General features: G+C 58.7%; 59 protein-coding genes and 2 tRNA genes. 38 read left to right on the top strand and 23 right to left on the bottom strand.

Going from position 1 to position 56,027, the window contains the following annotated elements; genetic code table 11:
* The first annotated feature begins 266 nt into the window (after positions 1-266).
* From ACQZ45_RS00305 to ACQZ45_RS00295, 3 genes are all read left to right on the top strand, one after another.
* Positions 267-848 carry a DUF1003 domain-containing protein gene (locus ACQZ45_RS00305; protein WP_019567118.1) on the top strand — a complete coding sequence of 194 codons (582 nt, stop codon included), beginning with the start codon at positions 267-269 and terminating at the stop codon, positions 846-848.
* A gap of 236 nt (positions 849-1,084) precedes the next feature.
* Complete coding sequence (locus tag ACQZ45_RS00300) at positions 1,085-1,372, top strand: hypothetical protein (protein ID WP_155846286.1); 288 nt, start codon at positions 1,085-1,087, stop codon at positions 1,370-1,372.
* A 60-nt stretch (positions 1,373-1,432) separates the two neighbouring features.
* Positions 1,433-1,885: a pyridoxamine 5'-phosphate oxidase family protein gene (locus ACQZ45_RS00295; RefSeq protein WP_111799592.1), complete on the top strand. Its 453-nt coding sequence runs from the start codon at positions 1,433-1,435 to the stop codon at positions 1,883-1,885.
* Between the two features lie 11 nt (positions 1,886-1,896).
* Here ACQZ45_RS00295 and ACQZ45_RS00290 read toward each other — a convergent pair whose 3' ends face one another.
* From ACQZ45_RS00290 to ACQZ45_RS00280, 3 genes are all read right to left on the bottom strand, one after another.
* Positions 1,897-2,640 (bottom strand): glycosyltransferase family 25 protein, encoded by a 744-nt coding sequence (locus ACQZ45_RS00290; RefSeq protein WP_448742108.1) that lies wholly within the window; start codon positions 2,638-2,640, stop codon positions 1,897-1,899.
* Positions 2,641-2,783: 143 nt separating this feature from the next.
* Entirely contained in the window at positions 2,784-4,040 is a 1,257-nt protein-coding gene (locus tag ACQZ45_RS00285) for a YcbK family protein (RefSeq protein ID WP_162736246.1), read from the bottom strand.
* Positions 4,041-4,197: 157 nt separating this feature from the next.
* Positions 4,198-4,638, bottom strand: coding sequence for a VOC family protein (locus ACQZ45_RS00280; protein WP_003515949.1), 441 nt, complete (start codon positions 4,636-4,638; stop codon positions 4,198-4,200).
* 190 nt (positions 4,639-4,828) lie between these two features.
* Between ACQZ45_RS00280 and ACQZ45_RS00275 the strand changes: the two genes are divergently transcribed.
* Both ACQZ45_RS00275 and ACQZ45_RS00270 read left to right on the top strand, forming a co-directional pair.
* Positions 4,829-5,407: a cold-shock protein gene (locus ACQZ45_RS00275; RefSeq protein WP_013636345.1), complete on the top strand. Its 579-nt coding sequence runs from the start codon at positions 4,829-4,831 to the stop codon at positions 5,405-5,407.
* Positions 5,407-5,892 (top strand): DUF192 domain-containing protein, encoded by a 486-nt coding sequence (locus ACQZ45_RS00270; RefSeq protein WP_019567113.1) that lies wholly within the window; start codon positions 5,407-5,409, stop codon positions 5,890-5,892. Before ACQZ45_RS00275 ends, ACQZ45_RS00270 begins: the two co-directional genes overlap by 1 nt.
* A gap of 59 nt (positions 5,893-5,951) precedes the next feature.
* On the opposite strand, the gene ACQZ45_RS00265 is transcribed toward ACQZ45_RS00270, so the two are convergent.
* Complete coding sequence (locus ACQZ45_RS00265; protein WP_003515953.1) at positions 5,952-6,200, bottom strand: BON domain-containing protein; 249 nt, start codon at positions 6,198-6,200, stop codon at positions 5,952-5,954.
* 211 nt (positions 6,201-6,411) lie between these two features.
* Here ACQZ45_RS00265 and ACQZ45_RS00260 point away from each other — a divergent pair, with 211 nt between their 5' ends.
* Positions 6,412-6,681: a DUF982 domain-containing protein gene (locus tag ACQZ45_RS00260; RefSeq protein ID WP_113291123.1), complete on the top strand. Its 270-nt coding sequence runs from the start codon at positions 6,412-6,414 to the stop codon at positions 6,679-6,681.
* 582 nt (positions 6,682-7,263) lie between these two features.
* Positions 7,264-8,406: a ceramide glucosyltransferase gene (locus ACQZ45_RS00255; protein ID WP_448742107.1), complete on the top strand. Its 1,143-nt coding sequence runs from the start codon at positions 7,264-7,266 to the stop codon at positions 8,404-8,406.
* Positions 8,407-8,460: 54 nt separating this feature from the next.
* On the opposite strand, the gene ACQZ45_RS00250 is transcribed toward ACQZ45_RS00255, so the two are convergent.
* Positions 8,461-8,537, bottom strand: a tRNA-Pro gene (locus ACQZ45_RS00250).
* A gap of 265 nt (positions 8,538-8,802) precedes the next feature.
* On the opposite strand from ACQZ45_RS00250, the gene ACQZ45_RS00245 reads away from it, so the two are divergent.
* Both ACQZ45_RS00245 and ACQZ45_RS00240 read left to right on the top strand, forming a co-directional pair.
* Positions 8,803-9,108: an ETC complex I subunit gene (locus ACQZ45_RS00245; protein WP_003495468.1), complete on the top strand. Its 306-nt coding sequence runs from the start codon at positions 8,803-8,805 to the stop codon at positions 9,106-9,108.
* A 51-nt stretch (positions 9,109-9,159) separates the two neighbouring features.
* A tRNA-Arg gene (locus ACQZ45_RS00240) sits at positions 9,160-9,236 on the top strand.
* Positions 9,237-9,243: 7 nt separating this feature from the next.
* Here the strand turns inward: ACQZ45_RS00240 and ACQZ45_RS00235 are convergent.
* A complete protein-coding gene (locus ACQZ45_RS00235) occupies positions 9,244-9,981 on the bottom strand; it encodes a DUF429 domain-containing protein (RefSeq protein ID WP_113291125.1) in 738 nt (245 codons plus the stop codon).
* 64 nt (positions 9,982-10,045) lie between these two features.
* Complete coding sequence (locus tag ACQZ45_RS00230; protein ID WP_003515963.1) at positions 10,046-10,201, bottom strand: hypothetical protein; 156 nt, start codon at positions 10,199-10,201, stop codon at positions 10,046-10,048.
* A gap of 236 nt (positions 10,202-10,437) precedes the next feature.
* On the opposite strand from ACQZ45_RS00230, the gene ACQZ45_RS00225 reads away from it, so the two are divergent.
* The 4 genes from ACQZ45_RS00225 (at position 10,438) to ACQZ45_RS00210 (ending at position 14,012) form a co-directional block, all read left to right on the top strand.
* On the top strand, positions 10,438-11,736 hold the full coding sequence (locus ACQZ45_RS00225; RefSeq protein WP_065687401.1) for an efflux RND transporter periplasmic adaptor subunit: 1,299 nt from the start codon (positions 10,438-10,440) through the stop codon (positions 11,734-11,736).
* 14 nt (positions 11,737-11,750) lie between these two features.
* A complete protein-coding gene (locus ACQZ45_RS00220; RefSeq protein ID WP_025593874.1) occupies positions 11,751-12,470 on the top strand; it encodes an ABC transporter ATP-binding protein in 720 nt (239 codons plus the stop codon).
* Positions 12,460-13,668: an ABC transporter permease gene (locus ACQZ45_RS00215; RefSeq protein WP_113291122.1), complete on the top strand. Its 1,209-nt coding sequence runs from the start codon at positions 12,460-12,462 to the stop codon at positions 13,666-13,668. Before ACQZ45_RS00220 ends, ACQZ45_RS00215 begins: the two co-directional genes overlap by 11 nt.
* Before the next feature lie 62 nt (positions 13,669-13,730).
* Positions 13,731-14,012 carry a hypothetical protein gene (locus ACQZ45_RS00210; protein ID WP_019567106.1) on the top strand — a complete coding sequence of 94 codons (282 nt, stop codon included), beginning with the start codon at positions 13,731-13,733 and terminating at the stop codon, positions 14,010-14,012.
* Positions 14,013-14,033: 21 nt separating this feature from the next.
* On the opposite strand, the gene sufA is transcribed toward ACQZ45_RS00210, so the two are convergent.
* From sufA to ACQZ45_RS00175, 7 genes are all read right to left on the bottom strand, one after another.
* Entirely contained in the window at positions 14,034-14,423 is a 390-nt protein-coding gene (gene sufA / locus ACQZ45_RS00205; protein ID WP_111782433.1) for a Fe-S cluster assembly scaffold SufA, read from the bottom strand.
* Between the two features lie 112 nt (positions 14,424-14,535).
* A complete protein-coding gene (locus ACQZ45_RS00200; RefSeq protein ID WP_003515972.1) occupies positions 14,536-14,919 on the bottom strand; it encodes an SUF system Fe-S cluster assembly protein in 384 nt (127 codons plus the stop codon).
* Between the two features lie 23 nt (positions 14,920-14,942).
* Complete coding sequence (locus tag ACQZ45_RS00195; RefSeq protein WP_113291121.1) at positions 14,943-16,193, bottom strand: cysteine desulfurase; 1,251 nt, start codon at positions 16,191-16,193, stop codon at positions 14,943-14,945.
* Positions 16,186-17,457, bottom strand: coding sequence for a Fe-S cluster assembly protein SufD (sufD, locus tag ACQZ45_RS00190; protein WP_111790349.1), 1,272 nt, complete (start codon positions 17,455-17,457; stop codon positions 16,186-16,188). Before sufD ends, ACQZ45_RS00195 begins: the two co-directional genes overlap by 8 nt.
* A gap of 24 nt (positions 17,458-17,481) precedes the next feature.
* A complete protein-coding gene (gene sufC / locus ACQZ45_RS00185; protein WP_003507958.1) occupies positions 17,482-18,237 on the bottom strand; it encodes a Fe-S cluster assembly ATPase SufC in 756 nt (251 codons plus the stop codon).
* A 72-nt stretch (positions 18,238-18,309) separates the two neighbouring features.
* Positions 18,310-19,779, bottom strand: a complete 1,470-nt coding sequence (gene sufB / locus ACQZ45_RS00180; RefSeq protein ID WP_003507956.1) for a Fe-S cluster assembly protein SufB — start codon at positions 19,777-19,779, stop codon at positions 18,310-18,312.
* A gap of 200 nt (positions 19,780-19,979) precedes the next feature.
* Positions 19,980-21,149 carry a cysteine desulfurase family protein gene (locus ACQZ45_RS00175; protein WP_113291124.1) on the bottom strand — a complete coding sequence of 390 codons (1,170 nt, stop codon included), beginning with the start codon at positions 21,147-21,149 and terminating at the stop codon, positions 19,980-19,982.
* A 211-nt stretch (positions 21,150-21,360) separates the two neighbouring features.
* Between ACQZ45_RS00175 and ACQZ45_RS00170 the strand changes: the two genes are divergently transcribed.
* A complete protein-coding gene (locus ACQZ45_RS00170) occupies positions 21,361-22,038 on the top strand; it encodes an alpha/beta hydrolase (RefSeq protein ID WP_448742106.1) in 678 nt (225 codons plus the stop codon).
* Between the two features lie 114 nt (positions 22,039-22,152).
* Here the strand turns inward: ACQZ45_RS00170 and ACQZ45_RS00165 are convergent, their stop codons facing one another.
* Complete coding sequence (locus tag ACQZ45_RS00165) at positions 22,153-23,274, bottom strand: anhydro-N-acetylmuramic acid kinase (RefSeq protein ID WP_112154609.1); 1,122 nt, start codon at positions 23,272-23,274, stop codon at positions 22,153-22,155.
* A 151-nt stretch (positions 23,275-23,425) separates the two neighbouring features.
* Between ACQZ45_RS00165 and tyrS the strand changes: the two genes are divergently transcribed.
* Positions 23,426-24,679: a tyrosine--tRNA ligase gene (gene tyrS, locus ACQZ45_RS00160; RefSeq protein WP_003515978.1), complete on the top strand. Its 1,254-nt coding sequence runs from the start codon at positions 23,426-23,428 to the stop codon at positions 24,677-24,679.
* Positions 24,680-24,724: 45 nt separating this feature from the next.
* Here the strand turns inward: tyrS and ACQZ45_RS00155 are convergent, their stop codons facing one another.
* A complete protein-coding gene (locus ACQZ45_RS00155; RefSeq protein ID WP_113291075.1) occupies positions 24,725-28,108 on the bottom strand; it encodes a YhdP family protein in 3,384 nt (1,127 codons plus the stop codon).
* A 118-nt stretch (positions 28,109-28,226) separates the two neighbouring features.
* On the opposite strand from ACQZ45_RS00155, the gene ACQZ45_RS00150 reads away from it, so the two are divergent.
* The 14 genes from ACQZ45_RS00150 to ACQZ45_RS00085 all read left to right on the top strand — a co-directional run bounded on the left by ACQZ45_RS00150 (position 28,227) and on the right by ACQZ45_RS00085 (position 40,982).
* Positions 28,227-28,694, top strand: coding sequence for a peroxiredoxin (locus ACQZ45_RS00150; RefSeq protein WP_025593886.1), 468 nt, complete (start codon positions 28,227-28,229; stop codon positions 28,692-28,694).
* 14 nt (positions 28,695-28,708) lie between these two features.
* Positions 28,709-29,539 (top strand): DUF455 family protein, encoded by an 831-nt coding sequence (locus tag ACQZ45_RS00145; protein WP_113291074.1) that lies wholly within the window; start codon positions 28,709-28,711, stop codon positions 29,537-29,539.
* Between the two features lie 89 nt (positions 29,540-29,628).
* Positions 29,629-30,945 carry a peptidoglycan DD-metalloendopeptidase family protein gene (locus ACQZ45_RS00140; protein ID WP_038491369.1) on the top strand — a complete coding sequence of 439 codons (1,317 nt, stop codon included), beginning with the start codon at positions 29,629-29,631 and terminating at the stop codon, positions 30,943-30,945.
* 219 nt (positions 30,946-31,164) lie between these two features.
* Positions 31,165-32,679, top strand: a complete 1,515-nt coding sequence (locus ACQZ45_RS00135; protein WP_111802482.1) for a DEAD/DEAH box helicase — start codon at positions 31,165-31,167, stop codon at positions 32,677-32,679.
* A gap of 32 nt (positions 32,680-32,711) precedes the next feature.
* Positions 32,712-33,131: an NUDIX domain-containing protein gene (locus tag ACQZ45_RS00130; protein WP_003515990.1), complete on the top strand. Its 420-nt coding sequence runs from the start codon at positions 32,712-32,714 to the stop codon at positions 33,129-33,131.
* 884 nt (positions 33,132-34,015) lie between these two features.
* A complete protein-coding gene (locus tag ACQZ45_RS00125; protein WP_050923875.1) occupies positions 34,016-35,095 on the top strand; it encodes a branched-chain amino acid ABC transporter substrate-binding protein in 1,080 nt (359 codons plus the stop codon).
* A gap of 132 nt (positions 35,096-35,227) precedes the next feature.
* Complete coding sequence (gene rpe / locus ACQZ45_RS00120; protein WP_003515995.1) at positions 35,228-35,905, top strand: ribulose-phosphate 3-epimerase; 678 nt, start codon at positions 35,228-35,230, stop codon at positions 35,903-35,905.
* A 61-nt stretch (positions 35,906-35,966) separates the two neighbouring features.
* Positions 35,967-36,503, top strand: a complete 537-nt coding sequence (locus ACQZ45_RS00115; RefSeq protein ID WP_003515997.1) for a hypothetical protein — start codon at positions 35,967-35,969, stop codon at positions 36,501-36,503.
* A gap of 107 nt (positions 36,504-36,610) precedes the next feature.
* On the top strand, positions 36,611-37,918 hold the full coding sequence (purB, locus tag ACQZ45_RS00110) for an adenylosuccinate lyase (RefSeq protein ID WP_003515998.1): 1,308 nt from the start codon (positions 36,611-36,613) through the stop codon (positions 37,916-37,918).
* Between the two features lie 69 nt (positions 37,919-37,987).
* Positions 37,988-38,551 carry an alpha/beta hydrolase gene (locus ACQZ45_RS00105; protein ID WP_003516000.1) on the top strand — a complete coding sequence of 188 codons (564 nt, stop codon included), beginning with the start codon at positions 37,988-37,990 and terminating at the stop codon, positions 38,549-38,551.
* A gap of 183 nt (positions 38,552-38,734) precedes the next feature.
* The gene (gene purC, locus ACQZ45_RS00100; RefSeq protein WP_003516002.1) at positions 38,735-39,499 is read left to right on the top strand and encodes a phosphoribosylaminoimidazolesuccinocarboxamide synthase; all 765 of its coding nucleotides are present in this window, start codon (positions 38,735-38,737) and stop codon (positions 39,497-39,499) included.
* A 55-nt stretch (positions 39,500-39,554) separates the two neighbouring features.
* Entirely contained in the window at positions 39,555-39,797 is a 243-nt protein-coding gene (gene purS, locus ACQZ45_RS00095; protein WP_003495372.1) for a phosphoribosylformylglycinamidine synthase subunit PurS, read from the top strand.
* 20 nt (positions 39,798-39,817) lie between these two features.
* Positions 39,818-40,489 carry a phosphoribosylformylglycinamidine synthase subunit PurQ gene (purQ, locus tag ACQZ45_RS00090; protein WP_003516005.1) on the top strand — a complete coding sequence of 224 codons (672 nt, stop codon included), beginning with the start codon at positions 39,818-39,820 and terminating at the stop codon, positions 40,487-40,489.
* 85 nt (positions 40,490-40,574) lie between these two features.
* Positions 40,575-40,982: a hypothetical protein gene (locus ACQZ45_RS00085; protein ID WP_003516006.1), complete on the top strand. Its 408-nt coding sequence runs from the start codon at positions 40,575-40,577 to the stop codon at positions 40,980-40,982.
* 132 nt (positions 40,983-41,114) lie between these two features.
* Here the strand turns inward: ACQZ45_RS00085 and ACQZ45_RS00080 are convergent, their stop codons facing one another.
* A complete protein-coding gene (locus ACQZ45_RS00080) occupies positions 41,115-41,420 on the bottom strand; it encodes a DUF1127 domain-containing protein (RefSeq protein WP_003516008.1) in 306 nt (101 codons plus the stop codon).
* A gap of 93 nt (positions 41,421-41,513) precedes the next feature.
* Between ACQZ45_RS00080 and ACQZ45_RS00075 the strand changes: the two genes are divergently transcribed.
* The 4 genes from ACQZ45_RS00075 (at position 41,514) to ACQZ45_RS00060 (ending at position 46,229) form a co-directional block, all read left to right on the top strand.
* Entirely contained in the window at positions 41,514-42,932 is a 1,419-nt protein-coding gene (locus ACQZ45_RS00075; protein ID WP_113291072.1) for an aminotransferase-like domain-containing protein, read from the top strand.
* 107 nt (positions 42,933-43,039) lie between these two features.
* Positions 43,040-43,630 carry an acyloxyacyl hydrolase gene (locus tag ACQZ45_RS00070; RefSeq protein ID WP_003516010.1) on the top strand — a complete coding sequence of 197 codons (591 nt, stop codon included), beginning with the start codon at positions 43,040-43,042 and terminating at the stop codon, positions 43,628-43,630.
* A 114-nt stretch (positions 43,631-43,744) separates the two neighbouring features.
* Entirely contained in the window at positions 43,745-45,979 is a 2,235-nt protein-coding gene (gene purL / locus ACQZ45_RS00065) for a phosphoribosylformylglycinamidine synthase subunit PurL (protein WP_111790318.1), read from the top strand.
* Between the two features lie 16 nt (positions 45,980-45,995).
* Positions 45,996-46,229: a BolA family protein gene (locus ACQZ45_RS00060; protein ID WP_003516012.1), complete on the top strand. Its 234-nt coding sequence runs from the start codon at positions 45,996-45,998 to the stop codon at positions 46,227-46,229.
* A 136-nt stretch (positions 46,230-46,365) separates the two neighbouring features.
* Here the strand turns inward: ACQZ45_RS00060 and ACQZ45_RS00055 are convergent, their stop codons facing one another.
* Positions 46,366-47,514, bottom strand: coding sequence for a hypothetical protein (locus ACQZ45_RS00055; protein WP_448742105.1), 1,149 nt, complete (start codon positions 47,512-47,514; stop codon positions 46,366-46,368).
* Positions 47,515-47,623: 109 nt separating this feature from the next.
* On the opposite strand from ACQZ45_RS00055, the gene ACQZ45_RS00050 reads away from it, so the two are divergent.
* From ACQZ45_RS00050 to ACQZ45_RS00035, 4 genes are all read left to right on the top strand, one after another.
* Positions 47,624-47,875 carry a hypothetical protein gene (locus tag ACQZ45_RS00050; RefSeq protein WP_013636391.1) on the top strand — a complete coding sequence of 84 codons (252 nt, stop codon included), beginning with the start codon at positions 47,624-47,626 and terminating at the stop codon, positions 47,873-47,875.
* Positions 47,872-48,303, top strand: coding sequence for a hypothetical protein (locus ACQZ45_RS00045; RefSeq protein WP_003516022.1), 432 nt, complete (start codon positions 47,872-47,874; stop codon positions 48,301-48,303). The genes ACQZ45_RS00050 and ACQZ45_RS00045 overlap by 4 nt, the downstream gene beginning before the upstream one ends.
* 137 nt (positions 48,304-48,440) lie before the next feature.
* Positions 48,441-48,776, top strand: a complete 336-nt coding sequence (grxD, locus tag ACQZ45_RS00040) for a Grx4 family monothiol glutaredoxin (RefSeq protein ID WP_003516034.1) — start codon at positions 48,441-48,443, stop codon at positions 48,774-48,776.
* A 138-nt stretch (positions 48,777-48,914) separates the two neighbouring features.
* Positions 48,915-50,123 (top strand): multidrug effflux MFS transporter, encoded by a 1,209-nt coding sequence (locus tag ACQZ45_RS00035; RefSeq protein ID WP_026331057.1) that lies wholly within the window; start codon positions 48,915-48,917, stop codon positions 50,121-50,123.
* 72 nt (positions 50,124-50,195) lie between these two features.
* Here ACQZ45_RS00035 and ACQZ45_RS00030 read toward each other — a convergent pair whose 3' ends face one another.
* From ACQZ45_RS00030 to rpsD, 5 genes are all read right to left on the bottom strand, one after another.
* Positions 50,196-51,020, bottom strand: coding sequence for an inositol monophosphatase family protein (locus ACQZ45_RS00030; RefSeq protein WP_003516036.1), 825 nt, complete (start codon positions 51,018-51,020; stop codon positions 50,196-50,198).
* Between the two features lie 30 nt (positions 51,021-51,050).
* Positions 51,051-51,878 (bottom strand): inositol monophosphatase family protein, encoded by an 828-nt coding sequence (locus tag ACQZ45_RS00025; RefSeq protein ID WP_013636393.1) that lies wholly within the window; start codon positions 51,876-51,878, stop codon positions 51,051-51,053.
* 16 nt (positions 51,879-51,894) lie between these two features.
* Positions 51,895-52,809 (bottom strand): tRNA 2-thiocytidine(32) synthetase TtcA, encoded by a 915-nt coding sequence (ttcA, locus tag ACQZ45_RS00020; RefSeq protein WP_003516038.1) that lies wholly within the window; start codon positions 52,807-52,809, stop codon positions 51,895-51,897.
* Positions 52,810-52,872: 63 nt separating this feature from the next.
* Positions 52,873-53,802: a glutaminase gene (locus ACQZ45_RS00015; RefSeq protein ID WP_003495341.1), complete on the bottom strand. Its 930-nt coding sequence runs from the start codon at positions 53,800-53,802 to the stop codon at positions 52,873-52,875.
* Positions 53,803-53,871: 69 nt separating this feature from the next.
* Positions 53,872-54,489: a 30S ribosomal protein S4 gene (gene rpsD / locus ACQZ45_RS00010; protein WP_003516040.1), complete on the bottom strand. Its 618-nt coding sequence runs from the start codon at positions 54,487-54,489 to the stop codon at positions 53,872-53,874.
* Positions 54,490-54,940: 451 nt separating this feature from the next.
* On the opposite strand from rpsD, the gene ACQZ45_RS00005 reads away from it, so the two are divergent.
* On the top strand, positions 54,941-55,924 hold the full coding sequence (locus ACQZ45_RS00005; RefSeq protein WP_013636395.1) for a TerC family protein: 984 nt from the start codon (positions 54,941-54,943) through the stop codon (positions 55,922-55,924).
* The last annotated feature ends 103 nt before the right edge of the window (positions 55,925-56,027 follow it).

Genomic DNA, 56,027 nt, shown 5'->3' with positions numbered 1-56,027 from the left:
GATATGTTCGCTGGCGGTAACGATATGCGCTTGCGCCGCGTGACATGAAGTTGCGTCCCGACAGACCTCGTCCCTGAAACTGCCCCCCAGAAGAACGCAAATCGCCGCCCTCCCCGACACGCCGTCCCCTGGCTCGCGAACCGGCCGATAAGGCCGCTCAATGCAAAGCATGGTACGATGGCGTGTGCTAATACCTGATCCGTGTAGGGGCGGCCTTCGGTCCGGAGTCGGTTGTCGGATTGGCGCGAGCCAAGGGAGAAAGAACAATGGCAACCCATATCGAAGACGACAGTGACATCCTCATACCTCAGGACCTGGCGCAGGGAGCGAGCCGTTATCTGGGGAAACCGCTTGAGCTGCTGCCAGACAGGGAAAAAGCAATATTTCGTCGTCTTGCAGCAAGGCGCACCATCTCGACTGACGCGAATGCGGTTTTCGACGAGAGACTGACGCCCGGCCAGCGGCTTGCGGATGCGGTTGCCAAATTCGGTGGTTCCTGGACCTTTATCCTTATATTTGCGGCTTTGCTTGCGATATGGCTGAGCGCAAACATTATCGCGACTTCGAACGCCTTCGATCCCTACCCGTTCATTTTCCTCAATCTCATCTTATCCATGCTCGCAGCGGTTCAGGCGCCGGTGATCATGATGAGCCAGAACCGCCATGCGGCCAAGGATCGGATCGACGCCGCACATGACTACGAGGTCAATCTGAAGGCAGAGATCGAAATCATGGCGCTGCACGATAAGTTCGATCGGATGCGCTCTATCGAGCTGAAAGCTCTCGTCGATAAACAGCAGCAGCAGATCGACCTTTTGACAAAACTCGTGCTGAAACAAACAGGCTAGAAAATTTACGTCAGAATACGGAAAATCGCGCCCGCGCGCCGATTCCATGTGCAACGGAACGCGCTTTGTGTGCCGGTCGTACAGTAGCAGCTGCAGCACTTCATGGATGGTTTCCAGACAAGCTATGTGCTTGCGCATCCCTCATATAGAGCGCAGAATAAATCAATGGCAGCATTTGAAGCGGGCGCTGTTGTGTAAAGGTGCATCTGCCTTGGCCCCAACCAAAGGAGGACGAAATGTCTTCCATCAATCGAAAACGAAATGTCGATCCAGATCGTGCGCCACTGCTCGTCAAGGCGATCGACAGGCTTGAAAAAGGTGCTGCAACGTTATGCGGTTCGTCGAAATTCGACGCGTGCAGGCCAGTTCTGATCGCCGCCATTCGACGTGGTTCCGGCAGGCGTAAACCAATCCCGGCTGCGTCGGCTCCTCACCATAAGAACCGGGACATATTTCAGTCTACCCAAAAATCCGGAAGCCCGGCTGTCGAGAGATGGGAAAATGAAGGCGGCGCGATCAGATGATCGTTGTCACCTGCCCAGAACGGAGTGATCATCATGGCGTCAAGTGTCCATCTAGAAGAAATGACATCGGCGGAATGCATCGCATTCCTTTCCCGGATGAGCTTCGGGCATCTTGCCTGTATCGATCATGACAGGCCCTATGTGGTGCCGATCCATTTCGTGTTTCACGAGGGTGGAGTCTACAGCTTCTCGATGATGGGAGCCAAGATAGAGAATATGCGCCTGAACCCTCATGTTTGCCTTCAGGTCGATGAGGTCAAAAACACCAGCACGTGGACAAGCGTAATTCTCCATGGCCTCTATCAGGAGCTTGAAGATAACGAGCAATGGCAAAGCGAGCGGATCTACGCCTGGTCTCTGATCCAGAAACACCCGAACTGGTGGGAGCCGGGAGGCTCAACGATCCATCCGCACGAAACTGGAACGGACTCCACCAAGCCGATTTTCTTCAGCATCCAAAAAGAAAGCCTCACGGGCCGCAAAGCGGTCCAGAGGGAAGATTTCGTGCGTTAAGCGGCCTCCCTCTACAGACAGGCGTACACATACCGCGCGATATTGTCATAAAAACTGGAGAGATAGGCTGGCACCCGGTTCAACCGGGCAAATTTGCTGCCGCGATATTCCGCGCGCGTGCCGACCAGCGTGTCCGGATCGCCGAAAGGCAGAAAATCCTTTTCGGTGACGTAGACATGCGTGCCGTAACCCCAGCCGCATTCCAGCGCCCGGTCGAAAGGCAGCGTCATCACCCTTGCCGCTTTCAGAAACTCCTCCGCTCCACCGCGTGAGATGATATAGCAGGCCGACGATCCCTGTGGCCCGTATATGCAGCGCCCCAGCTTGTCTCCGAGAGCGCTGGTCTTCCTGGCTCTGAAACCTCTGTGGCGGTGATTGGTCAGCTTTACGATGGAATTCTCAGGCATGATCGCGACCATTGCCTTGACCCGATCGGAGAAGTCAGGCGTGAAGGTAACATCATCCTCAACGATCACGGCCACCGGCACATCCGTGGCGAGGAATATCTCCAGTGCCTTGATATGGCTGGCATAACAGCCATACTCCCCAGGCAAGGCATGACGGCCGTTGCGAAGCTCAAAGCCGCGCCTGTTAAAATCCGTCCATTCGGCAGCGGGAATGGTCTTACCGTCAACACCTTCCACCGGGCGCAAATCCAGCCCAAGACCTGATGCTCCGTTCAGCATCTTTTCAAGACGGGCGCGCGCTCTGGCGATGGAGATGATGTAAACGGGAAAAGCGGATATCGGCAGCATTCGGAAAGCACCATGCGCATAGGGTCGGGAAACCGTCTCCTACAGCATGTGGCGCACCCTGTCTGCATGCCGTGATTTCTACGCCGGCAGAATTTCGGGCGAGCAACGCGCAAGCTTTGATGGTTTGAGAATGCGGCGCGAGATTATTTACGCGGGGCGGTGCGGCGGCAGCGCCAGTTCCAGTCTCTGGCTTCGCCGGTATCCATGTGAACCGATTCGGTGTGGCAATAGGTGCCTACACCACCACGCTGCGGCATCGAGCGCAGATAGGACGCAAGCTCCCATTTGGAAACGCCCTTGATCTGAATGTCGGCTGCATCGCAGGTGTAGTGCTTGGAACCCTGCCTTATGCCCTTTGGCGGGCGATAACCCGAGGTGACGATGGCCGGGCTGTTGTAGTGGCGCTCGACATCCTTGATCATGCGCACCAGTTCCGGCTTGAAACAACCGACTTCAACATGATCGGTCTGCAGGAAAAGCCCGTTCGGAGAAACTCGGGTGAGGCCGGAGAGCGAGGCAAGCTTCATCAGGCCGGCCGGCTGGTCATCCTCGTCTTCGAGATGCGCATCGTCGAATTCGTCAGACATCATCGAACGGCCGGAAAGCGCTATACCCATCGTCCTGTCCGATCCGCCGGAGAGCGCCGCAACCTGCGTATTCTCCGCCGTACCGTTTTCGATCATTTTCGGAAGGCGCTTCTTGGCCGCACCGGCGAAGAAAGCTGCCAGCGGCACGACTGTGCCCTCACTTTCCTGCCCCTCGCCTGCCCGTTTCCCGGCTCCAGAAGACTGCGCTGAAGCAACTGCGAGCTGTTCCGACGCATTTTGCGGCGTTGGTACGGGAACCGCCTGACGGTTTTCGCTGTGCTGTTCTGCCGGTACCGGCACGGCAGTCGGCACTTGTCCCGTTGCTGATACCGGTTGCGGCTGTGTCGCCTGCACTGGTGCCGAATAGACGCTGCTGACGGCGGGCGCGATACCCTGGGAAGGTGCACCCGCTGCGGCTGTAGCCCCCGCCGCAACGGCAGGTCTGCTTGAATATATGCTTGATGTACCCGCGGAAATCGCCGTCGGCTGCGTCGTCAGGCCGCCAATATCGGCGGCGGCACCGTAGCCTTGTGCTGGGCCACCGGGCGCCTGCGGCTGGGCCGCAACGGCCCCGCCGGTTGCGGAGGCCACGGCGGGATCCACGTAATGCCCCTGCTGCTGTTTGGCGGCCGGATTATGAACCGCCGATGCCGCCTGCGCCTTCTGCTCGGCGGAAATCGCCGGCTTTTTGCTGTTGGCAGCCATGTCGTCATCCGTCACCGCTGAAACGCATCCGGCAAGCCCGAGCAACGAAACCGCGACAACAAGACGCTGACAGGCAACGCGTCCTTTCGCGCTATCGACAGCTTTCATGGGTGGCCTCCGTATCTTGCATTTACAACAGCAGCACGGGAACGGAATCGTCTGCTTTTTCAAAACAGGACATGCCGTTTCGATTCGCGGACTATGCCTCAACCCATCCGGACAAGGCAAGAGTGACCGAAATCGTCGCTTCTGGTCGGGAAAACCCCTACCAGGAACCCGTATTCTGCATAGATATCCACGGTTCGGCTGGCGCGAGGCTTTCGCCCTTCTGCAAGATTTCGAAAGAAATACCGTCGGGCGAACGAACGAAGGCCATGTGACCGTCACGCGGCGGCCGGTTGATCACGACGCCATTTTGCTGAAGGTGGGCACAGAAGTCGTAAATATTGTCGACCTCATAGGCCAGGTGCCCGAAATTGCGGCCGCCGGTGTAATCTTCGGTGTCCCAATTGTAGGTGAGTTCAAGGGAAGGCGCCTTTTTTTCCCGCGCCGCAGAGATATCGTCGCGCGCTGCAAGAAAAACCAGAGTGAAACGGCCTTTTTCGTTTTCGATCCGGCGTATTTCCTCGAGACCCATCAGGTCGCAATAGAATTTCATTGATTCGCCAAGGTCTTTGACGCGAACCATCGTGTGCAGATACCGCATTTTCTTCCTCTCCAATACGCTTTTCCGGGCCATAAACGCATGATCGCAAGCCCCGGACAAGGACGGCGACATAAAAGCAGCTACGCAAATCAAAAACTAGGGCTTGCGTGGAACCGTTACCAAGATGTTAATCTGGTACACAGGAATCAGTTGACCGGTGTGTGGCGCGTAATCGAGGGGTTGGCAGGATATGGCTGATAGGATGTCATCGAAAACGATAGTCGATGTCGAGGACCTTTCGGCCGACGCCGTGGATCTGACCGAAATCACCGGCGCGGTGAAATGGTTCGACGTTGCCAAGGGTTTCGGCTTTATCGTGCCTGACAACGGCATGCAGGACGTGCTGCTGCATGTCTCCTGCCTGCGCCGCGATGGGTATCAGACCATTCTCGAGGGTACGCGCATCGTTGCCCTCATCCAGCGGCGTGACCGCGGCTTTCAGGCCTTCCGCATCCTGTCGATGGATCAGTCCACCGCCGTTCACCCGTCGCAGCTGCCGCCGGTTCGCACCCATGTGCAGGTCACGCCGTCAAGCGGGCTTGAGCGTGCAATCGTCAAGTGGTTCAACCGCACCAAGGGTTTCGGCTTCTTGACGCGCGGCGAAGGCACGGAAGATATTTTCGTGCATATGGAAACGCTGCGCCGCTTCGGCCTCACGGAACTGCGTCCGGGCCAGGTGGTGCTGGTGCGCTTTGGCGATGGCGACAAGGGTTTGATGGCGGCGGAAATCCACCCCGACAACCCGGCCCCGATCGGGATGTCGCACTGATGGCCGCTGTGTTTCGCAACTTGATGAAGAGCGCCGTTCTGGCGCTTCTTTTTTTCACGCTCTCAAGCGCAGCACAGGCTCAACAGCAGCAGACGTTTCAATCCGAACCGCTGACGATAGAGACCGCCTCCGGAGAAACCCACGAATTTGTTGCGGAACTGGCGCTGGACAACGCCCAGCGCGAACAGGGCCTTATGTTTCGCAAGTCAATGCCGCTTGGAAGCGGTATGCTGTTCGATTTCGGCAAGGAGCGGGATGTGGCCATGTGGATGAGGAATACTCTCATTCCGCTCGACATGCTGTTCATCGCCCGGGACGGGCGCATAACCCATATCCACGAGAACGCCGTGCCACACTCGGAAGCGATCATCAGCTCCCGTGGGTCGGTCAAATTCGTGCTTGAACTGAATGGCGGCACTGCCAAACGCTACGGCATCAAACCGGGCGATGTGGTTCGCAGTGCACAAATCGGCAACCGGAAATGACATTGCCGCGTTACTGCGTCTGAAAAGGCCGGACGACGTTTCGCCCGGCCGGCAAGATCTCAGTAGACCGGCTCGATATGGCTCAAAATCCGGCAATTGGAAATAGATGCGGCAAGATTGATGGCAATGTCGATTGCCTCGACCGAATCCGCCGTCCCTTCAAGATAGATAACGTCATTTTCGACGGTTGCGGAAATCCGCGACTTCTCGAGACCGTTTTCGAAAGCCAGTGCAGAGGTGATGGCCTCGCATACACCCGCCATGCGGTCTCCAAAGAAGCTTTCCTGAATGCCTGACAAATTGAACATGTGCGTTCTCCTTCTTGGCTATTACAACGCCCGAATCACGGTTTTGTTCATCTCCGGTTCATCAATTCGTTCATCTTCCATTCATCTTGGCAAATTGGAACCCCCTGCCCGATCACATTTTAGGTGATCGGGAACCATTTCGTGAGGTGAGCATTTCGCGCATGGGAGTGAAATCTGCCGTCAAGGCGCATGAAACAGGGAGGAGAATGACATGCTGATTAACAAAACGGAGCCGTGTCACCACGCCTCGTGGATGAAGCCGGTGGCTATCCACCTGCCGCTATCCGCAGCGGTGGAAATCTACAGCCCTCTGGTGGCGCTGGACATGCTGATGTACCGCTGGCCGGAAGAACACGGACCGGAATATGAGGACGCACGCAGGAACTGTCTCGATGCTATCGCCGGAAAATGCGACATCGAAAAAGCGCGGGAATCGTTTCTGGTCGCAAGCAGCCACGCGCATATTCTGAACATCCACTAGGTCGTCACGCGGAAGGCTTTGTGAATATTATCGAATAAATATCAATCACTTACGTGATAACAATCGGATGAGCGGGAAGTTGATCTGCGTTCATCAACATGCCTCCAGAGGTCAAAACAACGGGCAATCCACCTGCGTGGATCGCCCGTTTGATTGAAGCCTGAGCGTCGTCCTATTCAAATGGCCGGGCGAACAGGGATCGGGAGGTTGCTGTGAGATACACCGTCTTAATTATCCCCATGCACCGGCAGTCAATACTCGGATAGATTTCTGTCTTACAATCGGTGTTTCGACGCGACTATTCCTGATAGCGCGACACGCCCGCTTCGTCGTTATCGCATTCAACCAGGCAAACAACCGTCTCCCCTAGCGAACAGGTAGCCTGCAAAAACCGTTCACGCTTTCTCGGTAACAAACGCGGCATCGACCCGTGCGCCAGAGGCGCATGAACGACCGAAGTCGGATCCTGCCTGCGGAACATGACATGTAACTGTCATGCAAACGTTATAATCCGCAATGACGAATTCCATGGAATCGGTTGGCGGGTAAACCGCTGAAAGCTTGGGAGTGGAACTGGCCAGCATGGAAACTGTTTTTGCCCTTTGCGCAATTCTGCTCCTCGCCTTCAATCTTCTCGGCGTCGTTCTGGCAGGCTGGCGGCTGAAAAGACGCGATACGGACAACGCACTTGTCCGGCAGAAACCGCCGGTATCGCTGGTGGTGCCGCTGCGCGGCATCGAAACTTTCACGCCGCTGACGCTGTCGCGCGCCTTCCAGCTCAACTGGCCGGACTATGAGCTGCTGTTCTGTGTCGCCGACGAGTTCGATCCCGTGATCGAGGAAGTGCGCAAGGCAAGCGCGGCCTTCCCCGCAGTTTCAGCGCAATTGCTCATCGGCGATGATCGCATCAGCGCCAATCCCAAACTGAACAATTGCGTCAAGGGCTGGCGTGCTGCCCAACACGAATGGGTCATTCTGGCCGATTCCAATGTCTTGATGCCGCAATCCTATATCGAAACCATGATGTCGGCCTGGCGGCCGGATAGCGGACTGGTCTGCTCGCCACCGCTCGGCTCCCGGCCGGATGGCTTTTGGGCGCATGTGGAATGCGCCTTCCTCAACGGCTCGCAAGGCCGCTGGCAATATGCGGCGGAAGCCATCGGCATGGGCTTCGCGCAGGGCAAATCGATGTTGTGGAACAAGCCATTCCTGGAAGAGCGCGGCGGCATCCGCGCGCTCGCCGCCGAAATCGCCGAAGATGCCGCTTCCACGAAGCTGGTCAGAAATGCCGGTCGCAAGGTATATCTGGTGTCGGCCCCGTTCGAGCAGCCTCTCGGACAGCGCCATGCCGGTGAGATCTGGTCGCGGCAGACCCGCTGGGCGCGGCTGCGGCGCGTCACCTTCCCGCAATATTTCGCCCCGGAAATCCTCACCGGCGCGCTTCCCCCGCTCCTCTTCGCGCTCGCTGCCGCCGTTGCCGCGGATGCGAACCTTGCCGTCACCGCGATTGCCGTACTCGCCATCATGTATGGCCCGGAACTGGCGCTCGCAGCTCTCAACCGGTGGCCGGTATCCCTCTATACCCTTCCGGCAATGGTCGCGCGGGATGTCATCATGCCATTCGTCTGGGTACGCAGCTGGATCGGCAGCGCGGTTGCATGGCGCGGCAATGTCATGACGATCGGCACGGCCGAAAGCACATTGGCCGGACCTTCAGCGGACTGAACGGAAGCTATTATTTAAAGGGGTTACACCTACAAGCGAATGTTTCGCTTTAAATGGTCGGAGTGGAGAGATTCGAACTCCCGACCCTCTGGTCCCAAACCAGATGCGCTACCAGACTGCGCTACACTCCGCCGAGGCGATGGCTGGGGAATACACGGTTCACCCGCAGTCCGCAACAGGGAAATTCATCTTTGTTGAGCCCATTGCCTCGATTATTGAAAACTCATGCAACGCGATGGGACCGTGAAGAGGCCGCAAGGGATAATCGTCTTGACTCTCACATGGAGTCGGTCCATTTCAAATTCAGCGTTCCTGACACGATTTGGTTATTCTATTCAGGTACGTGAATAGTAATCCGGGGCGTATGCCCCACCGCCCAACCGGAGCAGTTTCGACATGTCTGCGAAGATTTACCGCCCTGCAAAGACCGCCATGCAATCCGGCAAGGCGAAAACCAATGTCTGGGTTCTGGAATTCGACGCTGAGGTCCCGCGCAAGATCGATCCGATCATGGGATACACCTCGACATCCGACATGAAGCAGCAGGTAAAGCTGACATTCGAGACGCAGGAACAGGCCGAAGCCTATGCGCAGCGCAAGGGCATCGAATACCGCGTCATCCAGCCGAAGGAAGCAACCCGCAAAGTTGTATCCTACACGGATAATTTCCGCTTCAACCGCACCCAGCCCTGGACGCATTGAAGAAGACGCACTGAACGATTTTCAGCCGGAGCAATAATAGTCCGGCACGACGGCCCCTTAGCTCAGCTGGATAGAGCGTCGACCTTCTAAGTCGAATGTCGCAGGTTCGAATCCTGCAGGGGTCGCCATCTCCATCTAAACTGCCGCTTTCGGGATCCAGATCGCGGAAATGTCGTCGCCATACGGCACTGCCTTACTCTCCAAAGCACAAATCCCGACCCAGGCGCACACGACGGCATCCATCTTGTCCTCAAAAGCCTTCATCTCCCATCCCTTTGCGTTCGTCGCGGGAATGATGAGTGCATCGGCAACCCCAACTATCCGTCGATCCAGATGTGCGATGATGAAAGACCAGACCTCGAGGAGTTTGGCGCGACGGTCTGCGGACGTATCCGACCGCCAGTAGCTGCCGACTTTTCCCTGCTTATACGGAAGCCGTTTCGCGGCGTTGGTCAGTTCAACGAGCGCAGGGTGCGGGTAGACTTCGAGCAGACCGGGACTGCTGATTTCCCTGGTTAATAACGGATATCCCGCAAGTTCAAACCCCATTTTGAGGTCATCACTGACCTTGCCGGGCCTGATTGCATTTGGGGTGTGGGTGCCGCATTGCCGGGAACCATAGGCGGAAGACACCAGATTGTCCGAAGCACGGCGGGCAGTAATCGGTTGATGCGAGAGCGGCATATCAATCGTAACGAGATCGATCTTGCATCCCGTAAGGGCTTCTGCGGCCGCCAGAAGCGCCGATGCTTCGGCAACTGATCCCCTGGGGCGATCAGCGAGAACCGGGATATCGGTTCCACAGGCAAGGAAGCCAACGTAGGAAGATGCTGCGGCACGCAGCGTCCAGCCTGTTCCATCGTTGATGACCAAGGCGACCCCGCTTGGCTGGGTAACAGTCCATGCGGCGTCTATACCCAATACGGCTTTCAGAGCGTCACCCCTGCCCGAACAGCGTAAAATACCCCCAGGCAGCGGCGAAAAAAGCGATGATGGCGGCGATCGTCAGGGCTTTTTTTGATTTTGGCCCAAGCGGCTGGCGCGGCTTTTTCGGGGGCGCCGGTTTGCGGAACTTCACCACATTGTCGTTCATTATATCATCGTCCTGCATGTCGCTGCTGAAACCGGCGCCACATCAATGGCATCGGCCTTTTCGGATTTATCTCTAGCAGACCAGAGCTATCATAAATATTACCAAGTTTTCACTTCCCCCTTTGGGCAAGCTATGTCACTTCCCACAATCAGAGGAATACAAACAGCGACAGACGGACCGGAAACAGGGGTTGGAAACAATCCTCTGTGGTATTTTGAATTTTGCGGGTGACGAAAATGAATGACGCCAACACCAATGGCCGCGACACGGAAAACAGCCAGCCCGATCTGCGGGACATTCTGGGTACCAGCAGGTCAGGTAGAAAGAAGAAGTCGCGCCGCTATCTCTATGCCGCAGCAGCCGTGGTGCTGATCGGCGGGGGCCTTGGTTATTATTACCAGTCGCGTGCCGCAGGCGTCGCCTATACCTACACCACGGAAGCGGCGAGACAGGGCGACCTTTCCGTCATCGTAACCTCCACCGGCTCAGTCCAGCCGACCGATCAGGTCGACATATCGAGCGAATTGTCCGGCACCATTCGCAAGGTCAACGTTACCTATAACAGCCCGGTCAAATCAGGCGATATTCTGGCGGAACTGGACACCAATAAGCTGGAGGCCGACGTGCAGAGCGCCCGCGCCAAGCTTGCCTCCGCCAAGGCCAATGTGCTGAAGGCGCGCGCCGATCTCGGCTCGGCAAAAACATCGATGGAGCGTCTGCGGTCCCTCGTCCAGAGCCGGGTCTCCAGCCAGCAGGATCTGGATGCCGCGCAGTTCAACCACGATGCCGCCGGCGCCACGCTGCAGGTCAACGAGGCGACCGTGCTTTCGGCGGAAGCGGATTTGCGGCTGGCCGAGGTCAATCTCGGCAAGGCGAAGATCGTCTCGCCCATCGATGGTGTCATCCTCACCCGCAGTGTCGATCCCGGCGCCACCGTTGCCTCCTCGCTCAACGCTCCCGTGCTGTTCACCATTGCTGGCGATCTGCGCCATATGGAATTGCAGGTGTCGGTGGATGAGGCGGATGTCGGCAAGGTTGAAACCGGGCAGAAGGCCACCTTCAACGTCGATGCCTATCCCGACCGTAGCTTCCCGGCTGAAATAGAGACCGTGCGTTTCGCCTCCGAGACCGTGTCTAACGTAGTGACCTACAAGGGCATATTGACGGTGGACAATGAGGAATTGCTGCTGCGCCCCGGCATGACGGCAACCGCCAATATCGTCGTCGAGGAGATCAAGGATACGCTGCTTGTGCCGAATTCCGCGCTCCGATATACGCCGCCGCGCGAATCCGCCTCCCGTGGCGGTGGCTTGATGAGCTTGTTCCGCCCTCCCCGCATGGGCCGGTCGCAGAACCGCGATGCCGGTCCGGCCGCGACAGGCAAAAGAACGGTGTGGGTGCTGCGTAACAACACACCAGTCTCGGTTTCGATCGAAACCGGCTCCACCGATGGCCAGCATACCGTGGTAAAATCGGGCGAGTTGAAGGCCGACGACCTGGTGATTACCGACGCCTCAGCCCGCAACGCCGGCTGACGGAGGAAAACCGCATGCAACAGCCGCCGCTCATAGAATTCCGCGATGTCGTCAAGCAATATGGCCGGGGCGAAGCGACGATCCGCGCACTTGACGGCGTCAGCCTGTCGATCCACGAGAAGGAATTCGTCGCCATCATGGGGCCATCCGGCTCCGGCAAATCCACCTCGATGAACATCATCGGCTGCCTGGATGTGCCGACATCGGGCGAATATCTGTTTCAGGGCGTGCCGACCAGCGGTTTCGACAATGAACATCTGACGCTGCTGCGCCGCCACATGCTGGGTTTCGTGTTTCAGGGCTTCAACCTCCTGTCGCGGACCTCGGCGGTGGAAAATGTCGAGCTGCCGCTCGTGTACCGGGGCATGAAAGCTTCGGAACGGCGCGCGCGCGCCATGGAGGCGCTTGCACAGGTGGGTTTGAATGGCCGCGAGCACCACACGACGCAGGAGCTTTCCGGCGGTCAGCAGCAGCGTGTGGCCATTGCACGGGCCATTGTCACCCGCCCCGCTCTGCTTCTCGCCGACGAACCCACAGGCAACCTCGACACCAAAACCAGCGCCGAGATCATGGAGCTGATCACCACGCTCAACCGCGACAAGGGCATTACGGTCGTCATGGTCACGCATGAAGAGGATATCGCTGCCCATGCGGGACGCCTCCTGCGTTTCGTGGACGGCCATCTCGCCTCCGACAGCGCAGCGGAAAACAAGGAGACTTCCGATGTTCTTTGAAACGTCGCGTCTTGCGCTGCGCGCCATCAGCCGCAACCTGCTCCGCTCCTTCCTCACCGTGCTCGGCGTCGTCATCGGTGTTGCCGCCGTCATCGCCATGGTAACCATCGGCAACGGCACGACTGAACAGGTGAAATCGGAATTGTCGCGGCTCGGCACCAACATGCTGTTCGTGCGCCCCGGCCAGTTCGGGCCCGGCCGCGCCAGCACGGAAGCCAAACGTTTCGATGATCGCGATGTTGAGGCGATCCGCAACCAGATCAGCGGCCTGCGCGCCGTTGCTCCTCAAAACCGCAGCTCCGCCGCAACGGTCATTTTCGGCGGCAAGAACCACCAGACAAGCGTCATCGGCACCACCAATGATTATCTTGTAGCACAGGACTGGACGCTTGCGCTGGGCCGTGACTTCCAGCCGGCCGAAGATCGCGGCGGGCAGATAGGCTGCATCATCGGCGAAACGGTGCGGCAGGAACTGTTCGGTGCTGAAAACCCTGTCGGCCAGACGATCCGCGTCAGCAACATCTCCTGCCCCGTCATCGGTCTTCTCGCCCGAAAAGGCCAATCCGGCCTCGGCGACGATCAGGATGACACGATCATCATGCCGCTCAAAATCCATCAGCGGCGCATCGGCGGCACCAACACGATTTCCTCGATCATGGTCTCCGCGCAGGACGGCGTTTCCACCGCCAAGGTGCAAAGCGACCTGCAGAACCTGCTGCGGGAACGGCGGCGCATCAACATTGGCCGCGAGGATGATTTCACCGTCAACGACATGACGCAGATCGCCTCTGCCATGACCGGCACGACGACGCTGCTCACCGGGCTCCTGGGTGCGGTTGCAGCCGTCAGCCTGCTGGTCGGCGGCATCGGCATCATGAACATCATGCTGGTTTCGGTAACCGAGCGCACCCGTGAGATCGGCATTCGCCTCGCCATCGGCGCACTGGAAAAACAGGTACTGACGCAGTTTCTGGTGGAAGCCGTCATGCTCTCTGCCCTGGGCGGCACGGTCGGCATCTTGACGGGCCTTGGCCTTGCCTATGGCGTCGTCAGCTTCCTCAACGTGCCCTTCGTCACCAGCCCGTCGATCATCTTCCTCGCCTTCGCCTTCTCGGCTGCCATCGGCGTGATTTTCGGCTATTTCCCGGCGCGGCGGGCAGCGAGTTTGAGCCCGATCGAGGCGCTGCGGCACGAGTGAGACGAGCCGTCGAGGCTGCAACGGCCTCAACGGAAAAGGTTCATGATTTACGGAGAGTTTCGATGTTCAAATCGGTATCGGATAGCGCCGCTGCTGCAGACGGCGGTTCGCTTGCGCTCTTCGTGGAACGAATTGACGGGCAAACGGAACTGTTTGTGATCAATCGCTCCCTCGCGTCACGCGGAACGCCCGACTACAACAAAGTCAGCTCCAGCCTTCGACCACTTGCCGAGGAGGATTGCGGGAAGATTGCAGCAGCTCTCGAGCCGCTTTTGACAACGACGCCATCGATTCATCCGCTGGCGGATTTTATCGATACGCTGAAACAGCAAACATCCCGCTGATCGGAAAAATGGCGCAGCCAATCAAACGCTGGCTTCAGCCTCGCGCTGCTTCGCCAGCGCCGCCAGATCGGCAGGCTTCAGTTCCACCGACTCACCGCAGCCGCAAGCGGACGTCTGGTTCGGGTTGTTGAAGGTGAAGCCGGAGCGCATCTTGGTCACTTCAAAATCCATCTGGGTGCCGAGCAGATAGAGCACGGCGGAGGGCTGAACCCACACCTTGGCTCCATCGAATTCGACCAGATCGTCCTTCGCATCCGCTTCCGTCACGAGGTCGATGGTATATTCCATGCCCGCGCAGCCGCCCTTCTTGATGCCGATGCGCACACCCTTGGCGTCCGGGCCGGAATTCTCGACGATTGCTTTAACGCGCGAGGCAGCAGCGCCGGTCATGGTCATGATCGCAAAGCCCATGGGCTTAATTCTCCTTCGACAATCGAGTTCAAGGCTCGATGTTTATGGATTTCAATTTAATAGCGCTTGAAGGCGCCATCAAGGGATGACGCCTGTCAAAATCACGTCAGTCTCAATACCAGCCGACGGCGACCTGAGCCTCTTCCGACATACGGTCCGGCGTCCACGGCGGATCGAAGGTCATCGACACTTCGACACCGGAAACACCTTCGACAGCGCCGACGGCATTTTCCACCCAGCCCGGCATTTCGCCGGCCACCGGGCAGCCCGGTGCTGTCAGCGTCATGACGATCTTGACCATCCGGTCGTCCTCGATGTCGATCTTGTAAACGAGACCGAGTTCGAAAATATCGGCCGGAATTTCCGGATCGTACACGGTTTTCAGCGCCGCGATCACGTCGTCGCTAAGACGCGCCAGTTCGTCGGGCGCAATGGAAGACGGCTTTGCAGCGTCTTCGGTCACATCATGGGTCTTTGCAGTGGCTTCGGCAGTCATGGTCCTGAACCTCAATCCTGATATCAGGCGAAAAATTTGCGCGCATAATCAAGCGCCTCGACAAGACGATCTACTTCGGCGCGGGTATTGTAAAGGCCGAACGATGCCCGGCATGTGGAGGTGACGCCGAACCGTTTCAAGAGCGGCATGGCACAATGGGTGCCGGCACGCACGGCAACGCCGCGCCGGTCTATCACCATCGACACGTCATGGGCATGGATGCCCTCGAGTTCGAAGGAGAAGATACCGCCCTTATCAGGCGCATTGCCGATGATTCGCAGTGAGTTGACCTCGCGCAGCCGCTCGGCAGCATAGGCCGCAAGATCAGCCTCGTGGGCTGCAATCGCGGCACGGCCGAGATTGTCCATATAATCAAGCGCATAGCCAAGACCGATAGCCTGCACGATGGGCGGCGTTCCCGCTTCGAAACGATGCGGCGGCTCATTATAGATCACATTGTCTTCGGACACGTCGAGGATCATCTCGCCGCCGCCCTGGAACGGCCGCATCTCGCTCAGGCGGTCAGCCTTGCCGTAGAGCACGCCGATGCCCGAGGGACCGTAAAGCTTGTGGCCGGTCATGACGTACCAGTCGCAATCGATATCGCGCACGTCGACCGGCATGTGAACCGCGCCCTGAGAGCCATCGACAAGCACCGGAATGCCGCGCTCATGGGCGATGCGGCAGATTTCCTTGACCGGCACGATGGTGCCCAGCGCATTCGACATATGGGTGATGGCAACGAGCTTGGTGCGCTCCGTCAGGCTTTTTTCGAAAGCCTCGATATGGAACGCGCCGTCGTCATCGACAGGCACCCAGACAAGCTTCGCGCCCTGCCGCTCGCGAATGAAATGCCACGGCACGATGTTGGAGTGATGTTCCATGATCGAGATGACGATCTCGTCGCCCTCGCCGATCTTTGGCATGCCGTAACCGTAAGCAACCGTATTGATCGCCTCGGTGGAGGATTTGGTGAAGACGATCTCGTCCACCGAACCGGCATTCAGGAAACGGCGCACCTTTTCGCGCGCCGCCTCATAGGCGTCGGTTGCGGCATTGGAGAGGAAATGCAGGCCACGATGCACATTCGCATATTCATTGGAATAGGCATGCGAAACGGCGTCGATCACCACCTGCGGTTTTTGAGCGGACGCGCCGTTGTCGAGATAGACCAGCGGCTTGCCATAGACCTCGCGCGACAGGATCGGGAAATCCTTCCGCACGGCTTCAACGTCATAAGGGGCCGCCAATGCGGCGCGTTCGCTCTCAGGCATGATGTTCCAGCCAGCCGGAGATGATAGTCTCCAGCGCCTCTACCAGATTTTCTTCTTCCAGTTCCTCGGCGATCTCAGCGACGAAGGCATTGACGAGCATCGCCCGCGCCTTTGCCCGCGGCACGCCGCGCGCCATCAGATAATAGAGATGGTTGTCGTCAATATCGGCAACCGTCGCACCGTGACCGCACTGAACGTCGTCGGCGAAGATTTCAAGCTCCGGCTTTGCCGAGAACTCGCCATCGTCAGACATCAGCAGCGTATTGCACGCCATCTTCGCATCGGTCTTCTGGGCATCGGGGGCAACCCGGATCATGCCCTGGAAAATGCCCTTTGCACGGTCGAAGACCACGTTGCGGAACACTTCCGTCGAGGTCGTGTTCGGCACGTTGTGGCCAAGAACCATCGTCACGTCGGTATGGGTTTCGCCGCCCAACAGGTTGACGCCGCGAACGATGAGGTCAGTACCCTCGCCGTCCACGTCGATGCGCAGTTCCTGCCGCACCAGCTTGCCGCCTGCATTGATGACGAACAGACGAATCTTGGCGTCCGCACCGATTTTCATGCGCAGCTGGCCAAGATGAATATCGGCCGCGCCCTGTTGCTGCAGGATGATCCAGGTCGCTTCCGCACCGTCTTCGACAACGATGTCGGTGACGGAGGAAACCAGGGCGGCATCCGCAGTCACCGAAAGGTGACGCTCGATGACGGTCGCCTTCGAACCCTTGCCGAAGCGCACCGGGAAGCGGCTGTGAACCTGACCTGCGCCATGGATCGCCTGCAATTCGATCGGCTTTTCGATCTCGGCATCAGCGGGAATGTCGAGCATCAGGCCGTCGCGCACGAAGCTGCCGTTGATACGGCCGATCACGTCGTCCTTGCTGGCTTCCGCAAGGCCTGTGGCGGCCGAGCCGTCAAGCAGGCTCTCAGCAAAGCTGGAAACGCTGATGTCTTCGATCTTGCCGACATTGGCCGTGCCATGCAGCACGTAGGCGACGGACGAGCCGGCGACAACAGACGCCTGCTTTTCGATAACAGGTGCGGGCTGGTCCTCGGGAATGGCACGCAACAGGCTCTTGAGATCGGTATAGTGCCACGCCTCGATGCGGCGGGTCGGAAGACCGCCGGTCTTCAGATCGTCGAACAGCACGTCACGGGCGGCGACAACCGCACCATTGCCCGGCAATTCGCTGAACTTGGCGGTATAGGCGTCGATCAGCGCGGTTTCCGCTGGCGTCAGCCGATTGGTCGTTTGAATGTTCATGGACATCACCTCCTGGCCTCTGGCTTAGGCCGCTTCACCGATGATGTCGGCGTAACCATTGTTTTCCAGCTCCAGCGCCAGGGCCTTGTCGCCCGAACGGATGATCTTGCCCTTGTAAAGAACGTGAACGCTATCAGGCACGATGTAATCGAGCAGGCGCTGGTAGTGGGTGATGACGACAGTGGCGCGATCCGGCGACTTCAGCGCGTTGACGCCATCAGCCACGATCTTCAGCGCGTCGATGTCGAGGCCGCTATCGGTTTCGTCGAGAACGCACAGCTTCGGCTCCAGCAGCGCCATCTGCAGGATTTCGGCGCGCTTCTTCTCACCGCCGGAGAAACCAACGTTCAGCGGACGCTTCAGCATGTCCATGTCGATCTTCAGATCGCCGGCAGCTTCCTTGACGCGACGGATAAAGTCCGGCGTCGTCAGCTCGGCCTCGCCGCGCGCCTTGCGCTGCTCGTTCATAGCAACCTTGAGGAACTGCATGGTGGCAACACCGGGAATTTCGACCGGATACTGGAAGGCCAGGAAAATACCCTTGGCAGCGCGCTCGGCGGCATCCAGTTCCAGAATGCTTTCGCCGTTATAGAGGATGTCACCGGAGGTGACTTCATAGTCTTCGCGCCCCGACAGGATGTAGGACAGCGTCGACTTGCCGGAACCGTTCGGGCCCATGATGGCCGCAACTTCACCGGCAGCAACCTTAAGGTTGAGGCCCTTGATGATCTCGGTTTCGGTATCGGCGATCTTTGCGTGCAGGTCGATGATTTCAAGCATGGTTTTATCCTAAGAATAGTGTGAGCGAAGGTGCGCGAAACCGCGCACTCAAAGTGCGTATTCGTATGACGATCAGCCGACCGAACCTTCCAGCGAAATGCCGATCAGCTTCTGCGCTTCAACCGCAAATTCCATCGGCAGCTGCTGGATGACATCCTTCACAAAGCCATTGACGATCAGTGCGATCGCCGACTCCTCGGGGATGCCGCGCTGCAGGCAATAGAACAGCTGGTCTTCGGAAATCTTGGACGTGGTCGCCTCATGCTCGAAATGAGCAGACGAGTTCTTCGCCTCGATATAGGGCACGGTATGCGCGCCGCACTTGTCACCGATCAGAAGCGAGTCGCACTGCGTGAAGTTGCGCGTGTTGGTCGCCTTGCGGTGAGCCGAGACCTGCCCGCGATAGACATTTTCCGAGAAACCGGCGGCAATGCCCTTGGCGATGATGCGGCTCGACGTGTTCTTGCCGAGATGGATCATCTTGGTGCCACTGTCGATCTGCTGATGGCCGTTGGAAACCGCGATCGAATAGAATTCGCCACGGCTGTCGTCGCCGCGCAAAATGCAGGACGGGTATTTCCAGGTGATGGCCGAGCCGGTTTCAACCTGCGTCCACGAAATCTTCGAACGGTTGCCACGGCAATCGCCGCGCTTGGTCACGAAGTTGTAGATGCCGCCCTTGCCGTCCTTGTCGCCCGGATACCAGTTCTGGACGGTGGAATATTTGATTTCGGCATCGTCGAGTGCCACCAGTTCCACCACGGCGGCGTGAAGCTGGTTCTCGTCGCGCTGCGGCGCGGTGCAGCCTTCCAGATAGGAGACGTAGGCGCCCTCTTCAGCGATGATCAGCGTGCGCTCGAACTGTCCGGTGTTCTTTTCGTTGATGCGAAAATAGGTGGAAAGCTCCATCGGGCACCGAACGCCTTTCGGCACGAACACGAAGGAACCATCGGTAAAGACGGCCGAGTTCAGCGTTGCGTAGAAATTGTCCGTCTGCGGCACGACCGAACCGAGATATTTCTTCACCAGATCAGGATATTCGCGCACGGCTTCGGAGATCGACATGAAGATCACGCCGGCCTTTGCCAGTTCCGCCTTGAAGGTGGTGACAACGGAGACGCTGTCGAACACGGCATCCACGGCCACACGACGGTTTTCCACGCCGGCCAGGATTTCCTGTTCCTTCAGCGGAATGCCCAGCTTCTCGTAAACCTTCAGCAGCTCCGGATCGACTTCGTCCAGCGACTTCGGGCCGGGCGTGCTTTTCGGTGCGGCATAATAATAGAGATCGTTGAAGTCGATCTTGGGGTAGCTGACGCGCGCCCATGTCGGCTCTTCCATCGTCAGCCAGCGCTTGTAAGCCTCAAGACGCCATTCCAGCATCCATTCCGGCTCCTGCTTCTTGGCCGAGATGAAGCGGATCACCTCTTCCGAAAGGCCCTTCGGGGCCTTGTCGACTTCAATTTCGGTTTCGAAGCCGTATTTATACTGGTCCACATCGATCTGGCGAACCTGATCGATCGTTTCCTGAACCGCTGCCATGTCGTTCTCCAATCTCGCCGGAGCCAAGGTCCGGTGGCTTGTCAACGTATCAAGGCGGATAGCCGCCTTCATCCATCTTCGGGCAAATAATCCGGGCCCGTATAAACGGGGCGGAGCTTATACCCATGTAAGTGCGGGATGGCGCTTTTCACACATCCCGGCAAGCGGAAAATTGCTATTCCGCAATTCTTTGCCGCATTTTAAGCGGCCTGACCGGTCAGCCTGCGCCGCCCGGCAATTTTCGTAAAGGCTGCGAGCGCGCGCTCGATATCCGCCTCATCAGTCGCATGACCAAGCGAAATCCTGAGTGCGCCAAGCTTGGGATCGCGTCCCATCGCCGTCAGCACATGGCTTTCACCCACCTTGCCGGAAGAGCAGGCCGAACCGGCCGAGAGCGCAATGCCTTCGATATCGAATGCAATCTGGCCCGTTTCCGCCTTCAAACCGGGCAAGGTGAAAAACGTGGTATTGCCGACACGGCCGACATCCTCACCGTAGATGATCACGTCAGGCGCGACTGCCCGCATGCCGTCTTCCAGCCTTGCGCGCAGCGCTGCAAGACGCGTCGCTTCGGTCTCGAGGTTTTGCGCAGCAATAGCGGCGGCGGCACCGAAACCGATGACCGACAGGGTATTTTCAGTACCGGAACGATGTCCCTTTTCCTGGCCGCCACCATGGATCAACGGCTTCGGCATCATCACCTCGCCGCGGGACACCAGCGCCCCCGCACCCTTCGGACCACCAAGCTTATGGGACGAGATCACAAGGAAATCGGCCTCCAATGCATTGATATCGAGCGGAACGCGGCCGGCAGCCTGCACGGCATCGACGACCATCAATCCCCCAGCTGCATGTGCAAGCCGCGCCGCTTCAGCCACCGGCTGAAGAATGCCGGTCTCATTATTGACCAGCATGCAGGCGACCATCGGCAGGCCAGTGGACTTGTCGTGCGCTGACAGCAGCGCCTCAAGGGCCGCAAGATCGATGACACCCGCTGACGTAACGGGAATTTCCGTAACGTCAGCCTTGCCGAACCGGCCTCCTTCACGAAAAGCGGGGTGTTCGATCGCCGAAACGTAAAGACGACCATAGCGTACGGGAGCGCGCCCCATCTTGAATTCAGGCGAAAGCACCAGATTGGCCGCTTCGGTCGCACCGCTCGTAAAGGTCACATGCGACGCCTGGGCGCCGCAGACCACAGCAACGTCACGACGCGCGGCCTCGACGGCCGCACGGGCTGCGCGCCCTTCCCGGTGTACGGAGGACGGATTACCCGTGATATCGAGAGCGCGGACAAGAACATCCCGCACGGCAGGCAAAAGCGGCGCCGTGGCGTTCCAGTCCATATATGTGCGCGTCAAAACCGTCATCGCGGAAAAGCTTCGCTCAATCTTCCATGCGCCAAAACGCATTTTTCTTGAAATTACAGTTGCGCTTGCCTTATGACACGGTCCGAGTGCTTAAGCACACGCAAAGTTTCGAATTATTCTAAACTGCGTTCTAGAAAAGATGACACAGTTCGTCAAGTCTTCTCGTCGGAAGAATGCGGTTGGAGAATGAAAAAACACGACCGGAGTACCAATGCCCGAAGTCATTTTTAACGGCCCTGCGGGTCGCCTCGAAGGCCGTTATCAACCCTCCAAGGAAAAGAGCGCGCCGATAGCGATCATCCTTCATCCGCACCCGCAGTTCGGCGGGACGATGAACAACCAGATCGTTTATCAGCTCTTCTATCTTTTCCAGAAGCGCGGTTTCACGACGCTCCGGTTCAACTTCCGCTCCATCGGCCGCAGCCAGGGCGAGTTTGACCATGGCGCCGGCGAGCTTTCCGATGCCGCGTCCGCTCTCGACTGGGTGCAGAGCCTGCATCCCGATTCGAAAAGCTGCTGGGTCGCCGGTTATTCCTTCGGCGCCTGGATCGGCATGCAGCTTCTGATGCGTCGCCCGGAAATCGAAGGTTTCATGTCGATTGCGCCGCAGCCCAACACCTACGACTTCTCTTTCCTCGCCCCCTGCCCGTCTTCCGGCCTCATCATCAATGGCGACGCCGACAAGGTCGCGCCTGAGAAGGACGTCAACGGTCTGGTCGAAAAGCTGAAGACCCAGAAGGGCATTCTCATCACCCACCGCACCCTTCCCGGCGCCAACCACTTCTTCAACGGCAAGGTTGATGAGCTGATGAGCGAATGTGAGGACTACCTCGACCGCCGCCTGAATGGCGAACTGATTCCGGAACCGGCAGCGAAGCGCATTCGGTGATTTAGGAGCGCAGCTCAGGTCAGTGTTGATCTACCTACAATGATCGACGGCGGGCTTGGCTCACCCCCTCTGACCTGCAGGGCAGAGGGGGTGAGCCAAGCCCGCCATCGTCTATTACGCCCTGACCAAAACCCCACCCGTAACCGGCTCATTCACACCGGTCGTCCCCGGATAGGTTAGCGGCAGCCCCTTCAGCGATCGCACCGCCAGATAGGCCCAGGCCTCAGCCTCCATCGCCCCGCCGTCGAACCCCGCCTCTTCCGCCGCGATTACCCGCGCACCCTGCTTGGCAGCAAGGCTCGCAAACTCTTCCATGATAACAGGATTGAGCCGCCCGCCGCCGCAGATCACATAGGTCTTAGCCGCTTCCGGCAGATAGCTCGCCGATTTGAGGATCGCGGCACCCGTCAGATGCGACAGCGTGCGTGCGCCGTCCGCCAGCGAAACCTCGCCCTTTTGCGGCGGCACGAAATCGCTGCGGTCAAGCGAGCGGCGGATATTGGCCGAGAAGAACGGGCTTTCCATGTAGCGCGTGACGAGCGAGGCAACGACGCTGCCGCCCGCCGCCGTCCTGCCGCCCTTGTCGAAGGCTTTGCCCGTATGCGCCTCGATCCACTGGTCGATCAGCATATTGCCGGGACCGCTATCGAAAGCCGCAAGCCGCCCTCCCTCGCCGATATAGGTGAGATTGGATATGCCGCCGATATTGACGAAGACGGCGGGCGTTTCGAAGCCATCAGGCAGATTGGCGGAGAGCGCCATGTGGTACGCAGGAATGAGCGGTGCGCCCTGCCCGCCATGCACCATGTCGTTGGCACGCATGTCGTACACCACATCGATACCGGTTTCCTCGGCCAGAAGCGCGCCGTCGCCGATCTGCACGGTCAACGCCTCATCCGGCCGATGCAGCACCGTCTGGCCATGAAAACCGATCACGTCTATATCGCTGGCTTCAAGCCGATGGCGGTGGAGGAAGGATTTGACTGCCGCCGCATGGGCAAGCGTCAGCTTGCGTTCCGCATCCGCGAGGTCACCCGGACGCTCGCGCCGTTCGCGAATGGCTTTGGCCGTAACCAGCGCCTTCTGCCACGTGGCGCGCAGGCCCGGATCATAGGGGAAATAACCGCTCGGCCCATGCCGGACCACGTTTTCGCCATCCGTGCGCAACAGGCCGATATCGATGCCGTCCATCGACGTCCCGCTCATCAGCCCGATTGCCGTTTTGACCTCGCCCACGCGCTGCTCCCTTTCAATATCGAATCATGCGGAGATGAATCGCCGTTATTCATGGCCGAAACGGGTGCACTTTTCAAAAAACAATGGTAAAGCCCCCCCGCGTTCATTGACAGACAATGACGGCAAAGGTCCAACCAGAAAGAAAAAGGTTATGTCCAGGTTCAAGTCCGATTTCCTCCGCACGCTCGATGAGCGCGGCTTCATTCACCAGATCTCCGACGAGTCGGGTCTCGACGAACTGTTCGCCAAGGAAACCGTGACCGCCTATATCGGCTATGACCCGACGGCCTCCAGCCTGCATGTCGGCCACCTCACCCAGATCATGATGCTGCACTGGATGCAGAAGACCGGTCACCAGCCGATTTCGCTGATGGGCGGCGGCACCGGCATGGTTGGCGATCCCTCCTTCAAGGAGGAGGCCCGCAAGCTGATGACGATCGACATGATCGAGGACAACATCACCTCGCTCAAGCACGTCTTCGCCAACTACCTCGATTACGATCGCGCGGAAAATCCGGCGCTGATGATCAACAATGCCGACTGGCTGCGTGGGCTCAACTACCTCGAATTCCTGCGCGACGTCGGCCGCCACTTCTCGGTCAACCGCATGCTGTCCTTCGACAGCGTGAAGACGCGCCTCGACCGCGAGCAGTCGCTGTCCTTCCTCGAATTCAATTACATGATCCTCCAGGCCTACGATTTCGTGGAGCTGAACCAGCGTACCGGCTGCCGCCTGCAGATGGGCGGCTCTGACCAGTGGGGCAACATCATCAACGGCATCGACCTCGGTCACCGCATGGGGACACCGCAGCTCTATGCGCTGACCTCCCCGCTTTTGACCACGTCTTCGGGTGCGAAGATGGGCAAGTCCGCGTCCGGTGCCGTCTGGCTCAACAAGGACCTGCTGCCGGTCTATGATTTCTGGCAATACTGGCGCAACACGGAAGACGCGGACGTGGTTCGCTTCGCGAAGCTCTTCACCACGCTGCCGATGGATGAGATCGCACGCATCGCCGCCCTTGGCGGATCTGAAATCAACGAGGCGAAGAAAATCCTCGCAACCGAAGTGACGGCTATCCTGCATGGCCGCGCTGCTGCCGAAGAAGCCGCCGAAACGGCGCGCAAGACTTTCGAGGAAGGCGCGCTTGCTGAAAACCTGCCCTCCATCGAGGTTCCGGCATCCGAACTCGATGCCGGCGTCGGCGTCCTGTCGCTCATCGTCCGCGCTGGCCTTGCCGGCTCGAATGGCGAAGCCCGCCGTCACGTTCAGGGCGGCGCGGTAAAGATCAACGACAAGGGCGTATCCGACGATCGCCAGATGATCGGTTCCGCCGAGATCACCGGCGATGGCATCATCAAGCTTTCGGTTGGCAAGAAGAAGCACGTTCTCGTTCGCCCGGCGTAACACCCGCGCAAATCATCAGATGAAGGGCCGCGGAAGCGGCCCTTTTTATTGAAACTCGAAAATCTGCCTGAAGACGCCCGGCGCAATTAGCGACAGCGGGTTTATAGTCAGCTTCGGCTGGTCCGTCTGGCCGGAAAGCTTGAAGGTGATGCCGAGCAGACCGCGGTCTCGGCCGTTTCCGAGGAAGATGCCGATAAAGGGCAGCTCGCCGAACAGCCGATTCAGGCCATAGGCGGGCATGAAGGTGCCGGTCATGTCCATACGGCCGTTCTGGTCTTTCAGCAGGCCCTGGAACGTCGCACCGATCTGCTCGCCGCGCACCACGCCGTTTTCCACCGCAACCGAGCCGTTGACGTAAACGAGCCGGGCAAAACCGCGCTGGAATTTCTCCGAGCTGACATCGATGTTACGGCGGACCGCCGTGTTGAGGCTCCGGCCGTCATCGCCCGTCGGCGTGGCGACGATATCCTGAAGCTTCGCTTCGTTGACGACGGCGAAATTGCGCAGATCGAGCGAGCCGCTCCAGTCGCTGCCGTTGACGGTCGAAAGTGCGAGATTGAGAAGACCACCGCGAATGCGGGTGTAGATATTGGTGAAACGGGCAAGAGAACCGGCATCGCTGCTGGTGAGCGTCACGGTTCCCGTCGCGCCGCGATTGGTCGTCTGAGCCACAACCGCCTGACCTCTGCCGGTGACGCCGCGAAAATCGACCGAACGGACCTTGCCGTCACGCACACTGACATCGGCACTGACATTGGAAAGGATCTCGTCATTGAAGCCGTAGACCTTGTCGAGTTGCGCCTTGATGGCAAGGGACGGCTGCGAACGCGATGTGCCGTCACCTGCCCCTGAGGAACTGCGAAGCTTTGAGAGGAAAGGCCGGAGATCGGCAGATTTTCCCGAAGCGTTGATGCTGTATCCGTTTTTGGAGGCAGTGACGGCGACGGCGTAATTGTCGGAAGGTGACAATTGCACGCGGCTGAGATCGGCGGAAATCAGCCCGTTCTTGGTGAAGGTGACATCTCCGGCCGCGCCGAAGCCGTCCCCGGTTAGGGAGAAATCACTGATCGTCGTGCGGCCATCGCTGGTTTCCAGGGTAAAGGTCGCTTTTGCCGGAATACCGACGCCCTTGCTCCATCCAAGCCCCGGCAGAATGATAGACGCCTTCGCCAGATCGAGCTGTATCTCCTGACTTTTCGTATCCGCGCCATCGATTTCCACGACGGTCGTGCCGCCAAGAACCGTGGAAAGCTCCGGTGCAAGCTTGGCGACCTGCGTCTCGTTCAGGGTTGCTTTCAGCGACAGCGTTGGAGCAACGTCGCTATTCTTGCGCACCGGCTCCGTCATCTCGATAGACATCGGCACATCGTCCACCCGGCCCTTGCCTTCAAGCTTGAGCTGCCGGTCGTTGATGGACATGAAACCGTCAAGCGCGGTCACCTTGCGGCCAGCAAACGGCTTTGTCAGCGACAGGTTCTTCAGATCGAGATCGGCAGTCCACACCGGCGGCGGTGGATTTTGGCTGGAAAGCATGCCGACGGTCAGCTTTGCATTCGCCGTCACGTCGCCGGTGAAGTCATCCGGCTTGAACTGCGTATCCTTGAGCGCATTGATAGGCTTCAGCGTCGCAAGCTCCGCCACGGCATCGGCCGAGCCCGAAACATTCAACTCGAGATTCCCAAGCAGGGGCTTTGCATAGACGTCGGACATGGAGAACCGGCTGTCCTCCAGCGCAAGCGACCGATTGGAGGCGAAATAGGATGTCGCGTTCTTGAGATCGACATTCATCCGGCTGCCGACGAGATTGAAATGCGCATCAACGTCGCGCAGCGGCGGAATGTCGCCGGTGGTATTGAGACGCGTACCGTCGATATCGAAGCGGATCTGCATTTCGCTCTCGCCCAGCACCAGCGGGCAACCGGGACCGCACATCCGTCCCTGAGGAATGAAGATCGCAATCGAGCCGTTCGTGACCGTGCCGCCATAAAGATTGGAGACCACCCACTCGCGCGGCTTGTGCGCCATCCAGAACGGCCAGAGCTGCTTGACCGCCGTGGCCTCCATCTTGGGAATCTGTCCGGCGAAACTGATTTCAGGCGAGCCCTGGCCGAAGCGGATTTTCAGCGAGCCTGCCATGTCTCCAAGCGGGCCGGTAACGTATAGCGAGGGTACCTCAAGCTGCCTGGTCGCGACATTGAATTGCCCATCCGCCTTCAAGCTGAAAGGAACGGGGTCTTCGCCAGAGGCTTCAGCCGAGGCAACCGCATTGTCGATCCGCAGCGAAAGACCGAAGCCCTCTTGGGTATCCGTGATTTCCCCAGTGACCGGAATAGCCGTTCGCCCAAGGTCGATCCGCGAATTCCCGATGACAAGACTGTTTTTCTGAAAATCGTAGCGCGCGTTGACGGTGCCGGCAGTGAAGGGCTGAGCCTCGCCGCCGATAAGAAGCATTCCATTGCCCATGCCGAGCGAGATTTCCAGCCGCGGCTCATGTCCGGGCATGGAACGCCGGGCGAGGATGCTGACACCGGTCTTGACGTTCAGCCCCTCATGAAGATTGCCTTCAGGATCGAATTTTTCCAGAAAAGGACCGATGTCGAAACCGTCGATGCGCGCGTCGAAACCGTCGATCACACCGCCTGATCCCGATGTCTTTAGCGACAGGCTGGCGATTTCGCCGTTAAACAGCGTTTCACCCTCAAGCGAATATCCGCCCTGCTGGTCAGGGGTCAACGAAAGTTCACGCACTTCAACGACGCGTGGCTTGCCGGCTTCGCTCGGCGGCAAGTGGATCGAGACGCTGGAAATATCGATTTCCTCGGTTCCGCTGCTTAAAAACGCCTGCGCCAATTTGTCCAGCTGGGAAAACGCCGCCTGCAACTGCTGCGGCACCGCGTCCAGCCGGATGCTGGCGAGGTCGAAACCGTTACCCTTCGGCAGTAGGGCCGTATCGAGTTCCATCCCGTCGGCCTCGAGACTTTGCACGGAGACGCGTCCGGTCAAAAGCGCGAGCGGATCGAGCGCCATGCCGATAGCCCTTGCGCGGCTCAAATGCTGGCCGGATTCCTTCTCGACGATATCCACATCCTCGGCCACCAGCGCAAGCCGCAGCCCGGTCGAGAACCTGATGGCCGAAGAACCGATTCGCGCGCTGTAGTGGGGTCCGAGCGCCCGTTCGAGCGCCTGCTGCGCCTGGCTGGAAAGGGCATTGTCGATCGATCCGGTTTCGACGGAGACAATGATGCCGCCGATGGACAAGAAGGCCAGTACGAAAAGAGCAGCGAAAATCTTGATGAGAGCACGCGCCATGGAGCGCGGCGCCGGGCAATGCACGATGAGAGGATCTTCGGCCTGCGCCGAAGGAAGATCATGCAGCGCAACGATATCGCGCTTGCTGAACTTGACCTTTTCACCCCTTACTTCAGCCATACGCCCGTGTTTGCCCCTGAATAGCTTTTGTTTCGCCTCAACACTGGACGACGCCCGGTTTCGCTATATATCGAATGTGGCGACTTTCACTCAACATCCCGGCGAAAGAAAGATGATTATGACAGAACTGACGATTGGCAGCCCTGCACCGGATTTTACTTTGCCCCGCAACGGTGAAGGAACGGTGACATTGTCCGGCCTGCGAGGCAAGGCGGTCGTTCTCTATTTCTACCCGAAGGACGACACATCCGGCTGCACCGCCGAAGCGATAGATTTCAGTGCCCTTGGCGCGGAATTCGAGGCCGCCAATACTGTCGTCATCGGCATCTCCCCTGATAGCGTCAAAAGCCACGACAAGTTTGCTGCAAAACACAAGCTTTCGGTGATGCTGGCCGCCGACGAGGAACGGAAGGCGCTCGAGGCCTACGGCGTCTGGAAGGAAAAAAGCATGTATGGCAAAAAATACATGGGTGTCGAACGCACCACCGTCCTCGTAGCACCTGACGGTACGGTCGCGGAAATCTGGAACAAGGTGAAGGTTCCGGGCCACGCACAGGCCGTTCTCGACGCCGCACGGAAGCTCTGAGAGACGCCCCTGTCGTGACGCCCACCTTCAGGATCATCTCGCTGCGCGGCGGCGCCACCGAGGCGATTGCCTGCGCCGATCTCGACAGAAAAACCGCACTGGCGCAGGAAACGGCGACACGATGGTTCGCGCGCCGCCTGTCGCTGCGCTCCCCCCTAGATCCACCCCTGCCCGAACGTCCGGGCAGGCCGGATAAACCGGAACTCGTTCCGCCGACCGCCGTGGAGCGCCGCTCCCTCCACAGCGTCAAGGGTCGCATAGCGCTGCTGCACGCCATCGCCCATATCGAGCTGAACGCCGTTGACCTCGCGCTCGACATCGTCGCCCGTTATGCCAGCGAGCCGGTGCCGCATTCCTTTTTCAACGGCTGGATGCAGGTTGCCTTCGAGGAGGCGAAACATTTCCGGCTGGTGCGGGAAAGGCTGCGAAACCTCGGCGCGGATTACGGCGATCTGCCCGCCCATGACGGGCTCTGGCAGGCGGCGCATTCAACCCGCAACGACCTCACCGCGCGGCTCGCAGTCGTGCCGCTCATCCTTGAGGCGCGTGGACTGGACGTGACGCCCTCCCTGCAGGCGAAGATGCGCGAAACCGGAGACCTTGAAAGCGCCGCCGTTCTCGATGTCATCTACAATGACGAAAAGGGCCATGTCGCCATCGGCGCCAAATGGTTTCGCTTCCTGTGCGCCCGTGAAAAGAAGGACCCGGCAGCAACCTTCAGGCAACTGGTACGTGCCAATTTCCGCGGACCGCTGAAACCGCCCTTCAACGACCTCGCCCGCGCCGAAGCCGGGTTGACCCCATCCTTTTACCGCTCCCTCACCGCTGTCAGCAACAGCAGCTGACACCCGCAGCCCGGCGCATGGTGCAAAACTTCGTTAACCTTAACGAAGTATGATTTCCTGTGAGAAATCGGCCAGTCCGGAGAGAGATTTTGACTGATACAGCGGAAAACCGGGTATTCGGCAAAAAGCGGCAGCAGCACGTTCTGGTGCTGGCAAGCGGTGACAAGGTCCGGCACATGACGATCCGGCCGTGGATGACGGCGCTTGCCGGCTGCACGATCGGCCTTTTCTCGCTCGGTTATCTGGGCGCCACCGGCTATCTCATCCTGCGTGACGACCTGATCGGCGCGACCATGGCGCGCCAGACCCGCATGCAGCACGATTACGAAGACCGTATCGCCGCGCTGAGGGCGCAGGTGGACCGCGTTACCTCAAGACAATTGCTCGACCAGCAGGTGGTTGAAAAGAAAGTGGAAAAGCTGCTGCAACAGCAGGCGGCACTCACGTCCAGACACGGGCGCATGAGCGAATTGCTGGAGCGCGCGGAAAATTCCGGCATCGCCGCCTCCACGGCCACGGCCCCCATTCCAACCGCGCCCTCCTCGCTCTCGAACGCGATGGCGCCGGAAAAACGCGCCGATCTGACAGGTGGTCTCTCCGCCATAGAAAATCTGATGGCGCCCCGCCCATCGCAGCCGGAAAAGCCAGCCGGAACCGACAAGCGGGCGTCCTATGTGCCCGAAAACGGCGAAACGCCTTCCGACCGCGCCGACCGCGTGTTTTCCAAGGTCACGCTGTCGCTGAAGGATATCGAACGCCAGCAGATATCACGGATCGCCAGACTGACCAGCGACGCCGAGGACAAGGCGAGCGCGATGCAGGATATCATCCGGCAGGCGGGTCTGAAAATCGACGAAAGTGGCACGGACGGCGTCGGCGGCCCCTATGCGGATCCGCAGGGGAATGAAACCGATCCCTTCAATATGTCTCTGACCAATCTAGACAATGCGCTCAACCGGCTGGATATCGTGAAGGAAACCGCAACCGCCCTGCCCTTTGGCAATCCGGCCCCCGGCAGGGCGATCACCAGCCGATTCGGAAACCGGCTCGACCCGTTCCTTGGACGGCCTGCCTTACATACCGGCATCGATTTTCGCGCCGAAACGGGCGCCGACGTCAAGGCGACGGGCGCTGGAAAGGTGACGGTTGCGGAAAATTCCGGCGGTTACGGCAATATGGTCGAGATCGATCACGGCCAGGGCGTATCGACGCGATTCGGCCATCTCTCCACCATTCTGGTCAAAGCCGGCGACAAGGTGGAGGCCGGCGACATCGTTGGCCGTGCTGGCAGCACCGGCCGCTCCACCGGTCCGCACGTACATTACGAGGTCCGCCGCAACGACACGCCTGTTGATCCGATGCGGTTTCTGGTCGCCGGGGCCGAACTTAAAACCTATCTCAAATAGCAGTCCTATTTTAACGCTTTTTTCGCCCTTTTTGCGATAAATCGCCAGAAACCGCGTCCAAGGCTCAAAAGCCTCGCCAACGTCTCGCCGTTTCGCGCGCATTTCCGGTTGTTTCCTTGACTTTCTGGCAATTTGGGCATATCCCCGCGCCAAGTCTTTGCAAGTGTCGCAGCGGCACGCAGGTATTCTTACCGAACCAGAACGGAAAAAGTTCTTCCTTTGACAACATTCTCTGATCTTGGCCTGAGCCAAAAAGTTCTTTCCGCTATTGCAGATGCCGGCTACACGACGCCGACACCCATTCAGGCTGGCGCAATTCCGCCCGCTCTCGAAAAGCGTGATATCTGCGGTATCGCACAGACCGGCACGGGGAAAACCGCATCCTTCGTTCTGCCGATGCTCACACTGCTGGAAAAAGGCCGCGCACGCGCCAGAATGCCGCGCACGCTGATCCTCGAGCCGACCCGCGAACTGGCGGCTCAGGTAGCCGAAAACTTCGAGAAATACGGCAAGAATCACAAGCTGAACGTCGCCCTTCTGATTGGTGGCGTTTCTTTTGAAGATCAGGACCGCAAGCTTGAGCGCGGCGCCGATGTTCTCATCTGCACGCCCGGCCGCCTTCTCGACCATTGCGAGCGCGGCAAGCTCCTGATGACCGGCGTTGAAATCCTCGTGATCGATGAAGCCGATCGCATGCTGGATATGGGCTTCATTCCCGATATCGAACGCATCGCCAAGATGATTCCCTTTACCCGGCAAACCCTGTTCTTCTCGGCCACCATGCCGCCGGAAATCCAGAAGCTTGCCGACAGGTTCCTGCAGAACCCGACCCGTATCGAGGTTGCCAAGCCCTCCTCCACGGCGAAGACCGTTACCCAGCGCATCGTCGCTTCGCACAACAAGGACTATGAGAAGCGCGCTGTCCTGCGCGATCTCGTCCGTGCCGAAGAAGCCGAACTCAAGAACGCGATCATTTTCTGCAATCGCAAAAAGGACGTTGCCGACCTCTTCCGTTCGCTGGATCGTCACGGCTTTTCCGTTGGCGCGCTGCATGGCGACATGGACCAGCGTTCGCGCACGACCATGCTGCAGAACTTCCGGGACGGTCAGCTGACGCTGCTGGTCGCTTCCGACGTTGCAGCCCGCGGTCTTGATATTCCCGATGTCAGCCACGTCTTCAACTTCGACGTTCCCATTCATGCCGAAGACTATGTCCACCGCATTGGCCGTACCGGTCGTGCTGGCCGTTCGGGCAAGGCCTTCACCCTCGTCACCAAGAGCGATGCGAAATATCTCGACGCGATCGAAAAGCTGATCACCGAGAAGGTCGAATGGCTGAACGGTGACCTGTCCTCCCTCCCCGCGCCCATGGAAAGCTTTGAAAGCAATACCGGCCGCCGGGGCACCAAGGAACGTGGCGGCAGAGGCCGCGACAGAAACCGTCGCGATGCACCTGCATCGCCGGTCGAAAACATCAATCAGGGTGCACAATCCACCACTGTGGATAAGGACATCGCCGCTCACGGAGAAGACAAGGTGAAGGCAGAACGCAGACCGGAAAAGACCCCGCGCAATTCCGAGCGCAACAGCCGCAACCTGAACCCGCTGCACGCCAATGACGACAACCGTGACCGTCGCCGCCATTACCGTGACCATGACGATGGCCCGACGCCTGTTGGTTTCGGCGATGACATTCCCGCATTCATGCTGATCGTGGCCAACGCCAAGGGCTGAGCCCCGACGGCCTGACGCAGGAAACAATACGCATGACGCCGACGATCAAGCCAGGACAAGATTTTCCAGGCGTCGGCGTTGGGCTTGCCATATTGCGTGATGGCCGCCTGCTTTTATGCCGGCGCTTGAAAGCGCCGGAAGCCGGATACTGGAATATTCCGGGCGGCAAAGTCGATCACCTTGAATCATCCCTCGCCGCAGCACGGCGAGAAGCTGAAGAAGAGACCGGGCTGACAATCGGCAAGGTCGAATTTCTCTGTCATAGCGAATATATCAATGTCGCAGACCGGCACCATTGGGTCTCGCTGATCTTCGTCACCCGCGACACGCAGGGTGAGCCGGTACTGACAGAACCGGACAAGCTTTCCGATATCGGCTGGTTCGACCCCGATAACCTTCCCGAACCCATCTCTGCCTTTGCAAAAGACGCGCTGGCTGCTCTGACGAAATAGAGTCGCTAGCGGACGGAAGCAGCATCAGCGCTGACCGGCGTGGGCTTTTCGCGGCACTCAACGGCGTCTTGAGCTTTACTAAAAACAGGCCTCGCCTGCGACAGACGCGACGCTCCTGCGCGATTTGCTTTCGGAAAACCCAATGCTGGAAGAATATCTTTTCGCGAAGCTTTTCGAATGCAATTTAAAATTGCTTAAATTAGCATCACATAAAAAACCGCCCCGGTTGCCCGAAGCGGTTTATACGTAATGAAAATAATAGAATATAGAATGTAATATAGTTTGGCAGTGCTTACGTTCGGAACACTTCCGAGGCTTGTTACAGCCAATTTCAGTCGTCCCCTGAAACACCTATATCTAATCTAACCATTTACTTTTCGTCAAGCAGATCTTCTCGCAAATGCGAAAAAAACATGGCAAAGCACAAATAAAGCGCAGGGAAATATGTATATTCTCTTTTTATATCAATAAATTAGATTAGTGGAAATAAAATGTGCATTTTATTGGGGTGCACTATAAAAGGCAAAATCGCAAACGCGCCCTTATAAAACTGTGCTTATACGCACTGCATGTTACAGTTTTATAAAGTAAAAATGCTCTAAACCATGACGAGCAGTACTTCCGCTCTTATGAAATTACAGAGTGAATTGCCGACCTTAAAAAAGATGAATCTCGGCAAAAAACAATCGCGCGCGATCACATCGAATATATACAACCATAACGCGTAATTGTAGACTGTTGTTTCAAATTGGATGAGTTGCGATCAAAACCGCCGTGCCGTGAACGATGATGTGCGATTATGATGGGTATCAGCGATTTTTCCTTTGGAAAACCAGTTGTTGCCGATAAACATCAAACCGGGACAACAGGATTTCGCGCACGTCATGCTTTCACTTCGCCTGCTAACGATCATCGCCGGTTTTGCCTTTGCGGGCTCAGCATGCGCGGCGTCGATCGGCATCGTTGCCCCACAGAACGGCCCATACGAACTGCTGGGGCAACAGGTTAGGCAGGGCGCGAAGGCCGCAGCCGCCAAGCTCGGGCTAGATGTCGTCGAAATCCATGAAAGCTGCGAAGACGGCAGCGGCGGCGCGATTGCCGATGGTCTCGTGGCCGCCAAGGTCAGCGCGGCAATCGGTTTTTTGTGCACGGAAACGCTTCAGGGCGTTCTGCCGCCTCTGAAGTCAGCCGCCATTCCAGCAATCACGCTTTCCAGCCGTGCCCCGATCCTGATGGAAGACGCTCTGAAATATAGCTGGCCGCTTTTCCGCCTAGCGCCATCGGACAAGGCCGAATCGGACCGGGCCGCAGAAATCATCCTGCGCGACTGGAAGGGACATTCCATTGGACTCGTGGATGATGGCACGATCTTCAGTCGCGATCTGGTAGATCGCATCCGTTCGGCGCTGGAGGAGAACGGGCTGAAACCGACACTCACCGATACGCTGCGCCCGGCACAGGAGCAACAGGTGGCGCTTGTACGCCGGCTGGGGCGCACCGGCATCACCCATGTCTTCATCGGCGCGGAACGCAACGACGTGGCGATTGTCGCCAGAGACGCCGGCTCCGAAAACATTCCGCTCACCATCATGAGCGGCGACGCCATGAATGCGGCAAACAACCCCGTGCCACTTGCGGCAAATGTGCTAGCGGTCACGCGCCCGGCCTATGACACATTGCCTTCGGCACAGGCCGTCGCCGGCGAATTGCGTGCCGCCAATATCGAGCCGGAAGGTTACGTCCTGCCCTCCTATGCGGCTGCGGAACTGACTGCGGCGCTTGCCGAAGCAGCCCAATCCCAAGGGAAACCCGCACCGGAGATACTGGCGAACGGTACCGTCTTCAAAACCGTGCTAGGCGATATCGCTTTCAACCCTTCGCATGAGCTTGCAGACAATCCCTATCGCCTGCAGCGCTGGAACGGCCAGCGTTTCGAACAGGCGGACAAGGCCGAAAGACAATAGGTGAAGCCGGTATCGCTGGAAATTCAGTAAGCCGCGGCTGAAAACCGGCGGCAACCGCGCGACAAGCCGTTTCAAACCCTGGTACTTGATGCTAAAGGCAGCTTACGCAACGCGTCGAGAGGAGTTTGCCCCATGTCCCTGCCCATCCGGATTGCACCGTCCATTCTGGCGTCCAATTTCGCCAAGCTGGGACAGGAAGTCGCCGATGTGACGGAAGCGGGCGCAGACTGGATCCACCTCGATGTCATGGACGGCCATTTCGTGCCAAACATCTCCTTCGGTCCTGACGTCATCAAGGCGCTCCGCCCGCACAGCAATGCCTTTTTCGACTGCCACCTGATGATTGCCCCCGTCGATCCCTACCTCGAAGCCTTCGCCAAGGCCGGCTGCGACGGCATTACCGTCCATGCGGAGGCAGGCCCGCATCTCCATCGCTCACTCCAGACCATCCGCACGCTCGGCAGGAAGGCCGGCGTAACGCTCAACCCCGCCACGCCGCTTTCGGTCATCGAAAACGTGCTTGACGATGTCGATCTCGTGCTGATCATGAGCGTCAATCCCGGTTTCGGTGGACAGAAATTCATTCCGGCCATGCTCGACAAGATCCGTGCGGCAAAGGCCATGATCGGCGACCGGCCGATCGAACTTGAAGTGGACGGCGGCGTGACGGCGGAGACAGCCGGCGCCATCGTCGCAGCCGGTGCCAACGCACTGGTGGCCGGTTCGGCCGTCTTCAAGGGTGATGGCGTCGCAGACTATCGCAAGACGGTTTCGTTGTTGCGCTCGGTGTCGGAAGCCGCCCGGTCCTGACCCGCCACAGCAGCCGGATACACCGGAGACGGGACGGCAGGACGTTTGGGTGGGGGCTTTGATGAACAGCGACAGGCGGAATTTCCACGACGTCATCCCGGCAGCGCTGTTTTCGCTCCTCGCTCCGCTTGTCTGGGCCGCCATCTCGGCAGCCACCGCTACCCTCGGCCTCTATCTCCGCAACCGGCTGGAAACCGACCATGCCGCCGATATCGCCGTTCTGTTCTTCTTCGGCGGTCTCCTGGGCTGGCCGCTGGCCATGGTTGCCTTGCGCTTCCTGCCCGCATCCACCAGCCTGCCGCTGCGTTTTGCGGCAAGCTGCCTTGCCATCGCTTTTTTCACGATCGCGGTGGCGGCGGCATTTTTCGCGCTCCAGTACCGCATCTTTTATGCGCAATGGCACGCGCCGGCATTTTCCCGCATCTGGTTTTTCCAGCAATTTTTCACCTCGCTTGGCGCGATCTACCAGTTCTGCATTCTCGGCCTCGGCCTCTATTTTCCGTTTGCCGCCATTCCGCTTGCGCTGGCAGGCGCAATCCTTTGCCGCCGTGCGCACAGAGCGCCACGCGTCCGTTCGGACGTACAACGGACGCTCTAGAATTTTGAATGTACGCATCGAGCCGATGCGCAGGCTTGATAGATTGAGATTCGCGGAACACTTTGCTAAACGGGCAGCAAAATTCCTCCACAAAGAAAGTCATTGCCATGATCCCTCGTTACTCCCGGCCGGAAATGGTCGCCATCTGGTCGCCGGAAACAAAATTCCGCATCTGGTTCGAGATCGAGGCGCATGCCTGTGACGCGCTGGCCGAACTCGGCGTCATTCCGAAATCGGCCGCACAGACCATCTGGGAAAAAGGCGGCAGCGCGACTTTCGACGTCGCCCGCATCGACGAGATCGAGGCCGTCACCAAACACGACGTCATCGCCTTCCTCACCCACCTTGCGGAATTCGTCGGTCCCGACAGCCGCTTCATCCACCAGGGCATGACCTCGTCCGACGTGCTTGACACAACCCTCAACATCCAGCTCGTCCGCGCCGCCGATCTGCTGCTGGCCGATATGGACCGCGTGCTGGCGGCGCTCAAGACCCGCGCTTTCGAACACAAGAACACGGTACGCATCGGCCGAAGCCACGGCATCCACGCCGAGCCGACCACGATGGGCCTGACCTTCGCCCGCTTCTACGCCGAGATGCATCGCAACCGCGAGCGTCTCGTCAATGCGCGCGCGGAAATCGCCACGGGCGCGATCTCCGGTGCTGTCGGCACCTTCGCCAATATCGATCCGCGCGTCGAGGAACATGTCTGCGCAAAGCTCGGCCTCGTGCCCGAGCCGGTCTCCACGCAGGTCATCCCGCGTGACCGCCACGCCATGTTCTTCGCCATCCTCGGCGTCATCGCCTCGTCGATCGAAAACGTCGCCATCGAAATCCGCCACATGCAGCGCACCGAGGTTCTGGAAGCGGAAGAGTTCTTCTCTCCCGGCCAGAAGGGTTCGTCGGCGATGCCGCACAAGCGTAACCCGGTTCTCACCGAAAACCTCACGGGCCTTGCCCGCCTGGTGCGCATGTCGGTCGTTCCCGCGCTTGAAAACGTGGCGCTCTGGCATGAGCGTGACATCAGCCACTCCTCCGTGGAGCGCGCCATCGGCCCCGACACGACAGTCACCCTCGATTTTGCGCTGAACCGCCTTGCCGGCGTCATCGAAAAGCTGGTGATCTATCCCGACAACATGCTGAAGAACATGAACAAGTTCCGCGGCCTCGTGCATTCGCAGCGCGTTCTTCTGGCGCTGACGCAGGCCGGCGTTTCCCGCGAGGACGCCTACCGTCTGGTGCAGCGCAATGCCATGAGGGTCTGGGAACAGGGTGCGGATTTCCTTGAGGAACTGCTGGGCGACCAGGAAGTGCGCGCCGCCCTTCCCGAAAGCGTCATCCGTGAAAAATTCGACCTCGGTTACCACACCAAGCACGTCGACACGATCTTCGCCCGCGTCTTCGGCAACGCCTGAGGCGAGGCTCCCGAAGTTAATGCCGTCGCGACCTTGATCGTGACGGCATGAAACCACAGATATGGGCCCATGAAAGTTTCAGAAGCAGATATTCTCATCGTACCGGGTTACACCAATTCCGGTCCTGACCACTGGCAGACACGCTGGGAGCGCAAGCTTTCGACAGCGCGCCGCGTCGAGCAGGCTGAATGGTCAAAACCGGTGAAGGAAGACTGGATCGCGCGGCTGGTGGAAGAGGTTAACGCCTCGACCAAGCCCGTTGTCATCGTCGCTCATTCGCTTGGTGTGCCGACCGTCATCCACGCCCTTCCGGAAATCGGCAAGAAGGTTGCAGGCGCGCTTCTGGTGGCGCCGCCGGATGTCGCCAATCCCGATATCAGGCCGAAACATCTGATGACCTTCGGTCCCTATCCGCGCGATCCCTTGCCGTTTCCGGCAATCACAATTGCCAGCCGCAACGATCCCTTCGGATCCTACGAACATGCCGACGATATTGCCGCCGCCTGGGGTGCGATGTTGGTGGATGCAGGCATGTCCGGCCATATCAACGCCGAGTCTGGCCATGGCCCCTGGCCCGAGGGTGGCATGGTATTTGCCCAGTTCCTGAGCCGCCTCAAGGTGAACGAGCCCTGACCATCGCGGCCAGCCGCTGAAGCCGGTCGATTTTCGGCCGGGCAACATTCTTCCGCCCGACACAAGAATTGAAGGGAAGATATGCGAGCCGCATTGTAGAATGCACTCTTTTCCTTTATGGGACCGCTCAAAGACAGAAACGCAACGCCACCAGAATCGGCGTGAACCAAGAGACCTGCCATTATGAACCGTCGCCGCCGTATTTACGAAGGCAAGGCCAAGATCCTCTACGAAGGTCCGGAGCCAGGCACGCTTATCCAGTTCTTCAAGGACGATGCGACTGCCTTCAACAAGAAAAAACACGAAGTCATCGACGGCAAAGGTGTGTTGAATAACCGGATTTGTGAATATGTTTTCACGCATCTGAACAAGATCGGCATTCCCACACACTTCATCCGCCGCCTCAACATGCGCGAGCAGTTGATCAAGGAAGTCGAGATGATCCCGCTCGAGATCGTCGTGCGCAATGTCGCCGCCGGCTCGCTGTCGAAGCGACTCGGCATCGATGAAGGCGTGGTTCTGCCGCGCTCCATCATCGAGTTCTACTACAAGTCCGACGAGCTGGAAGACCCGATGGTCTCCGAAGAGCACATCACGGCCTTCGGCTGGGCCAACCCTGCCGAGCTTGACGACATCATGGCACTGGCGATCCGTGTCAACGACTTCCTGTCCGGCCTGTTCTTGGGCGTCGGCATCCAGCTGGTCGACTTCAAGATCGAATGCGGCCGCCTGTTCGAAGGCGACATGATGCGCATCATCCTCGCCGACGAGATTTCGCCCGATAGCTGCCGCCTGTGGGACATCGAGACCCAGAAAAAAATGGACAAGGACCTGTTCCGCCGCGACATGGGCGGCCTCGTGGAAGCCTATTCCGAAGTGGCACGCCGTCTCGGCATCATCAATGAAAACGAACCGATCCGCGGCACCGGCCCTGTCCTGGTAAAGTAATTTCGGCCTCGTGAAATAATATCGGCCTAGCAAGGTAAAATCAGGAGAAGATCAGGTGATCAAGGCACGGGTGACTGTTACGCTGAAGAACGGCGTTCTCGATCCGCAGGGCAAGGCAATCGAAGGCGCACTCGGCAGCCTCGGTTTCGGTGGCGTCGGCCATGTCCGTCAGGGCAAGGTCTTCGATCTGGAACTGGAAGGTGCAGACAAGGCCAAGGCCGAGACCGACCTGAAGGCGATGTGCGAAAAGCTCCTGGCCAATACGGTTATCGAAAACTACTCTATCGCCATTCTCTAAAGCCGCAGGAGCCGCCGACCATGAAATCCGCTGTCGTCCAACTTCCCGGCCTCAACCGCGATCGCGACATGATCGCGGCACTCACGAAAATCTCCGGCAAGGCGCCCGTCACCATCTGGCAGACGGAGACGACTATCCCGGATGTCGACCTGATCGTCATTCCGGGCGGTTTTTCCTATGGCGACTATCTGCGTTGCGGTGCGATTGCTGCACGGATGCCGGTCATGCAGGCCATTCGCGAAAAGGCTGAACAGGGCGTCAAGGTTCTCGGCGTCTGCAACGGCTTCCAGATTCTGGTCGAAGCGGGCATGCTGCCGGGCGCGCTGATGCGCAACGCCTCGCTGAAATTCGTGTGCCGCGAAGTGAAACTCGAAGTCGTCAACAACGACACCGAATTCACCCGCGCCTATGACAAGGGTCAGGTTCTGCGCTGCCCAGTCGCCCACCACGATGGCAACTATTTCCTCGATACGGATGAGCTTAAGTCCGTCGAAGACAACGGTCAGGTCGTTTTCCGTTATGCAGATGGCACCAATCCGAACGGCTCGTTGAACGACATTGCCGGCGTCATCAACGCCAAGGGCAACGTTCTCGGCATGATGCCGCACCCGGAAAACCTGATCGAAGCTGCCCATGGCGGCAATGACGGCCGTGGCCTCTTCGCCTCGGCGCTTGGCGTTATCGCAGCCTGACAAGCGGGCGGGCCATCCCCGCCTGCCCTCTTCCCGATGATGCTTTTTATGGCTCCAGTTTTTGGCCCTTACCTTGGATGACGCGATGAACCGCCTGCTCCGTTCCCACGCCCCGAAGGCCGCTGGATTGCTTCTCGCCGCAGCAGCGCTTGCTGCGTGCCAGCCCAAGCCGCAACCGGCATCGTCCTCCGCATCCCGTGCGGCATTACCGACGATGGAGCGAATCGCGCTTGGCGCCAATGCCTGCTGGTTCAAATCGGGCGATCCGGCGTTCAAGGCCTATCGCCTGGCGCCCGAACTCAACTCCTTCTCGGGCCGTCCGCGCATTCTGCTCGTACCGCGCAACAGCCCGGAATCGCGCCCGATGCTGGTTATTCAGGCAGAAGGCAACCCGGCAAAGCTCGACGCTTTCGGCCCCGTTATGAACGAAGCCATCTCCGGCCGCATCGCAACCGACGTCAAACGCTGGGCGAATGGCGGCAAGGGCTGCTGATCGGGCAAAACTGCGCTAAAAGCCGGCCAAATACAAAAAAGACCCGCCGACGCCGGTTGGGACTGGCGTGGCGGGCCTGCCGAATGGCTGTTCAGGCACCGGGGAAAGATGGCGCCGCTCTCCGGCAGAAAATCAAAGCGGCCGCGACGGCCATGAAAACAGCTGCGATCTCGCGGCCTCCTTCAAGGCCTCGTCCCGCGTAACGCCGATATCGTCCAGAAGATCGTCGGACAATTCCCGCAAGGCAAGCCGTCCCTGACGTTTGCCATGCCAGTTGGACAATCCCGCAATCAGGCGGCCAATAAGCGTGTGAGCGATCCGGGCCGGAAAGGGCGACGGTGCGACCATGTCGCCGGTATCGCGGAACACGCGTTCCCGTTCGTAGCCGTCAGGATAAAGCGTATCCGCTGTCGAAAGGTATTGATCCATCTTGCGCATATTGCACCTATTGTCTCCGTGCGTTTGATCTCATTGACTGCATCCGATAAATACAATTGACTTGCGGACAGATACAATGCATAAATTGTCACCATGACAAATTGGCTTCCTGATATCACCGAGGGCAACGGCCCCATCTACCTTCGACTCGCGGACAAGATCGAAGGCGCAATTTCGGATGGCATCTTGCAGGCCGGGTCGAAATTGCCGCCGCAACGCAATCTCGCTTTCGATCTGGGCGTTACAATCGGTACAATCAGCCGGGCATATGCCCTAATCCACGAACGCGGCCTTGTCAGCGGCGAAGTCGGCCGTGGCACCTATGTCAACGAGCGTAAGGCTGCCGCCCCGTTATCACACGTGGAACCGACGGCATCGGCATTCGGCGGCACGCGCTACGCGGTGGACACCAGCGCCGAATTCCGCCTGAACACCACGGCTGCTCCCGATGTCGGGCAGAGCGCGCTGGTCAGCAAACACGTCGAGGCCGTGACGAGAGAGCATCCGTTCGAAATTTCCAACTACACCCGCTCCTTTCCCGACAACTGGTGCATGGCGGGCGTTCGCTGGCTTTCCCAGAATGGCTGGTCGCCGAAACCGGAAAACATCGTTTCGACGCTTGGCGCCCATGCTGCGGTGATGAGTGTGGTAACGGCAATGACCGCGCCGGGCGACCGTATCGTTTTCGAACCCCTCACCTATTCCCATATCAGCCGCAGCGCCGCCCTTGCCGGACGGCGGGTGACACTGGTGGAAGTGGATGAGAAAGGCATTATCCCCGATGATTTCGAGCGCGTTTGCGCCCAACAGCATCCAAAGATGATCTTCCTGATGTCGGCGGGCCAGAACCCGACCTGCGCCACCCTGCCCGAGGAGCGGCGGCGGGCGATCGCCGATATCGCCCGCAGATACGGCGTATGGATCGTGGAGGACAATCTCTATGGCGCCATGACGCGGGATGCGATCCCACTCATTGCGGAATTCGCGCCCGATCTTACTTTCGTCGTCGGCGGCCTGTCGAAATCCGTTTCCGCCGGCGTCAGGGGTGGCTGGGTCGCCTGCCCGGCGCAATTCGCCTCGAGAATTCGCATTTCGCATTCGATGATAACCGGCGGACTGCCGTTTATGCTGGCCGAACTGAATGCACGCCTCGTCAACAGCGGCGACGCAGACGACATCCGCAAGGACTGTATCGCCGAGATCAACCAGCGCGAGGCCCTCGCCAGACGCATCTTTGCGGGGCTGGAATTCAACTCCCTGCCGGACATCGCCTTTCTGTGGCTGAGGCTGCCTGAACCGTGGCTGTCTGGAACCTTCCGCAGCGCTGCCATGAAGGAAGGTGTGCTGATAGACGACGAGGACGAGTTCAAGGCCGGGCGCACGGAGAAGGTTTACCACCGTGTCCGCATCAGCCTTTCCGGGCCGTCAAACCAGGAAGAACTGAAGCATGCCCTGGGTATCCTGCGGCATTTGCTCGACAATGGTTCAGCCGGCTACGAAAGCGAGGCGTGAGCGGGAACGAGTCTTTCCTGCAACACGCCCCCTAATTCAGTAACTCATTATTTACCACGCCGACGAATCTGCCATCCTTTCCCTACTTCGGAGCGGGGAATGATTCGATGGCAGCATTCAGTTCCATATCCGCCAGGGCATTTGTTGCTCTCGCGATGGTTTTCGCAGCATGTGTGTTGAGTGACATGACGCCGGCCGCCGCCGCAGACGGCACGGTGTTCGATGAATTGCGTTTCGGGGTCACAACCTCGCTTGCCGATCGCAATGGTGGCGGCGAAGATGGTGTATTCCCGGCCTTCACAGCCTATTTCGATCCTTTCGCGAGCGCCTCGGCGGTCACCTTTGGCGAAAAACTTGCCCGACCGCGTCTGCATCTGGGTGCGGAAATCGGCACCGAGGGCGAAGCAAATACCATTTACGGCGGTATCAACTGGACCTTCGACCTCAATCCGAAGATTTTCGTCGACCTCGGCTTTGGCGGCCTGTGGCATGACGGCAGGCTGCGAAACGGTCCGGGCGAAACTGGCGCGGAATTCGGTTGCCGCGTGCTTTTTCATGAATATGCCGCCATCGGATATCGCTTCAACAGCAACTGGAATATTTCGACCCAGATCGAACATGCCTCCCATGCCAATCTGTGCGATGGCCCCAATGACGGGCTGACGCGCGTCGGACTTATGGTCGGCTACAAGTTCTGAATAACCCAACAAAGCAGCGTTTTGCTGGCAAAACTGCGCATTTTCCTGTCGCACGGAGAGGCCTCTTGCGCTAAAGAACCGGAAACTTTCCTCGGCTCGAACCGCGTGAGACCTATGTCGATTCCAAACTCCATCAAGATCACCCCGGAACTCGTTGCATCCCACGGGCTGAAGCCCGACGAATACCAGCGTATCCTCGACCTGATCGGACGGGAGCCGAGCTTTACCGAGCTTGGCATTTTCTCGGCCATGTGGAACGAGCACTGCTCCTACAAGTCCTCCAAGAAATGGCTGAAGACCCTGCCCACCACGGGCCCGCGTGTCATTCAAGGCCCCGGCGAAAATGCCGGCGTGGTGGATATCGATGATGGCGACTGCGTCGTCTTCAAGATGGAAAGCCACAACCATCCGTCCTACATCGAGCCCTATCAGGGTGCGGCAACCGGCGTCGGCGGCATCCTGCGCGATGTCTTCACCATGGGCGCACGCCCGATCGCAGCCATGAATGCGCTACGTTTCGGCGCACCCGACCATCCGAAAACCCGCCACCTCGTGGCTGGCGTCGTCGCCGGTGTCGGCGGTTACGGCAACTCCTTCGGCGTGCCGACCGTCGGCGGCGAAGTGGAATTCGATCCCCGCTATAACGGCAACATCCTCGTCAACGCCTTTGCCGCCGGACTTGCCAAGTCCGATGCGATCTTCCTTTCGGAAGCCAAGGGCGTCGGCCTGCCGGTGGTGTATCTCGGTGCGAAGACCGGCCGCGACGGCGTCGGCGGCGCGACCATGGCCTCTGCCGAATTTGATGAGTCGATCGAAGAAAAGCGCCCAACCGTTCAGGTCGGCGACCCCTTCACCGAAAAGTGCCTGCTGGAAGCCTGCCTCGAGCTGATGAAAACAGGTGCGGTCATCGCAATTCAGGACATGGGTGCCGCCGGCCTTACCTGCTCGGCCGTCGAAATGGGCGCCAAGGGCGATCTCGGTATCGAACTTGATCTCAACGCCGTACCGGTGCGCGAAGAGCGCATGACGGCCTACGAAATGATGCTGTCGGAAAGCCAGGAGCGCATGCTCATGGTTCTCGAGCCCTCCAAGGAAGAAGTCGCCAAGGCGATCTTCGTCAAATGGGGCCTGGACTTCGCCATCGTCGGCAAGACCACCGACGACCTGCGTTTCCGCGTGATCCATAATGGCGAGGAAGTCGCCAACCTTCCGATCAAGGATCTCGGTGATCAGGCTCCGGAATACGACCGCCCGTGGACGCCCGCCAAGGTTCAGGCTCCGCTTGCGGAGAACGACGTTCCTGATGCAGACATTGCCGACGCATTGGTGTCGCTGGTCGGTTCGGCCAACAACTCTTCGCGCCGCTGGGTCTACGAGCAGTATGACACGCTGATCCAGGGCAATTCCCTGCAGCTGCCAGGTGGCGATGCCGGCGTTGTCCGCGTTGAAGGCCATGACAAGAAGGCGCTCGCCTTCTCCTCCGACGTGACACCGCGTTATGTCGAGGCAGACGCCTTTGAAGGCGGCAAGCAGGCCGTGGCCGAATGCTGGCGCAACATCACCGCAACCGGCGCTTTGCCGCTCGCGGCCACCGACAACCTCAATTTCGGCAATCCGGAAAAGCCCGAGATCATGAGCCAGCTCGTCCATGCCATCAAGGGCATCGGCGAAGCCTGCCGCGTACTGGAATTCCCGATCGTTTCCGGCAACGTCTCGCTCTACAACGAGACCAACGGTCAGGCGATCCTGCCCACCCCCACCATCGGCGGCGTTGGCCTGCTGAAGGACTGGGGCCGTATGGCGCGCATCCGCTTTGCCGCCGCGGACGAAGTGGTGCTGCTGGCGGGGGCGCCTGCCGGTCTTGGCACCCATATTGCGCAGTCCGTTTACATGCGCGACGTGCATGGCCGCATCGATGGCCCCGCACCGCATGTCGATCTGGAAGCTGAAAAGAGAAATGGCGATTTCGTCCGTGCCCTTATCGCAGACGGTCTTGCCACAGCGGTTCACGACTGCTCCTCGGGCGGCCTGGCTCTCGCGGTTGCCGAAATGGCAATTTCCTCCGGCATCGGCGCGACGATCGACGCGGTCGAGGGCCATAATCCCGTCCTCACCTTCTATGGCGAAGATCAGGGCCGTTATGTGCTGACCGTCAAGAAGAGCGATCTGGATGAAGTGCGCGCGGCAGCGAAGGCAGCGGGCGTTTCCTGCCCGGCGATCGGCGTCACCGGCGGCTCAAGCGTAAAGCTGGGCACGGCACGCGCTATCGAGATTAAAGAATTGCACTTGGCCTATGAATCGTGGTTTCCTCAATTCATGGATGGCGAAACTCTAATCGCCGCAGAATGAATTAAGGAGATACACCATGCCCATGAAACCCGGCGACATTGAAGACATGATTAAGGCGGGAATTCCCGGGGCAAAGGTCACGATCCGCGATCTGGCCGGTGATGGCGATCATTACGCGGCGGAAGTCGTCGCGGATGCTTTCAAGGGCAAGACCCGCGTGCAGCAGCACCAGATGGTCTATGACGCGCTGAAGGGCAATATGGGCGGTGTTCTGCACGCCCTTGCCCTACAGACCTCGGCTCCCGAATGACTGCGCCCGGAAAAGCGTCTCCGGCAGAACGGTTTCCCTGTCCTTGCCGCTGTAACGCTTGAAGCCATGGATTGAAAAAGGCCCGCGTGAGACTGTCACGCGGGCCTTTTATTTTGCGGCAAATGGTGCGTGCCGCTTACAAAACAGGTGGCTGCTGCGATTCCAGATCGGCAAAGGAGGCAGCCGGCAACGGCCCAGCCGTCAGCAGGGTAAAATCGTAACCGGACTTGCGGTCCGGCCCCAGAACATATTGCCGGTGCATGCGCAGGAAGTTGCGCTTGTTCTTTTTGTAGCGGTCGGGTGAAAGCGAGTGCTTGAAACGGATCGGCACGATCTTCGGCTGCGGCGCATCCTTGTGCCCGGTCAGCGCCACGGTGTTGCAGCGGTAGAGGTGGATCGGATCCGTCAGGCACTGGATATCGAACCATGTCACTTCAGGGTGACGCGCAATCACGCCGACGCTCTGGCGAAGCCTGTCCGCACTCGACAGCAGCGCGCATTGCAGCGCAGCGCCACCGAGGGTCGCAAAGGACAGCTTCCGGCCATCCAGCGCATCTGGCCGCAGTTCCAGCACACGACCTATCACGGCGAGCGCCAGGCTGGCGCCCATGCTATGCGACACGACCAGAACCTCCTCAGACGGCTGCACCAGCGCCTTGAGAACGAGGGTTGCCTTCTCTTCGATCCAGTTGCGGGCAATCGGCTCATCGCGCCCTACGGCAAGCGCAAAGCGCCAATCGGCATAAAGATGCAACGTATGAAACCGCTCGGCGAAAGGCAGAAACGCCTTCACGAAGAACAAGACCGAAGCGGGAAGACTGATCGCAAGCAACCAGAGCGGCAAACCGAACAGCCATGGCGAGAGCGCGATCCCCGCCGTAAGTGCACCACCCACCAGCATCAGCAGAAACGGGAAAATGAAGAACAGGCCGAAACGCCAGGCATGACGGAGGTAACGCCCTGCCCCACCTTCCGCGACGATACCGGCCGCAGCCGCAAAGCCTAGTGCGATCTGCCGCCAGAGTGGCGCATCCCGCAGGCGCGATATCACCGCATTGTGGTCGTAGACGAAGATGGTGGAACGCGTCCGCCAATCGCCCGCCGAGGCCTCAACCGAGAATGTTTCGCCAGCCGGCGAGTTCTCCAGCGCACCCACGGTATAATTGACACCCCACGTCTTGCCGGCAAGCGCTGCCGCCCGCTGATAGCGCAGATGATGCGCAGCCGCATCGAGCGGATCGAAGCCAGGGAAATAAAGAACAAGTCGTGACTTGACGGTCGGCATGCATAAACCCTCGGGCTGGAGACACCCGAAAGGATCGCTTGATACAGTGGGCGATGCACGTATAGTAAAAAACGCGACGGAAATATGATTTATTTGTTGCGAGGGAATTTTGTCTGGGATCGTCGATCAATTGCTAAACGGCGTCGTCAAAGGCGCTCTGTCCGAAGTCCTCGCCAAGACAGGCCTTCGCAAAACCCGCCGCATCCGCCGCCGGACCAAAAGTAACACGTCCCTCGCAGGCGGCATTGTCGGCTCCGTGCTGGAAGCGGCAATCAAAGCAGCCGTCAAACCCAAGCCGGCCAAAAAACAGGTGAGCAAAAGACGCACCGCCGCCGCCCGCAGCAGACAGCGGCTTCGATGATGCATCACCTCAGCGTGCTTCCCACCTTTTTGGTGTTGGCGATTTCGGGGCCGCTACAAGGTGCCGCAGAGGTTAAGAGCAGCAAAGAGATCAAGATCGGCTTCGTCGTGGAGCTTGATGGTGCTGATCGGATATCCGGCACAGCCTTCTGCAAAACCGGCAACACCTGCCGCCTGGTGGACCAGAAAAGTCCAAAACTAATTATCGATATCAAAGCGGGTCGCTTCTCTAGCGAGATCGAAATCAAGTGCAAGGATGACTGCTCACTAAATAGCGGGCACGAAACCATGACGTTCGACAACAAACAGGAACTCAATATTTATAACGGCAGATCAGGTCCGATAATAAAATCAGTCTTCAGGCGGCGGGAGCCTATCGGGAAGATAATGCTCAACTTTTCTTACCCGCCCGGGACGACGCGCTGGTAGCGGGGTTGCGACCTTCACTTAGCGATACCACACCAGCGCATTTTTTACGCTTCCCGGGTGGAAATCGCGCCGCGACATGTTATTTAGGGACAAAGTCAAAGCAGCGGCCTTGAACCGCATGTGAAAGGAATAGGCCTATGAGCGGCATTCACGATATGATCGACAGCGAAGTGAAGAGCAACGACATCGTTCTTTTCATGAAGGGCACCCCGCAATTTCCGCAATGCGGTTTTTCCGGTCAGGTCGTACAGATCCTCGATTATCTCGGCGTCGACTACAAGGGCGTCAATGTGCTCGCCGATGCCGACATCCGTCAGGGCATCAAGGATTATTCCAACTGGCCGACCATCCCGCAGCTCTACGTCAAGGGCGAATTCGTCGGCGGCTGTGACATCGTAAGAGAGATGTTCCAGTCCGGTGAACTTCAAAATCACTTCCAAGAACAGGGTATCAGCGTCCGCGGCGCGGCCTGATTTCGGCCGGTTCATCCGGCCCACCCTGATTGTCAGAAAACTTATGCCAGGCGTTGCTTCATGCAACGCCTTTGCCGTTCTTTTTGGGGCAATCCTGTGACAGAACTTTCACAATCCACCACTTCGCGCGCCGTTTCGATGGGGCGCACGGAATTCATCGCGCTTGCCGCGATGCTGATGGCGCTGAATGCGCTTGCCATCGACATCATGCTTCCCGGCCTTCAGGAAATCGGCGCGTCACTTGGCGTCGTGAATGAAAACCACCGTCAATACGTCATTTCCAGCTATCTTCTAGGCTTCGGCATTGCCCAGCTTCTGTACGGACCGATCTCGGACCGTTTCGGGCGCCGCAAGCCGATGCTCGTCGGGCTGGCAATCTACATCGTTTCGGCTATTGCCGTCGTCTTCGTACCGTCATTCACTGGCCTGCTGGTTCTGCGCTTCATTCAGGGCATCGGCTCTGCGGCGACGCGCGTCATCACCATTTCGATCGTGCGCGACATCTATGGCGGCCGTCAGATGGCGGAAGTCATGTCGCTGATCATGATGGTATTCATGGTCGTTCCGGTCATCGCACCCGGCACTGGCCAGATCGTGCTGTTTTTCGGTGACTGGCACCTTATCTTCGCCTTCATGGCCGGAATTGCCGCCGTCGTGACCGCCTGGATGTATTTCCGCCTGCCGGAAACCCTGCATGCCGATGACGTCAGGCCTTTCACGGTTCGTTCGATCCTCGGTGGCTTCAAGATCGTGCTCACCAACCGTATTGCGCTCTGTTACACGCTCTCCAGCACATTCATCTTCGGTGCGCTGTTCGGCTTCATCAATTCCGCCGAACAGGTCTATAAGGGCATCTACGGGCTGGGCGCATGGTTTGCGGCCGCTTTTGCGGGCGTCGCCCTGTTCATGGCCTTCTCGTCCTTCATCAATGCAAGGCTTGTCGGCAGGTTTGGCATGCGCAAGCTGTCGCACGGGTCGCTGCTCGGCTTCATCGCCATCACCTTCGTGTGGCTGGTGGTACAGATGGTCGGGCCGGAACCGATGCCCTTTGCGATCTTCATCGTGTTCTTCGCGCTTGCCATGTTCCAGTTCGGCTGGATCGGCTCGAACTTTAACTCGCTCGCCATGGAGCCACTCGGCCATGTCGCCGGCACGGCCTCGTCCGTCATTGGCTTCATGGGAACCGTCGGCGGTTCGCTGATCGGTGCCGTTATCGGTCAGGCTTTCGATGGCACGGCGCTGCCAATGGTAGCCGGCTTCTTCGCCGTCTCCATTATCGGCCTCGTCTTCGTGCTGATCGGAGAAAAGGGCGTGCTGTTTCAGGCCCACAACAAGCCGACGCACTAAGGGCAGACAGACAAATAAAAAGGGCGCGGAACTCGGTTCCGCGCCCTTTTTGTTGATAAAAGCTGAACTTCACTAAACCGTGAAAATCTTCTCGCGCAGCAATTCCCATGTCTCCTGATCAGGCGCAAGCAGCAGGCCACCCTCAAGGTGGCGCGGCAGGTAAGGCGAGCCGTCGAAACGGGCGGCGTAGGCGCCCGCTTCCTGCGAAAGCAGGGTGCCAGCGAGATGATCCCAGGGCATAAGCTTGTTGTACATCAGGAAATGCATGTGGCCGCCGCAGAACACGCGGTATTCATGCGCAGCACAACGGTAGCTGGTGAAGAGCCGCACATCCGCGAGGTTCATGAGAATCTTGCGACGGGTCTCCACGTCAAAATAACCGGTGTTGGCGATGCCGACCATCTGCGACAGTGCCGGTGCGGGCACGACGGACATCTGCGTCTGCGAACCATCGGCGGCACAAAGCCATGCGCCGGAACCCTTTTCGGCAATCGCCCAGTCATTGCCCATCGGATCGAAGATGAGACCGGCAACGGTCTCGCCCTTGGAGATGACGCTCATCATCACGCCAAACAGCGGCAGGCCCGACGCGAAGTTGTAGGTGCCGTCGATCGGATCGACCACCACGGCAAGATCCGCATCCGCAAGCTTGCCAAGCAGCGAGGCATCCGCCGCAACGGCCTCTTCACCGATGAACAGCGCCTGCGGCATGATTTCCTGCACGCGGGCGCGGATCAGCCGCTCAGCAGCCTCGTCAGCCTCGGTTACGAGGTCTATCGCCTCGCTCTTTATCCTGACGTCGCCCTCACCCAGATTACGGAACCTCGGCAGGATTTCCACTGCCGCCGCCTCCTGAAGCGCATTGGCGAGAGAGGCGATGTCGAGTTCGATAGCCATGGGCGATATCCTTCTATTTAAGCATCAATATTATAAGGCCACGATTTCCCGGCGCAGCATCTTCCAGCTTTCCTTGTCGGGTGCCGACAGGATGCCGCCTGTCGTCTGTCCTGGCCGGTAGGGCGTATTGTCGAAACGGGCCGTGTAGCCGCCCGCTTCATGATGAATGAGAACGCCGGCGAGATGATCCCAGGGCATCAGCTTTTCGTGGCCGATGAAGTGCAGCTTGCCAGTCGAGGCAAGCCAATATTCATGAGCCGAGCAATTGATTGAAAGCGCCATCTTGATCTTGGCCATATTGGCGGCGATCACCGGGCGGCGATCTTCATGGCTGTGACCCCAGGAAAATATGCCGACCATTTCGGACAATGGCACGGGATCGGCAACCTTGAGCCTTGCCTGTGAGCCGTCCTTGCGATGGAGATAAGCGCCCTCGCCTTTGAGAGCAAGGATGGTATCACCCATGACAGGATCGTGGATGATGCCTGCGACCGTCTCACCCTTGACGGTGACGGCGAGCAGCGTGCCGAAAGCTGGAAAACCGGAAGCATAGTTGAAAGTGCCGTCGATTGGATCGATCACGAAAGCAAATGGTGCATCGGCAAGGGCAGGAATAACGGATTGATCCGCGTCATAGGCCTCTTCGCCGACAATATGGGCCTTCGGAAACCGTTGCAGAAGAGCGGCGGTTATCGCCTTTTCCGTCAGAATATCCGCCTCGGTGACGAGATCGACGGCAGAGGTCTTTTCGGAAATCGCGCCTGCGTCGAGATTGCGGAAGCGGGGCATGATTTCCTGGCGGCCGGCAGCGGCAACGGTGGAAATCAGAAAGTCGATATCTTTATCGGAAAGGGTCATCGCTAAGGGCACTTCTTCATAAGGGAGGGCTGGCCTCCGTACGCTCTTCAGGTGACGCCCCGGTGACAGAAAGCGCCGAGAAATCAAAAAGCTTCGGGTCGAGCAGATGCGATGGATTGACATGGGCAAGCGCCCGCAGCATCACGTCCTTGCGGCCCGGCATACGCCTTTCGATGTCAGCCAGCATCTCCTTCATGGCATTTCGCTGAAGCCCGTCCTGCGAGCCGCAGAGGTCACAGGGAATGATCGGGAATTCCATCGCCGCCGCGAATTTCGCCATATCCTCTTCGGCGCAATAGGCAAGCGGGCGCAGCACCATCAGGTCGCCCTCGTCGTTCATCAGCTTTGCCGGCATGCCAGCCAGACGGCCGCCATGGAAGAAGTTCATGAAGAAGGTCTCGAGAATATCCTCGCGGTGATGGCCGAGCACGAGCGCGTCGCAGCCCTCTTCCCGCGCAATACGGTAGAGATTGCCGCGCCGCAGCCGCGAACAGAGCGAACAATAGGTGCCACCCGCCGGCACCTTTTCCTTCACAACGGAATAAGTGTCGCGATATTCGATGCGATGTGCGACGCCGATCTTCGCCAGATATTCCGGCAGGACGTGCTTGGGGAAATTCGGCTGGCCCTGATCCAGATTGCAGGCAATGAGTTCCACGGGCAAAAGGCCGCGCCACTTCAGATCAAGCAGCAGCGCCAGAAGGCCGTAGCTGTCCTTGCCGCCGGAAAGGCCTACCAGCCAGCGCTTCTGGCCGTTCAGCATGCCAAAATCCCCGAAGGCCTGACGTACATTGCGCAACAGCCGCTTGCGCAGCTTGTTGAAGGAGACAGAACGGGGTGCCGCGTCGAACAGCGGATGCGAAGCGCCATTTTCTCCGGCCAGGTCCTGATCGGCCTCGACCTCATCTGCGATGCTGGTGACAATGTTCATGATTAGCCCGCTCTGGCATTCAGCCATTTTCAATGCAGGAAATGCCCGCATCCGCCCGCAATATCAAGCCCCGAATACCGACCAGCCGGTTTTCGTCGCCAGCATTTCCAGCGCATGCGACCCAAGCGCCGAATTGCCGACCTTGTTCAGACCCGGCGACCAGACCGCAATCGACGCCTTGCCCGGCGCGACTGCCATGATGCCGCCGCCCACGCCGCTCTTGCCCGGCAGGCCGACATGATAGGCGAAATCGCCCGAACCGTCATAATGGCCGCAGGTCAGCATCAGCGCATTGATGCGCCGCGCGCGTCGGTCTGACACAACAGTATGACCACTCAGCGGATTTCGGCCGCGATTGGCAAGGAAAAGACCGGCCCGTGAAAGCTGCGCGCAGGTCATGGACAGCGCGCACTGATGAAAATAGACGCCCAGCGTATATTCAACGGGGTGATGCAGATTGCCGAAGGACCGCATGAAATTGGCAAGCGCGAAATTGCGGAAACCCGTCGCCTGCTCGGATTTCGCCACGGTGTCATCAATGCTGATCGTGTCATCGTCAGCGAGATAACGGACGAAACGCAGAAGCTCGCCAATCGCCTCGCGCGGCTGGTGGCCGGAAAGAACGATATCCGTCACCACGATGGCACCGGCATTGACGAAGGGATTGCGCGGAATGCCGTGCTCATGCTCCAGCTGGACGATGGAGTTGAAGGACGACCCCGACGGCTCACGCCCCACCCGGTTCCACACCGTCTCGCCCGCTTTGCCGAGCGCCAGCGTCAGCATGAAGACCTTGGAGATGCTCTGGATCGAAAACGGCGTGAGCGCATTGCCAGCCGTATAGGTGGTTCCGTCGACAGTGGTGATGGCGATACCGAACTGGTTCGGATCGACCTTGGCGAGTTCCGGAATGTAATCCGCAACCTTGCCCTCGCCCAGGCGCGGCACCATGCTGTCGTAAATGGAATCGACGATCGCCTGAATGTCCTGCATGCAAAGCCTTCCCCAGCAAACAAAAAAGCCGCCCCGAGGGGCGGCTTTCTCAATACTGAAACGCGCCGATTAACGCGAGTAGAATTCGACGACCAGATGCGGTTCCATGACGACCGGGTACGGAACGTCAGACAGAGCCGGGATGCGAGCATAGGTCGCAACCATCTTGTTGTGATCGACTTCGATGTAATCAGGAACGTCGCGTTCTGCGAGCTGAACAGCTTCGAGAACGGTCACCAGCTGCTTGGACTTCTGGCGAACTTCGATAACGTCGCCCGGCTTGCAACGGTAAGAACCGATGTTGACGCGAACGCCGTTAACCGTGACGTGGCCATGGTTGATGAACTGACGCGATGCGAAAACGGTCGGAACGAACTTGGCGCGGTAGACGATGGCGTCCAGACGCGACTCGAGCAGGCCGATCAGGTTCTCGGAGGTATCGCCCTTGCGACGGTTTGCTTCGTCGTAGGTGGCGCGGAACTGCTTTTCGCGCAGTTCGCCGTAGTAGCCCTTGAGCTTCTGCTTGGCGCGCAGCTGCGTGCCGAAGTCGCTCATCTTGCCCTTGCGGCGCTGGCCGTGCTGGCCCGGGCCGTATTCGCGGCGGTTTACCGGGGACTTCGGACGGCCCCAGATGTTTTCGCCCATACGGCGGTCAATTTTATACTTAGCCGATTCGCGCTTGCTCATCGTATTTCCTTCTCAATAGGTTATGCCGGTTTGTTGCCAAACCGGTTTGAGGAAACACGCCCTCCTCTGAAGCCCGTTTCAGGACCTCTGACAGGTTTCTCACATGCGAATGGAGAGACCACGGGACATGTCGGTGATGTTGACCGCCGAACGTCAGCTTATAAACTGCAAGGCAGTCAACGAAACACACCGGACATGACTGCCCGGCGTTGGGGCGGCTTCTAAACACGTTTTACAAATTTGTCAAACAAAGCCCGCCGCTTTTTTCTCGAACCACCCCTTGAAAAGCTGGAAGGCCCACCCACTTCTAAGCCGTAATCAGGACTCGGGCCCCTCTGGCGTGTTACCGGACAACACGCGATGTCGAGTCTCTTGAAGGTTGGGGCCCACGTTTATTCCTGATACGCGTCCCCATCCGCAAAGCCAACCTCGTCCGGCTAAAGGTTGACTGATGGAGTTCCTCCTCAACGATTTTCTCGGTACCCCCACATGGATGTGGGCGGTCTTCATTTCTCTCGTCCTTGGCCTCTTGGCGCTCGATCTCGGCGTGCTGCACAAGAATTCCAAGGAAATCGGCATCCGCGAAAGCTTGCTGATGTCCGGCTTTTATATCGCCATCGGCTTGGCCTTCGGCGGATGGATCTGGTACCAGTCCGGTGAACAGCCAGCGATGGAATATGTCACCGGCTTCGTGGTCGAAAAAAGCCTCGCCATGGACAATATCTTCATCATCGCGATGATCTTCTCCTATTTCGCCATTCCCCGCCAATATCAGCACCGCGTGCTGCTATGGGGCATCCTCGGCGTGATCGTTCTGCGCGGCATCATGATTGCCGGCGGCGCCGCCATTGTCGAAAACTTCCACTGGGTGCTTTATCTCTTTGCGGCCTTCCTCGTCTTCACGGGCCTCAAGATGCTGTTTTCATCCGACCATGACGAGAACGACATCGGCAATAACCGCATCCTGAAATTCCTGCGCAGCCGCCTTCCGGTAACGGAGAAGCTGCATGGCGAGAAATTCTTCGTCAAGGAGACCGATGCTGCCACAGGCAAGCTTAAGACCTTTGTGACGCCGCTGTTCCTTGCGCTCATCATGGTCGAAATCGCCGACCTTATCTTCGCGGTCGATTCGATCCCGGCGATCTTCGCGATCACCACCGATCCGTTTATCGTCTACACCTCGAACATCTTCGCGATCCTCGGCCTGCGCGCCCTCTATTTCGCACTTGCCGCCCTGATCCACCGCTTTGCCTATCTGAAATACGCGCTGGCTGCGGTTCTGGTCTTCGTCGGCTCGAAGATTTTCGTCGCGGATATGCTGGGCATCGCCAAGATCCCGCCCGCCGTCTCGCTCGGCGTCACCGTCGCCATCCTCGCAACCGGCATCATCGGTTCGCTCATTGCGACGCGCAAGGAAACAAAGGCTATCGAGTAATGATTGACCTGCCACTGAGAATTTCCTCCAGAATGGATTAGAGTTCGGCCCATTAAAGGACGGACGCATGAAGAAGCAGCGATTTACGGAAGAGCAGATTATT

The sequence above is a fragment of the Agrobacterium sp. 16-2014-1-2a genome (assembly GCF_053522705.1).
The sequence above is the reverse complement of the archived record's forward strand: the minus strand, read 5'-3'. Positions and strand labels throughout refer to the sequence as shown.

Coding starts and splice junctions, on each gene's coding strand:
- ACQZ45_RS00075 (WP_113291072.1), top strand. CDS start 41,514: ATGACAAATTGGCTTCCTGATATCACCGAGGGCAACGGCCCCATCTAC.
- ACQZ45_RS00280 (WP_003515949.1), bottom strand. CDS start 4,638: ATGCGGTATCTGCACACGATGGTTCGCGTCAAAGACCTTGGCGAATCA.
- ACQZ45_RS00270 (WP_019567113.1), top strand. CDS start 5,407: ATGGCCGCTGTGTTTCGCAACTTGATGAAGAGCGCCGTTCTGGCGCTT.
- ACQZ45_RS00150 (WP_025593886.1), top strand. CDS start 28,227: ATGACAGAACTGACGATTGGCAGCCCTGCACCGGATTTTACTTTGCCC.
- grxD (WP_003516034.1), top strand. CDS start 48,441: ATGAGCGGCATTCACGATATGATCGACAGCGAAGTGAAGAGCAACGAC.
- ACQZ45_RS00005 (WP_013636395.1), top strand. CDS start 54,941: ATGGAGTTCCTCCTCAACGATTTTCTCGGTACCCCCACATGGATGTGG.
- purC (WP_003516002.1), top strand. CDS start 38,735: ATGAACCGTCGCCGCCGTATTTACGAAGGCAAGGCCAAGATCCTCTAC.
- sufC (WP_003507958.1), bottom strand. CDS start 18,237: ATGCTTGAAATCATCGACCTGCACGCAAAGATCGCCGATACCGAAACC.
- ACQZ45_RS00080 (WP_003516008.1), bottom strand. CDS start 41,420: ATGCGCAAGATGGATCAATACCTTTCGACAGCGGATACGCTTTATCCT.
- rpsD (WP_003516040.1), bottom strand. CDS start 54,489: ATGAGCAAGCGCGAATCGGCTAAGTATAAAATTGACCGCCGTATGGGC.
- ACQZ45_RS00060 (WP_003516012.1), top strand. CDS start 45,996: ATGCCCATGAAACCCGGCGACATTGAAGACATGATTAAGGCGGGAATT.
- ACQZ45_RS00025 (WP_013636393.1), bottom strand. CDS start 51,878: ATGACCCTTTCCGATAAAGATATCGACTTTCTGATTTCCACCGTTGCC.
- ACQZ45_RS00155 (WP_113291075.1), bottom strand. CDS start 28,108: ATGGCTGAAGTAAGGGGTGAAAAGGTCAAGTTCAGCAAGCGCGATATC.
- ACQZ45_RS00125 (WP_050923875.1), top strand. CDS start 34,016: ATGCTTTCACTTCGCCTGCTAACGATCATCGCCGGTTTTGCCTTTGCG.
- ACQZ45_RS00230 (WP_003515963.1), bottom strand. CDS start 10,201: ATGAACGACAATGTGGTGAAGTTCCGCAAACCGGCGCCCCCGAAAAAG.
- ACQZ45_RS00030 (WP_003516036.1), bottom strand. CDS start 51,020: ATGGCTATCGAACTCGACATCGCCTCTCTCGCCAATGCGCTTCAGGAG.
- purB (WP_003515998.1), top strand. CDS start 36,611: ATGATCCCTCGTTACTCCCGGCCGGAAATGGTCGCCATCTGGTCGCCG.
- ACQZ45_RS00290 (WP_448742108.1), bottom strand. CDS start 2,640: ATGCTGCCGATATCCGCTTTTCCCGTTTACATCATCTCCATCGCCAGA.
- ACQZ45_RS00175 (WP_113291124.1), bottom strand. CDS start 21,149: ATGACGGTTTTGACGCGCACATATATGGACTGGAACGCCACGGCGCCG.
- ACQZ45_RS00130 (WP_003515990.1), top strand. CDS start 32,712: ATGACGCCGACGATCAAGCCAGGACAAGATTTTCCAGGCGTCGGCGTT.
- sufD (WP_111790349.1), bottom strand. CDS start 17,457: ATGAACATTCAAACGACCAATCGGCTGACGCCAGCGGAAACCGCGCTG.
- ACQZ45_RS00255 (WP_448742107.1), top strand. CDS start 7,264: ATGGAAACTGTTTTTGCCCTTTGCGCAATTCTGCTCCTCGCCTTCAAT.
- purQ (WP_003516005.1), top strand. CDS start 39,818: ATGAAATCCGCTGTCGTCCAACTTCCCGGCCTCAACCGCGATCGCGAC.
- ACQZ45_RS00215 (WP_113291122.1), top strand. CDS start 12,460: ATGTTCTTTGAAACGTCGCGTCTTGCGCTGCGCGCCATCAGCCGCAAC.
- ACQZ45_RS00195 (WP_113291121.1), bottom strand. CDS start 16,193: ATGCCTGAGAGCGAACGCGCCGCATTGGCGGCCCCTTATGACGTTGAA.
- ACQZ45_RS00200 (WP_003515972.1), bottom strand. CDS start 14,919: ATGACTGCCGAAGCCACTGCAAAGACCCATGATGTGACCGAAGACGCT.
- ACQZ45_RS00115 (WP_003515997.1), top strand. CDS start 35,967: ATGAACAGCGACAGGCGGAATTTCCACGACGTCATCCCGGCAGCGCTG.
- ACQZ45_RS00305 (WP_019567118.1), top strand. CDS start 267: ATGGCAACCCATATCGAAGACGACAGTGACATCCTCATACCTCAGGAC.
- ACQZ45_RS00085 (WP_003516006.1), top strand. CDS start 40,575: ATGAACCGCCTGCTCCGTTCCCACGCCCCGAAGGCCGCTGGATTGCTT.
- ACQZ45_RS00225 (WP_065687401.1), top strand. CDS start 10,438: ATGAATGACGCCAACACCAATGGCCGCGACACGGAAAACAGCCAGCCC.
- ACQZ45_RS00245 (WP_003495468.1), top strand. CDS start 8,803: ATGTCTGCGAAGATTTACCGCCCTGCAAAGACCGCCATGCAATCCGGC.
- ACQZ45_RS00070 (WP_003516010.1), top strand. CDS start 43,040: ATGGCAGCATTCAGTTCCATATCCGCCAGGGCATTTGTTGCTCTCGCG.
- ACQZ45_RS00220 (WP_025593874.1), top strand. CDS start 11,751: ATGCAACAGCCGCCGCTCATAGAATTCCGCGATGTCGTCAAGCAATAT.
- ACQZ45_RS00105 (WP_003516000.1), top strand. CDS start 37,988: ATGAAAGTTTCAGAAGCAGATATTCTCATCGTACCGGGTTACACCAAT.
- ACQZ45_RS00260 (WP_113291123.1), top strand. CDS start 6,412: ATGCTGATTAACAAAACGGAGCCGTGTCACCACGCCTCGTGGATGAAG.
- rpe (WP_003515995.1), top strand. CDS start 35,228: ATGTCCCTGCCCATCCGGATTGCACCGTCCATTCTGGCGTCCAATTTC.
- tyrS (WP_003515978.1), top strand. CDS start 23,426: ATGTCCAGGTTCAAGTCCGATTTCCTCCGCACGCTCGATGAGCGCGGC.
- ACQZ45_RS00170 (WP_448742106.1), top strand. CDS start 21,361: ATGCCCGAAGTCATTTTTAACGGCCCTGCGGGTCGCCTCGAAGGCCGT.
- ACQZ45_RS00210 (WP_019567106.1), top strand. CDS start 13,731: ATGTTCAAATCGGTATCGGATAGCGCCGCTGCTGCAGACGGCGGTTCG.
- ACQZ45_RS00300 (WP_155846286.1), top strand. CDS start 1,085: ATGTCTTCCATCAATCGAAAACGAAATGTCGATCCAGATCGTGCGCCA.
- ACQZ45_RS00295 (WP_111799592.1), top strand. CDS start 1,433: ATGACATCGGCGGAATGCATCGCATTCCTTTCCCGGATGAGCTTCGGG.
- ACQZ45_RS00045 (WP_003516022.1), top strand. CDS start 47,872: ATGATGCATCACCTCAGCGTGCTTCCCACCTTTTTGGTGTTGGCGATT.
- ACQZ45_RS00015 (WP_003495341.1), bottom strand. CDS start 53,802: ATGCAGGACATTCAGGCGATCGTCGATTCCATTTACGACAGCATGGTG.
- ttcA (WP_003516038.1), bottom strand. CDS start 52,809: ATGAACATTGTCACCAGCATCGCAGATGAGGTCGAGGCCGATCAGGAC.
- sufB (WP_003507956.1), bottom strand. CDS start 19,779: ATGGCAGCGGTTCAGGAAACGATCGATCAGGTTCGCCAGATCGATGTG.
- ACQZ45_RS00055 (WP_448742105.1), bottom strand. CDS start 47,514: ATGCCGACCGTCAAGTCACGACTTGTTCTTTATTTCCCTGGCTTCGAT.
- ACQZ45_RS00275 (WP_013636345.1), top strand. CDS start 4,829: ATGGCTGATAGGATGTCATCGAAAACGATAGTCGATGTCGAGGACCTT.
- ACQZ45_RS00035 (WP_026331057.1), top strand. CDS start 48,915: ATGGGGCGCACGGAATTCATCGCGCTTGCCGCGATGCTGATGGCGCTG.
- ACQZ45_RS00285 (WP_162736246.1), bottom strand. CDS start 4,040: ATGAAAGCTGTCGATAGCGCGAAAGGACGCGTTGCCTGTCAGCGTCTT.
- sufA (WP_111782433.1), bottom strand. CDS start 14,423: ATGGGCTTTGCGATCATGACCATGACCGGCGCTGCTGCCTCGCGCGTT.
- purL (WP_111790318.1), top strand. CDS start 43,745: ATGTCGATTCCAAACTCCATCAAGATCACCCCGGAACTCGTTGCATCC.
- ACQZ45_RS00265 (WP_003515953.1), bottom strand. CDS start 6,200: ATGTTCAATTTGTCAGGCATTCAGGAAAGCTTCTTTGGAGACCGCATG.